Genomic DNA, 46,611 nt, shown 5'->3' on the forward strand with positions numbered 1-46,611 from the left:
GACCACCACGGTCCGACCGGACGGGACCGAACTCCTCCTGGTGTGGGGTACCCAGGTCGACGCACAGCCGATCCGCGCCAGCTCCGCTCACGAGGTGGAGGACGAATCCGGCGCGATCAGCGAACAACGCCTCGCCGGATACGTCGCCAAGTACGCCACTAAGGGCACCGGCAAGACCGAAGCCGCAGACCGCCCGATCAAGTCCCAACTGGAGATCGACTACCTGAGGGTCGCGACCCACCACCGCGCGATGATCCAGACCGCGTGGGACCTCGGGCACCTGCCGCAGTACGCCGAACTCAACCTCGTTCGCTGGGCTCACATGCTCGGGTTCCGCGGCCATTTCCTCTCCAAGTCCAAGGCCTACTCGACCACGTTCCGCGCTATCCGTGGGGAACGTCGTGCCTTCCGCGCACAGGAAACCCTCGACCGTCTCGGCTACACCGCCGACTCCGTCACCGTCGTCAACGACTGGCAGTGGACCGGGTCCGGCTACAAGAACGACGCCGAACGCGAACTCGCCTCGGCCATCTCCCAACGGGTGCGCGAGCACCGTCGCCGTAAGTACGAAGAGGAGGCAGCGTGATGGACGAGAATCTGTTGCGGGGCAAGTGGTACACCACCGAGGAACTCGCGCTGATCCTCGGCGTCGACTCGTCCACCCTTCGCCGATGGCGTACAGCTCGCCCGCCTCAAGGACCGCCGTTCGTCTCGTTGTCGAGCCGCGTGACCAAGTACAACTCGGGTGACGTCGAGAACTGGTTGACCCGTGGCCGGATCGACCCCGGAAAGATGGCCTCATGAGCGCGCGGCCCATCACGCCCGTTGGCGTACCCCTGTCCTCGGACATCGAGGTTCGCGCGAACAGGGCGAGTCCTTACCGGGCTCGTGTCCGCTGGGTCGATCCGGTGACGAAGAAGCGGCCGTCAAAGTCAGAGGCGTTCGGCACTGCCGACGCCGCCCAAGAGTGGATCGACAAGCTCGTGCGCCTGGCGCAGCTCGGCGTCACACCGTCAATGGCCACCATGACGCTCTCCGAGTACGGCGAGGCTGTCTCCACGTTGGCGCTCCGCGGCTTGGAGAAGAAGACCCTTGACCCGTACTTGGCAGGGTGGCGGAAGCGCGTCGTGCCGACCCTCGGGCATCTCCCGGTCGCCATGATCACTCATGGCGTGGTCGACCGGGCAGTCCACGCATGGATTGCCGAGGAGTACAGCCGGTCCACGGTCAAGAACAGCATCGCGGTTCTCGTTCGAATCATGGAACAGGCATTGCGAGACGGAATCGTGGACAAGAACCCTGCGCGGGTGAGCGGGTGGCAACACGAGTACGCCCGCGCTGAAGACGAGCTTGACGACCCGCGTTCGCTCGCCTTGCCGGATTGGGACGCGCTGACCGACTTGGCTACCGCGCTCGTCGCTCGATCTGCCGACCACTTCGCCGGGTGGGGCAACGTCGTGCTGTTCGCCGCATCCACCGCGGCTCGAATCGGGGAAGTCTCCGGCGTCCGTGCTGGGGACATCGACCGGCGCACATGGATTTGGACGGTGCGCCGTCAGACGACTCCTGGTCCCGGCGGACTGCTCGACAAAGGCACCAAGGGCAAGCGCTCGCGAAAGGTGCCGCTGATTCCCGAGGTGCGGGATCTGGTGACCAGTCGGTTGGACGCGATCGGTACTGATCCGACGGCGCGGATGTTCACCGGTCCCCGTGGCGGCCGAATCTCGACGGCGGTTCTCCGGGACGCGACGCATTGGGATGAGGTGGTCACCAAGCTCGGATACGAACACCTCCGGCGCCACGATCTCCGGCACACCGGGCTCACGTGGATGGCGGACGCAGGCGTTCCCCTGCACGTTCTACGGAAGATCGCGGGACACGGATCGCTGACCACCACACAGCGGTACCTGCACCCTGATCTTCAGACCATCCACGACGCTGGCGACTCGCTCACGGCCTACTTGGACACCGGTCGGTCCCCAAGTGGTCCCCAACTGCGGGCCGTGTAGATCAAGACAAGATCGTTCCGGGGACGCGAAAAAGCCCCGCTGATCAGGTATAACACCTGTTCAGCGGGGCTGATTCAGACCGTCGGGACGACAGGATTCGAACCTGCGACCCCTTGACCCCCAGTGTCGACCAAAAACTCGCTGACCTGCGGAAACGTTTACGCCGGAGAGCAGTTGGCGTCAGCTCGACGTTGTACGACTCCAGCCGGGCACGATGGGCGCTCCAAATTCACTCCTTCTCCTTCTGCCACCGTCCACGCATCCAAGTGGACGAGCGCACTTGACGCGGAACGTGGTGTCGAATCCTGGTGTGTTCGTGAAGGTGACGATGCTGTGGCACGCTTCCACGATCGTCCGCACGATAGGCAGATCGAGTCCGCGCCCTCCCGCTGCCGTCGGCCAAGCGCACGAGACGTTCGCAGATCCGTTCCTGGCCGACTTTGGCGATGCCAGGACCGGTGACCTCGACGGACAGCACGACGTGACCGTCCACGCCCCATAGGACCGTCACTTTCTGTAGCAGCGTTCTTACCAGCGGAAATGTGAGCATCAACACTCACCCGTGATGTTCCCGTGTTCATTTCGTAATATGGCGCGCTGTGTGAGCATCCCCTGTCCCCCAACGCAAGGTGTTCCCGAATGTCGGGCCGACATAGAACGATGCAGACAGCCAGCAAGAAGCTGCCCATCGCAGTCGCCGCCACCCTCACCGTGGGCCTGGCCGCGACCTTCTGGACCGTCCGCGTTCTCGACCAGCCGGTCGATCCAGCCGGAGCAGCCGCCCATCTGGCCGCCCCGTCGACCTCCGTCAGCCAAGACCTGCCACCTGTCACGACCTCGACCTCCGCGCCGCCATCCTCGCAACCTCCGGTGACCACGACGCCGCCGCCAGTGACCACGACAGCACCCGAGACCACCACGCCGCCCTGTCCGACCACCCTGGACGGCGTCAAACCGCATGTGGCGCAGGTAGGTCACCACCTCGAGGGCAAGTTCGGCGTCGACGACATCGGCGGCGCCACCGGCCGGGGCGGCTCCGGCGAACACCCCCTCGGCCTGGCGCTGGACTTCATGGTCGACACCGCCACCGGCAACGCCCTGGCCGACCACGTGCTGGCCAGCCGCCAAGCGTTCAGTGCCACCTACGTGATCTGGCGCCAGCGCTACAACGACGGCAGCGGCTGGTCCCCGATGGAGGACCGGGGCAGTCCCACGGCCAACCACCTGGACCACGTGCACGTGTCGTTCCAGGCGACCGCGACCGTCGACATCACCTGCTGATCTCTTCGAGCGGCATGCCAACCCGCCCCCAGCAGCAACGGCCGGTTGACGCTCGCACCTGGCAGGTGCGCTGGCAGCGCAACGATCGCCAGCGCACTTAACGCGTGGATCAACGACAAGCCAGGTCGTCGGGCACAGCGCTGTCCACCATCGCCCGCCACTCATCCGCGGTGAGGTCCCGTCCCGCCGTGATGCAGGCGGCCTTCACCAGCGCTTGGTCGGGGATGATGCCCAGTTCGCCGAGCCCGGCCCGGATCGCGCCCTTGCGGGTCACGAGGACGTCCTCGCCCGACATGTCGAGCACCACCGCGGTCAAGTCCCCGGCGTCGGTGGGTTCGGCGAGCGTCACCATCCACCTGCCGTCGCCGGAGAACGCAACGCCGATCTTCCTCGACGACTCGCCAGGAAAGGTGGCCACGGTCGAGCCGGTAGCGACATCGGACACGGAGATCTCGTAATTGTCCCTGGCCCGTGCGGACAAGGGTCCCGTTACCGGCCGGAGTCCAGACGAACCCGGTGACGGGACCCCGACAGTTGGACCAGGTGGACCGACCCAAGGGGGTCACGTCACCTGGACCGACCCAAAGGGGTCACGTCAGTCCCTGTCTAACGTTGACGACGGTGCGGCAGGACGTGGAGCGGTTCGGGAGGATGCTGACGTGGCCCCTTCTCGCCGAGTTCGAGGACGAGGATGCTGCGGACGTCGGTGCCGCTGCCTACCTCACTGGTGGTGCGGACAAGCGCCTGATCAGCTCTTGCCCCCACCGGGAATCGTCGCGCGCCTGCTGGTGCCCAATGACGTCGACCTTGTCTCCTTGACACCGGCCAGCTCGTTATTGCTCCATTCTCGCAACGACTGGAGCAATGCACGCAGGTCGTCCTCGATCTCCCAGCGCTCGATCGCATCGGACTCCAGCATCCTGGTCAGGAAGTCCACCACCACTTGCCTACTGTTGTGCCGTTCCTCTGCCAGCACCTGCATCACTTCCGTGATGCTGTCCTCGCGCAGCGATAGCTGCAACGCGAACTGGTGGTAGTCACCTTCGACGATGATCCGCCGCAGCCGCTCGACCTTCCTAAGCAGCGCGGCATGCGCGAGCGTGGGCTCGTCCATGCCGAGAGTGATGAAGACCCGCATCGAGAGCCCGAACTCTTGGCCGAGCGGTTCACCGGTCAGCGCGTCAACGACGGCCGACTCCGCGTCGTGCACCTGCTCGATCTCGAACTTCCGCGTGACGGCGCGCAGGCGCGTCGTCATCTCGGGCATCAACGCGCTGGCCACGTTGGACAACCCGGAGCTGACGGCGACCTCCGCGTCCTTCACCTGCCAGCGCATCTCGACGACCGCGTCGAAGAAGCACTGATCGCCCGCGCACGGTAGCTTCATCTCGACACGGGTCAGGTGCACACCCATGTCGATCTCGTACACGTGACACACCCGCTGGGCCATCAGCTTGCGAGCTGGGGGCTGCTGGTCCGGCGGGAACAACAGCCTCTTGCCGGACGACGTCACGAACAGCCTTGCTGTTCTGGCATCTGCGGGCATACGGCCGCGCAACGCGTCCCACCTACCGAGCGGGCAGTCCCCCAGGATCGGCCCCACAACGACGCGAGGCCGTTCCAGCACCGGCCGAGGCTCCTCCTGACCGCCCTCCTCAGTCTCACGGCCCTCGTCACCCGCGGAGTAGCGGCGCGCCGGCAAAACAGCGTCGTCGGACAACTGGCGGGTCATGACGCAGTCCTCTCACTGTGCAGCTGTATGGCGTTCTCGAGTACGCGCGCGGTGTTCTCCTCGACGGGATCGGACCAGTCGCGACGCATCCGCTCGATGAGGTGCTGCAAGCGGCGGAAGTCGCCATGTCCAGCGATCAGGTGCGGGATGAAGGCGGCGAGCGCGTCGAGGCAAGCCGGGTCCTTCTCAGCCGTGTGGACCCAAAGCCGGAACAGCCTCTGCATCACCTCACCTCGATCCCGGCTGCGCAGCCCCCACCTGACCAGGTCCGAAATCTCGTATGTGCGGCTGGGATCGTTCTCCACCAACGTGAGCAGCAAAGGCCAGCGCTTCCGATCCATCGTTCCCAACCGATCGCTCCGCCCTACCGAATGAACCAGCCGATGCCGGTCGTACCCACGAAGGAAGATCAAGTACTTGATGCTCCACCGTGCTAGTTCGCGGACACTCTGTCGTTCGCTCCGAGTCCAGTCGGCGAGCTGCAGCAGCACCGAAGGCACCTCACCGAACGCCAGGAGATTCGCAACGCTGTATCCGGCGACCCGAACGAGGTCGCTGTGGCCGACACTCTGCAAGCCCGACCGACGTTCGGACGGTGTACCCAGTACACGGAGTTCACGCAGCGCGTCGCCGATTCGGCGTAGTCCCAGGTCATAGCCGAGTGCCATCGCAGCGGTCCACTGCTGGGCTTCGTTGCCGTACCGCCGCCACTCCTGGAGCCGTTCGAACACAGCATCTGTCATCCGCTCGTCGCGTGCGGCTTGATCCAGCGCGATCGCGGCGAACCACCGGCGGCGTTCTCCCTCGACTCCTTCGGTCTCTGCCAGTGGTGCGATGTTCTCCGTGAAGGTGCCTGAAAAGGACAACGAACAAAACAGTCCCATGGTCTGCGCTGCGCGCACCCACACCATGGGCCTGCTGTCGTCACTCAGTTCCGTGAGCCATTCCAGGACGGCTTCGCGCAGCTTGTGATGCCGATGCCAAAGATGACTGAGCAGCACCACCGGGAAGCGATCGTCGGCGAACATGACCAGCTTCGTGGGAGTCCCGACTCCACCGAACGATACGATCCCATCCTCCATCGTGGCGCGTGACGCAGGCAGGTTGACTCCGTGGTCCTCCGCGAACAGCGACTCTTCAGGTCTCTTGGCGTGCTCCCCCTTCGCCTTCTTCAGCAGCTTGGTCGCCAACGCCCCGCCCGCATTCACGACGACGTCGTACTCCGAACTGTTGAACACAGCCAAGGAGATTCGGAACGCGGTAAGGCGGAGGGCCTCCGGCAACGTGCTGACCGGGCCAGCAAGCTCCGCGAACCACTCCTCGACCTGCTTGCGCACTAGCAACGCCGCGCGTGTCTCGACACCGGACAGATCGATCTCGCCGCGAGCCATTTCCGCTAGGAACCCCGCGATCTGCGCGACCTCTGAGGGTTTGGGCTCCGCAGCAAGCGCGCTTCGCAGACCGTGGTTGGCGTTGAGTTGCTGGATCACCGCGCCGATGTCGCAGTCCTCGTCCCTCAGGTCCTCCCTCAGATGGCTCAGGATCAGATCGTCGACGTCGGGAGGTAGGCATGGCCGGGCAAACTCACCGAGCATGTGGTCTTGGCCATCGCGATGACAGATCACCACGAAGTAGGCCCCCTTGAGCTTGAGCTTGCCCGCGAGCTCTTCGAGCACACGCTCGGTCAACGCTTCTGCTTGAGGCTGCGAGAGCTCCACGAGGTAGCCGTGATCGTCTTCGAGCTCAGACTCACCGAACTTGGCGAGTTCCTCGCTGCCATCGACTCGCGAGATCTTGCCCGTGGTGAATGCGTTGAGCAGTCGCAGCGCGGTGGTGAAGCGCCCAGTATCCGGCCTGCCATTGAGCACGAGAACCTGCATTCGCTCCAACGTGTCCAGCAGATCTCCGTAGTTGACCACCGGCACATAGCGGCTGCGGACCCACTGGAGGACTTCATCCCTGACAGGGACGGCGCGAAGGTCTCCGCTGGAGCTGGAAAACCTGTAGTTGTAATAGATGTACCGATCGCCGACCTGCAGATCCTCGATGGACGCATCGCGGTTGAAGGTCATCGCTCCCGACGTCGTCAGGGCCCTGCCACGCAGGTAAGCCTCGTCGAGGTCCTGCTGATCAGGCTCCTTCGCACCTCCCGGCCCTGATGACGAAGTAGCGTCCGGCGACTCGGTGGCGGGCTTGCTGTCGCCCGAACTTGGAGGGTCAGGGGGTGGCGTTGTGGCGTCAGCCTTGTCGTCGCTCATCCCTCACCGCCCAAGTGGTAGTGGTGCACGGCATCGCCGTTCTGCTGAGTGCCGATCGAGGTGGTCCCGTTGAACACGAACGAGTACGACTTCTGCGCGGGTTTCTCTTCCTGCCGTTCGGACGAGCCTGACGTCCTCCCCGGTGGCACCGAATCCCCCGGAACGCGCACCCATCCGTTGACGTCGTCAGCCTGGCAGTAGGCCCAGCGGTCGTGCCGGTCGACGAGGTCGTACAGCTCAGCGGTGATCGCGATGACGAGGTAACTGCCCGCTGCGGCTCGAAGTCGGTCGTGCGCCGACAGGGAGCTAGCGAGATCGTGCGCCCTCTCGACGTCGTCCACGGCAATGCCCGCGATCACCGGTTGGTGGACCAACTTGGAGAGCCGGCCAAGCCCGCGATCGAGCACGGCAGGGGGTGTGATGTCCGGAGGAAGGTCGCACAACAGATGATCCGCCATGACTCGCACCGCGATGTCGTCACGCCCGAACGCGTCGGGAATGAGCGACCGCAACGACTCGAAGCCGTGAGACTCAGTCTTGAGTACGACTACGAGCCGACCTTCGGAAGCACGGGCTTCGCGCCGCGCGAGCGGTTGGAGGCTGGGATCGTTGCGGAGCAGGCGGGTGTGCATGTCCTTGATCTCCTGGCTGATGGGGAGGGCGGATTCGTCGAGCGCCTCCTGATGACGGGCGATGACGGCGATGGCATCGGTGCCGCGGCCGGACAGATGCAGTGCCCGTGCGGTGAGGCACGTGATGGCCGCATCCTCTGGATGTGCGGCGTACAGCCGCGTCAGGACCTCGATCTGATTGCGGTGGTTTCCGAGTTCGATGCCGACCTCGGCGGCCAACCGCTGTGCCTCACGACGCGCTGCATCGAGCTGCGCCCGTTCCTCGTCCGCGCGCGATGTCGCCACGCCCGCCAACGGGTCCCCGACTGCCAGGTCGAGAGCTTGAGTCAACGCCGCAGCCGCTTCGCGAAGGCCTGCAACAGATCCCCTGTTGGACGCGCGTGCCTTGGTGACGAGCACGGTGAACTGGCGGGTGTCAACCAGCTCGTCCGGGACCTTCAGGGAACGCAGGCCGTCTTTGCTCTGCAGCGCGTCCGGGAATCCCGCCTGCTCCAGGAGTTCGCGGAGCACCTTCATCTGCTTGGCGAGCTCGGTTTCCGCGCTCGCGGGAGGGTCGTCCCACAACCACTCGTACAGTGCGGTGAGCGTTGCCGGTCGCCCGTCGCGGAGCAGCAGCCGACCCAGCAACCATGCGGCCTTCTTCGCAGGGCCGATTCGCTGCCCGTCCACATATACGCCCACCTCTTCCCAGACACGGAACTCCACGCGTCTCCCAGGTAAGTCCATGGCATCCTTTCGTTAGCCAATGGCAACGTCTCACCAACCGATCGGAACCTCTGCACCAACTGTTCAGCAATCGCGCCATCCATCGTTTCTCTCACGGCAACAAGAAGCCGACGAACAAAGGAGAAACATGGACAACTACGGACTTATCTGGAAGAAGAGCACCTTCAGCGAAGGCGGGGGTGAATGCGTCGAGGTGGCGATGGCGCAGAGCGGCGTTCTCGTACGGGACTCCAAGAATCCCGCCGGCCCTGTCCTCTGGTTCACCAAGCTCGAATGGATCGCATTCCTGTACGGCGTTCTCGCGGGCGAGTTCGGCCTCAGCTGACCGGGTCAACGCCCGAGGCGTGACGCCTCGCCGCTGTCCAGTGCGGCGTTGCGTCTCGTGCGTCCGATCAGGTCGTCGATGAGTCCGCGAGCCTCCTCGTCGAACAACGACATCTCCTGGAGCACGGACCACCTCTGGCGATATGGCTCTATGTCTTCCAGCGAGTCCAGGGTGAGCGGACCATGAATCATCTCCAGCGAAACCACCGTCTCTCCCTCATCTTCATAAATGACGAATCCGTGCGAATAGGTGGCCAATGCTTCACGGTCGAGCGGTATCAGACCGAAAACGATATTTTCCAGCGTGGAGATCGACATCAGCCGGTCCAGCTGGGCGATCAGCATGCCCGGAGGCCCAGGCCGCCAGCACAGTGCTGTTTCCGTGACGATGAATTCGAACTTCTTTCCGGCTTTGTACAGAGCGAGCTGGCGGTCCATGCGCCCGGTTACCGCTGCCACCAGGGCGTCCTCGTCGTATCTCGGCGAGAACAGCGAAAAGACCCGGCGTGCATAGTCGGGAATCTGCAGCAGCCCCGGCACGATGGACGGCTGATAGGTGCGCACGAGGGTGGCGTCGGCTTCCCAGCCACCGATCTCGTGCTGCAGATGCTTATGACCGTGCAGAGCGGCGGACCAGGAATGCGCCTCGAGATGGGCGTCGCCGGTGAGGACCACAAGCCACCGCACCGCTTCTTCTCCAGCATCGAGCACCCTTCCCCACCTCTCCGCCTCGGACGCGGTCGGCAACGCCGTGCCCGCCTCGATCCGGGAGACCTTCGACTGGCTCATCGCAGCCCTACGACCGAGCTCCCTGCCCGACAGTCCGGCCAGGAGACGTAGCCGCTTCAACTCCCGAGCAAGGATCTGCCTGGAGGAACCGCGCTCATCCACCGTCGGCCAGCCAAACTTGCCGAGGTGATTCATATTGATTCATCACGAGTCACAATGAGGCAGGGAGGCGGCGGTGTCAACGCTGGAGCGATGCTTCGATCAGGTGAATCGTCGTCTCGACGAGCTAGCTGAACCGGTCGATCAAGGCGACGTGCTCGTCGACGCCGTAGGGCAGGGCGCGCGCCAGCAACAGGTCAATCTCCTTGTCGATGAAGCAGCCCACGTCGCAGCGCAGCGACAGCACTGCGTCCAGGGTCGAGCCGCCAGCCGCATCGATCTCGATGGCATCGACTGGCTTGCGCGACACGGTCACTAGTCCGATCGAGAACCGCCACACGGACCGGAGCCTGTACGAAGTTCGTAATGCGCGGCTCTCCAGCAAATCTCCGGGCGAGCACCACCGGTTGTCATGGTCACAAGTGACGACCGCCTGACCAGCCGTGATAGCCCCTGTGGTCGCGGTGTGGTCGCCGTCGGCTCACGCTCCGGTTCTGCGCTCCGTCCAGCGCGGACGGAACCGAGGACCGGAGGAGACCGACATGAAGAGTCCGCATCGAGGGCGGGTCTACCGTCGCTGTGCCTGCCGCAACACCGACGGCAAGCAGCTCGGCGCCCGCTGTCCCAAGTTGGCCAGCAGCAAGCACGGCTCCTGGACCTACGCGGTGGACCTGCCGTCGCTGGACGGCACGCGTAGGACACGACGCCGCGGCGGCTTCGCCACGAAGGCGGATGCCCAGGTCGCGCTGAGCAAGGTGCTGGAGTACGAGCGCACCGGGATCGTGATCGATGACAAGCAAACTGTCGCCGACTACCTCGTGAAGTGGTTGCGCAGCAAAGGATTGACGCTCAAGCCGACCACGATGGCGAACCACCACGCGTACGTCCACAAGGACCTGATCCCCCGCCTCGGCACGATCAGGCTCAAGGAACTCACCCACGACACGTGGAGTTGTTCGTCCACGACCAGCTCGCCTCCGGCCGCGGCCACGTCACCTTGCGCCGCTGCGTCGCGACCCTGTCCAGCGCACTCGGCGATGCCGTGCGGCAGCACCGCCTGGCGCACAACGCGGCCGAATACACCTCGGTCTGCCGACCCACGAAATACGAACGTGCGTGCTGGTCGCCCGCCCAGGCCGCGTGCTTCCTCAGGTACTGCACACAGCAGAACGATCCGCTGACCGACCTGTACGAGTTGATCATCGGCACCGGCCTGCGCCGGGGCGAGGCACTCGCACTGCACTGGGCCGATGTCCACTTCGACGACCACGTGCTCTTCGTCCGCCACACCCTGTCCAACATCGACAACTCCACACCGGTGTTCACCGCACCCAAAACCAAGAGCAGCCTCGCCTGGGTGGGCCTGTCCGACCGGGTCTGCGCGGCGCTGCGACGGCAAGCCGAACGGCAGCCCGGTCGAGCACTGGTGTTCACCCGCCGCGGCGGTCAGCCGCTACGACCCGAGTACGCCCTGCGGCACTTCCACCAGCTCACCGCGCAAGCGGGTCTGCCCCGGATCAGGGTGCACGACCTGCGGCACTTCGCCGCGACGACCATGCTGAGTTCGCAGGTCCCGTTGGCCATGGCGTCCAAGACGCTCCGCCACTCGACGCTGTCGACCACGACGGAGATCTACGGCCACCTGCTCAAACACGTCGCCCTCGACGCCGTACGAGCCATCGAAATCGCCCTGGCGGGCGCCGACGCTGCATAATGCGACCACATCGCGACCACAAACGGACAAAACGACACCAGCGGGTTTACCTTGAAAAGTAAACCCGCTGGTGACAGACCGTCGGGACGACAGGATTCGAACCTGCGACCCCTTGACCCCCAGACGACCGAAATCACGCTGACCTGCGGAAACGTTCAGATCGACGAAGCTGGCAACGCCACTGACGCAGGTTAGACACCGTTCACCGCAGTTAAGGCACGACCTGCTCTCCGGATTCGCTCCTTCTCCTGTCCGCCGAGCACCTCACGTCGTCCTGTACACGACGCCAAACCACCCGCTGTCACCGAAGTGCGAACGTCATCTGAAGTCGGTATACGCGGGAGCGTCATGCATTAACGCTCGTGGGGTCCCAGACGAGGATCGGGATCGTGACGGGCGTAACGGGTGATCCAGGGCGGATCCCGGTAACACGGATTTCGTAGCCTCCGGGTGGGAGCGCGGGTGCGCTGGTGTGGAAGATTCCGCCGGTGCTGCTCGGACGGCGGGAGAAGACCAGTCGTTCGTGTTCGTTGACGATGGTGATCTGGATGGCTTCTCGTGCGCCCGGCGGGAGTTGCGCGGTGATGGGGACCTGGTCGCCGACGAGGACGATGTCCGGAGCGGTCAGTTGGACTGGAACCGTCGCTGGTGCCCGTCGACGGATGGGGATGGTGGTCAGGATTTCTTCGACTTCGTCGAGGACGTAGGGGTTGGCTTGGATGCTGCCGTGGTGGTCGATGATGCGGCGGACGGTGTTGGTGTCCATCGGCAGGTCATGTCCGATCGCACCGGCAAGGGGGACGGTGCCATCGCCGTAGTCGTTGTCGCCGTCAATAGTGTCCAGAGGTTCGGCTCGACCGTCGATGATGTGGATGGTGCTGACGGTGGTCTGGCGGGCGCCGATGATGGCGTGGGTCATCGCCAGGCTGGCGGGGCGGGCGGATTCGGCGCAGGCGAGGCCGTGGTGGAAGGCCTGTGCGTCTGTGGTCATGGTGGTGTCGAGTTCGGGCAGGGTCGTCTCGGTGAGAGTGGCTAGACCGCCGGGTTGGTCGATGCAGGCGTAGGTGGGAAGTAGTTGGTGCAGTGAGGGCATGCTGCGGGCGAAGGCGGTGAGGTCGACGGCGAGGGGGCCGACGTCTTTGCGGACGCCGTTGACGAGGGGTAGCAGGGCTTTGGCGGCGCCGCGGTAGGGGGTGCCGAGGGTGATGAGTTTGCGGGTGATCTCGGCGCCGCCTTGGTGTTCGATGTACCAGCGGGCGAGGAGTCCGCCCATGGAGTGGCCGATGAACACCAGTCGCGCGTCGCGGTTGTCGGGTGAGGCGGCACGCCAGCGTTCGAGTGTGGGTTCGACGAGGGTGGCCAGGCGGCGGGCGTTGTAGCGGTTGGACAGTCGCCAGTCATAGGCGATGGGCAGCAGGTTGCCGTGGTCCTCGTGGTACCCGAGGGCGCGCAAGCGTGTGAGCAGGCTGGTGTAGCCGCGGATCGGTGTCCAGAGCCCGGGAATGACGTGGAGGTCGGGCATGAGGACGCCGGGTTCGACGCCGTCGTCGGGGTGCTCGTCGCCGATCCCGTCGGGCAGCTGTAGTCGGTTGAGGTTGCGGCCGAGGGTGCCGATCGCGCGGAGGATGGCTCCGGCGGAGGGGGCCCAGATGGGGGTTCCTTGTCGGGTCAGGGTGCTGCCGGTGATGCCGGGGAGCACTACGACGAGGTCATTGTCAGGCATCCAGGCTCGTTTCGGTCAGGGTGGGGACGAGCGTCAGGACGGCGGGGTGGGTGACGCCGAGTTCGGCGAGTCGTGTGATCCAGATGTTGCGGTTGGCTGGTGCCTGCTGGAGTGCTTGGCGGAGCAGGGACGGTGCGGTGTCGTCTTCGTCGATCGCGGCGGCAAGGGCGAGATGAAATGCAGCGTCCGCAGCCTCTTCGGCTGTCCGCGCGGCGTGGAGGGCGATCACAGCGAGGCTGCGGACAATCGCGGCACCCGGTTCTTCGGCGGCGTCGTGCAGGAGGGTAACGAATAGTTCGGTGTTGTCCAGTGCTGCGAAAACCTCGGCCAAGAAGTCATCGGGTTTGGTGCTGGCAAGGTGCAGTAGCGCTAACGCCACTGTCACCGCAGGTTTGCCGTCGTCCTGTATCTCGTGGACGAGCTGGTTCAGGTAGGCGGAGAGTAGGTCGTCGAGCAGATCTGTTCGACGGTCCGTCAGAAGGCGTTGCTGTTCTTGGGGAGCAGAGATGACGAACTCTTGAGCCAGGACAGCAAGGAGCAGTGGGCGGTAGGCTGCCTCGACCCCGTCGGATTGCGCCATGGTGCGCAGTTCTGCGTAGCGAGAGGCATCAGCCTCGGGGACTTGGAGCAATGCCTCGTTCACCGCTACGTCGAACGTGTCATCCAAAAGTTCTAGGTGAGCCGCCAGATAGTCGTACTCGTCCTGGTAGCTGGGGGTTGTTGTCCAACCGGAGGCAATTCCGAGCATCCCAGGATCAACGACGAGCCATAGAGGCAGCGGCGAGAGATCGATATCGATCCACGCCTGCCCCCAGAGCTCTGGGTTGGCTGCCCAGTGATGTCGCGCTGCCGAATGTGCAGCGGCAAGCAGGCTGCGGTCGTCTTCCTGTGCGACCGCATGCAGCCATGCTGTGGTTCCTGGGTATCCCGGTTGCGCATAAAGGGCCCGGTAGAGGAGAAGTGATGGCCGTGTTTGCTTGCCAGCTACCGCCAACGCATCTCGCCACACCTCATCGGCTGCGTCACGGCCATTGCTCACTGCCAGATACCCGGACAGATTGTTCAGTGCCGTGGCGAGGTTGGGTAGGTAGGCCGGGTTCTCCTCAGCCAGTGCCCGGTAATAAGTGACCGCTTCCTCCGTCGGTGCCACCGCATCCCCACGCCGACCCACCTCGCTGTAGTGGTTGCCGAGGTTGGCCAGCGTCGCGGCGAGGTCGGGTAGGTAGGCCGGGTTCTCCTCAGCCAGTGCCCGGTAATAAGTGACCGCTTCCTCCGTCGGTGCCACCGCATCCCCACGCCGACCCACCGCGTTGTAGCGGACGCCGAGATTGGTCAGCGTCGCGGCGAGGTTGGGTAGGTAGGCCGGGTTCTCCTCAGCCAGTGCCCGGTAATAAGTGACCGCTTCCTCCGTCGGTGCCACCGCATCCCCACGCCGACCCCAGAATGCTGCGATATCAGCTACCTGAAGCGCGGCCAACGCCACATCGGCTCGGAGTTCGGATCGCTCGGATGCGATGTCGCGCAGACCAGCAAGCCCCTGGAAACCCGCGTTGGCCGCGTGTACCCAGGCATACCGCCACAAATACACAGGCGTCTGTGCCGGCACCCCTTCGGTCAGCAGTTGGTCGTACTGACTCAAAAGCGCTGCAGTGACAGGGAGGGCCGCAGGGTTAAAGGGATCCACACCAGTGGGCCGGAAGGGCACCCGCAGATGATCAGCGAAGCTCTGATGCGCCAACCGGTACACCGCGACACCGGTGTCACCGTCCTGCACGACATAGCGACCCAACTGGTCGAGCACCCAACTCACGTCGTCACGCCCCAGATCGGTCCCAGCCAGCACGGAAGCGACCGTCAGCCACTCCTGTTCAGGGAAACCGGCCCCCACCGCCCAGGTCAGGGCAGTCACCATGGCACGAGCCACCTCACGTGCGGCGGATTCACCACCGTCATGCTCGGGAGGGGGCCCGACCCGAGCGAGATCGACATCGAAGGCATCCTCGATCGAGTACGCGATCCGGCCTTGCCACCGTGGCAGGACAGTGCTCACCGGCCTTGCCCGAAGCTGATCGGTGATAACCCTGGCCAACAGGAACGGCCGGTCCGCAGCAGCCAACACCTCACCGGTCAAATGCGCGGCCACAGCGGAGGCGTCCATGTCCGAGTGCACCCCGGTGAGGCGTTTACGCACGTAAGCGCCGATAGCGGACCGCGCGGACTCCAGACACTCCGCGCTGTCCAAATCCAGCACCGCGACCGGGAGTAACTTGTCCACCAAGCTGGATCCATCCTGATGAGTCAACGGCCGAGTCGAGACCACCACCGTCGCGAACGGAGCCAGCCTGGCGATAAGATCCTCAGCAATGGAGAAGGCCTGACCGCGGGCCTCGTCCAGCCCGTCGATCACCACGACCGCCGGGTCGGCCCCGGCTTCCATCGCCCGCTGAACCGCCCCCAGCAACTCCGCCGCATTACGCCGGCCAGCCGGACCTGGTTCGAGAACGTCCGAGCGAATCAGTTGACCGTCGAGTGCTTCGGCGACCCGTTCGACCGTCAGTCCTCGCGCGTGGACATGCGCTGCCACCGACCCGACACCAGGGTCCGCATGCCCCCACCCCTCATCAGCACGCTGTAGCCGGTCACGCTCATGCGGGTTCGACACCGACACCACCCGGCCGACGACAGCCGACTTGCCAGTACCCGCCGACCCCACCACCACCCGCACCCCGGCCTCGCCTGCCAGGGCCCAGGACACCACTGTGTCCACCTCGACGGTCCGGCCGGTGAACCACGACCGCGCATCACCGGGATCGCCGCCGCGCGCTGCCCGCAGGAGGTGCTCGACAACCTCCTCCGGCGCACCCGCGTCGTACAGCGGGTTCGGCACGATCGCCAACGGGTGCCCGTTCTTGAGGAACTCCGGCCGCTGATCGATCCCCGACCACTCCTCCTGCAACGCCAAACCCAGGTCCTCGCCCAGGACTCGATCGTTGTGTTTGGACCAGCGCCGTTGCTGATCCGCCGAATCCGGTCCCTTGGTCAGCAACTTCACCAACAACCGGCCGAACGCCCCATCACGTGCACCGATGTCCGCCGCGGAACACGACACCAGCATCCCCAGCCACACCCGGTCGCCCGAGGTCTGCACCTGCTCCAGCAACTGTCGAGCCATCGCGACGGAATCCAAAGCGGCACTTGCCTGGCAGGTATCGATCATCAACAGAAGTTGACTCGCGCCGGACAAGACACAGTCGCGGATCACCTCCGACGCGGCCACACCGTCGGCCTTGTCGCGGGTGGCCAGCCGCAATCCACCCCGATCGGTGCCGTGACCACTCCACAGCAGCACCAATGTTCCGCCGTCGGCACCGCCGTGCACCGACTCCAGATGTTCCTGCACCGCAGCACGATTGGGATCGATCAACGGCTCACCCGCGAACGCCGGTAACAGTGCCTTCGCTACCGCCTCGACATCAGCGACCGCATAGTCAAGATCAGCTAACTCTGACGAGTCGTAGTGATCGATCCCCACGCCGACAAACACATCACGCCGCACTACGCCGCTCCCCGCTGTACGAGCCCTCAGACGTTGCCACCCAACGCCACGGCCATCCGCACCAGCGCATCGACGGCACGGTCCGAACAGCCACAGCGGGTCCCCTCAGGTCACCCCTTTCAGTCGTCCACACCACCAAAGTCGTTACCGGACATGCACGGCGACGCCATGTGTCAGCCGCAGGCATTACCCGTGCATGCCGGGATATGAATGGTTCTCACGCATTGAATCTTCAACCAGTGAAAGAAAGCTGACTGTCCGAGTGCGTTACCACGTTGTTCGAGCCCTCGCCTATGAAGAAGCACGAGGTTCCTTCAGCGGGCCCGAATCAGCTCCGATCCAGGATCGGTCACCATGGCCCTAATGCGAGGCAACCCACCATGGTCTGCACCGCAGCCACGAGCTCACTGTGCACGAGCACTGCCGGATGAAGACCATTCGCGTGAGCCCATAGCCCAGCCACCGCTGAACCCGCGACGGCGCGAGATGCCTACGAGCCCCTAAACCTTCGCCACACAGTACCGACAGGCAGCTGACGTTCGCGGGTCCACACATCACCAGACTCGCCACGCGCTACTATCACCAAGCAGAAGCGCGAAGGCCTGCACAACTTGAGACATATTGATCTCAGCGGAACCGAAGAGACGACCACTTGTCTACGCGGTAAAACTCCTCCCCCAGTGTCGACCCAAAACTCGCTGACCTGCGGAAACGTTGACACCAGAGCGCAGTTGACGTCAGCTCGACGTTGTACGACTCGGGTCGGGCACGATCCGCGCTCCGGATCCGCTCCTTCTCCTTCTGCCACCGCCCACGCATGCAAGTTGACGAGCGGCCTTGACAATCCGTCAAGTGACGGTGGAAGAACCGAACCACAGCGCCACCCGATGCCTCAGCAACCTGCATCCTGGATGTCAAGAACATGCGCTCACAACGCGGTGCTCACACCGGATCGCGACGTCGTGCGCATCTGACATCGCATCCCGGTGTTGCACAATCCTGGGTGTGGCTGGGCCATCAGAAGGTCAACAGGCAGATCTCCAGGTGGTGCTGATGGCGAACAGCTTCTGGGACGGACCCGAGGGTCAGGAGATCCGCTGGCGTCGGAGGTGGCTACGTGTTCGCAGGCTGCACCTAGACGGCGAGCCGGAACAGAAGGGCCAGCGCGGTGGTCGATACCGAACGGCTGCTGCACAACGAGGCCTGGTCGATCAGTTGGCCGCATTCAGCCATGGCCACTTGACCGGTCCTGTCGTGCTCGATGTTCAGTTCTACAGTGGTCGGACGCAACCACCCGGCCCACACAAACTGGCCAAGCATCTACTCGACGTCCTCGGCGCTGTCCGAGCCGACACGCGACTGCCCGGTCGTCGGCACGTGCTCTACCGGGACGACCGTCAGGTGAAGCTGCTCCACGTGACTCTATGGACTTCACCGCCCGGCCAAAGCGATCCGAGCACCCCGCACACAGCGATCACCGCCAGACCCCTACGTGACGTCGTTGCTGATCTGGACCTGGTGCGAACGGTCGACGAATGGGACAACCGCTACGGAGACCACGACGACGATTCCCCGTTGACGATCCCTCCGATTCCTGATCTCGACCATGAGCAGACCTTCGACCCCAGCTTCGCCGCCGGTCTTGAGCAAGCGGAGGACCGGCGAAGGCTCAATACCACCTTGGCCGCCCTTGACCATGGCCGTCTGCAGCAAGCCTTGCTGTCGCGAACCGATGCCCTGCTCAGCCGCATGCTCAGCAACTCATCGGACTGGATCAGCGGCGCTCGTCCACGTCTGCGTCCGTATTCTGACCATCCTGGTCTGAACCAGGCCTATGCCGAACTTGACCGCACCATCGCGGACAGCCGTGAGCTGCTGCTGTCCGGCCCGATCACTCTGCCGCTACCGCAACTGCCCCAGGTCCGCGGCCAAGGCGCAGAATTTGCTGCCGCCGTTCATCGGGCGATCGAGGAGATCACGTCCCGGCAACCGGTCTTCGCGCCACTGTGCGTGCCACTGAAGGTCATCCTGTTGGTCATCCCGCCCGACCAGGGCAAAGACCTGGACAACCTGGCTTTGCAGGTCCTTCCCGTCGTCGAACAGGTACTGCGCCCACCATCCATCAACTCCTACGAGGTCATCGAACTGACGAGAACACCCGTTGACCCACCCGCAGGCCTTATGCGACTCGGTCTCGGTGACGGCCACGATCCACGTAGCACCTGGAAGCAAGTGACTGACTACGTGGAACGAAGGATGGAACGCCGCTAGAAACTCCGAGACGACGACTCAACCGACGTGGACGTTGATGCCTCTCACCGCCGTGCCCTCTATTGCTGCACATACCTAATAACGTGCGGTCGAATGCACTCAGTGATGCTCGGGGAGCTGGCGAGTAGGCCGTCACGGACCAATAAGATAGACACTTTCTGTGAACCACCGCCGCAGCCATGCCCATGAGCGGCCCTTGGTAGCAAGTTCGCGTGCGCTTGCCGGACTTGGGATCCTTGCTGGGAGCCGGGCTGCGAAAGGTCCATTCATCCAGGAATGCCTGGTTCGACAACCCTCGATGCCACCGTCACCCGATAAACCCGCGATACTTCCTGCACCCGCGTAACTCTCCACGCCCACCTGAAGATCCCACTTCTGCCATCGCGCCAACCAGGCATTAACGGCCCTTCGTCACGAAAGTCTTTAATTCGGACTTCTACACAGAAGATGCGTACGGAAGGCCTGATCAAATCCGAGTCGCGATCACGCTTCGATCTGCAAGGCCGGATCACCAAGGGGATGGGTAGTGGAGTCGAAAAACAGCACTTGCAGAGGACGCAAGTCCTTTCTTAGCTGAAGTTTAATCGCCATGATGTCAGCGGGATCTTGATGGGGGTATACGGATACGGCAATCGAGCGCTGCTGACCAGTAGCCAACGCCTCAGCGACGTGACGGTCCGAAGCTCCCAGGCCTGCCCCGAAGACAACTGTGTGTGCTTGATCCTCCTGCAAGCGGCGGTGCGCGAAGCTCAAGTAGTCCGAACGTTGGATGGCGCGCAGTTTGTCAATGGATCTACCCTCACTGACAAACAGAGGTTGCTTACGCCTCTCTGCTCGATAGCGGCCTCGGAGGTCATCGAGCAGTCGCTGATGCAGATTGGCGGTGGTCCACTTTCCGCTTGCGCCAGTGACGGCATCACGCCAAAGATGCAGGCCGCCGTGCAAGTGCAGGATCTCCGTCTTATTTATACCAACGTTGGCATTGAGAGCGTCGAATGTGCTGCCAGCGTTCCAAAAGAGGTCCGCGACCCTCGGCCGAATACTATCGAGCTGAAGGGACCAGTACAGCAGCAGATCATAGTTCAGGGTAAACACTGTCTTATATCTCACCATGTGCTGACCGAGCGCTTCACGAGTGGGCGTCGGAACGACATCCCACGGAACATGCGTTGCCCCAACCGCGTGAAACAGGCCATCACGTACCTGGTCATAGACAGGATCCACCCAGTCGAAAGGCGCCCCCACCGCAGAGGCCAACCCCCGCGCCAAGGACAGCCCTGCCAACACCTCTTCGAAGTTGGAGGTCTCCAGCTGCTCAAAAGCAGCTCGAGCTGACTTGTCAAACTCGCTCACAGCGATCTCGTACAACGAGGTGTAGCTGAAGCCGGACCAGATGTTCACGCTGGCCCCATTGCCGAGCAGCAAGGTGTTCCAGTCTGCTTGGTCTTCGATCTCTGGCCAGGCCGACAGGTTGGGGGTAACCGCGACATCAATCATGGTGTCCCATAGCTCCTTCAATCTCTCGTGAAGGTGCCCATCATGCCGTGAGCAGACCGGGTTCCTCATCGCCACACCGCAGACACTGCCTAACCAGTCAGGCCTTCGACAGTACGGGAGCCGCTACGACTAGTTCGTTGACCACGAACTTCCGCCGGGTTGATGACACTCAGACGGAGTCTGCGGATCGCGTTGTAAAGACCCATGCTCGGTGATTTAGCCGTCGTCAAGCATGGGAACAACTGATGGCCGAACCGGTCCAAGCCCGCCGATTATCCGAGCACGAGGACCGCCGCCTGCTGCACTACGTGCGCCGGGGCTGGCAAGGCACGATCCGGATGCGACAGGCGATGATCATCCTGGCTTCGTCGTCCAGAACACCGGCCCCGTCCATCGTCTGACTGTTCGCCGCGGACGCCGACACCATCCGGGATGTGATCCACGACTTCAACACCCGCGGTCTGGCAGCCCTGGACCCTAACTGGGCGGGAGGCCGTCCCCCGCCTGATCAGCCCCAACGACGAAGCATTCATCGTGGCGACGGCCAAGGTCGCCCCGCTCGGGCGGGCCTGCCCTGCCCTCGGTGGAGCCTGCGCGAACTCGCCGCCCACCTGGCCCGCAACCCCGACCGGCGGGTCCGCCTCGGCCGGGAACGAGTACGGCAGATCCTGCGCCGGCACGGAATCAGGTTTCCAACGCACCCGGACCTGGAAGACCTCGAACGACCCCGCCGTCGACACCAAGCTCGACCGCATCGACGAGGTCCTGACCCGTTTCCCGCACTATTTCGACTTCGACCAGCTCGGGCCGCTGTCCATCCGCCCACACCACGGTTCCTGCTGGGCGCCGAGAACCAGACCCAACCGGCTGCCTGCGAGCTACCGGCGCACACACGGCATCCGCTACCTCCACGGCTGCTACTCCATCGGCGAAGACCGACTCCGGGGCGTGAACCGTCACCGCAAAGGCGGCGACCAAAGCCTGACCGTGTTGAAGTCGATCTATGCTGCCAGACCCGACGGCGCGCCTATCTACGTGATCATGGACAACCTGTCGGCCGACAAGACGCCTGGGGCCCTCAAGTGGGCGACGTCCCACAACGTCGGGATCTACTTGACCCCGACCCACGCCTCCTGGCCAACCCTATCGAAGCGCGGTTCGGGCCTTCACGGACCTTCGTCATCGCGAACTCGAACCACCCCGAGCACGTTGTCCTTGCCCGTGAACTGCAACGACACCTGCGTTGACACAACGCCAACGCGAGACACCCCCGACATCCTCGCAGCCCAACGCCGCGAACGAGCTCGTGTCCGGAGCGAAGGACATCAATGTTGGGGTCGAGCACCCACCCGGACCGCAACCTGACCAACCCGGCAAACCCAAGTCGTCAGCGCACTAGCCCGGCTGCCCGCGGCGTGCGACGAGTTCGTCCTCGATCCGCCGCAAGGTCGCGTTGACGAGGTCGAGGGTCTCGGGGTCGTCGATGATCCCCGCGAGCGTCCGGCTCCACGAGTCGCGCAGGTGCCGGAGGTCCTCGTGTGCTCGTGCGGTGGGATAGAGGTGCACGCTGCGGGCGTCGTGTGGGGCGACATCGCGGCGCACGAGCCCCTTCTCCTCAAGGGTGCGCAACGCCCTGCTGAAGTTGCTGGAAGGCAGCAGGGTCGCTTCCGACGCCGCCCGCGCTGACGTGCCCGGATTGCGTTGGATGAAGCGGATGACGGCGCTCTCGACGGGGGTGCACATGTCGATGGCGCGGTCCTGCGAAGCGCGGATCTGCCGCCCGACCGCGAGGACCAGGTCCGCGAGGTCGAAGAGGCGGGAGACCTCGGCGTCGTTCACCGGACCATGATAACTTAGCTATCGAATGATAGGTGTCAGATGATAGGTAATGGCACCTCCGAGACAACGGGAGGCACAGCAGATGGACATCAACGGAGCCGTGGTGCTCGTGACCGGAGCGTCATCGGGCATCGGGGCGGCGACGGCACGGGCCGCGTCGCGAGCCGGTGCGCGAGTGGTGCTGGCGGCGCGCAGGGAGGAACGCATCCGGACGCTCGCCGACGAGCTGGGCGACGCCGTGGCGGTGCGGTGCGACGTGACGGATCCCGAGCAGGTCGAAGTGGCCGTGCGCACGGCGAAAGACGCGTTCGGGCGGATCGACGTGCTGGTGAACAACGCCGGTCAGGGCCTCCACGCCCCGATCGACGAGATCGACCCCGACGACTTCCGCGCCGTGCTCGACCTCAACCTGGTCGCGCCCCTGATCACCATGCGCGCGGTGATCCCGATCATGCGCGAGCAGGCGGCGGGCAGCATCGTCAACGTGAGCTCCGGGATCACCTTCGGGGCCCTGCCCGGATCCGGCGCCTACGCCGGGTCCAAGGCGGGTCTCAACAAGCTGTCCGCGGTGGCGCGGGCCGAACTCGCGAACGCGGGCATCGCGGTCTCCACGATGTACCCGTTCATCACGGCCACGGAGTTCGTCGACTCGATCCGGGCGGGCAACGAGGCCGCGTCGGCCCTGGAATCCAGCCACGCGCCGCAGCCCCAGACGCCTGACCAGGTCGCCGAGGCGATCCTCGACCTGGTCAGGACCGGCGCCGAGCAGGCCGACCTGGTCCCGGAGCGGTTCGGCGGCAGCTTCAAGGGCTGATGTCGGCGACAGGCACGACACGCGGTAGTCCCGCGGCCAGACACTCAGATCGTCGGAGTTCAGGCATGGCTCCAGCCCGTCGTTCCGGACGACGAACGTTCCTCGCATGACGCGCTGGCCCACGGCTACACCAATGCTGCGTTGGTGCCGTGGATCCAGCGAAGGGAGATTCGCCGCGAGCAATCGCCTTTGCAGCGTGCCCGCGTAGAAGGTCTGCGAGATCACCACTAGGTCGTTGATCAGCGCTGTTGGACGGCCTTCCGAGAAGTAGCCCAGCCGTCGCAACGCCCACCGCGACCAGAGCAACCCACCGTCGAGGGCAAGAGCGACCATCTCGTCGCGGAGATCAGGGGTCCGCGCACGACCGTGCCCGCCGCCGAACTCGTTCCTGATGTTGCCCAGGTTCCTCGCGATCTTGCTCGCCTGGGTCGCAAGTTGTCCGAACACGGACTGGTTGGCCAGTTCGCGCCCTGGCTGCCCGGTCAGCAGCGTATGGGCTTGGGTCACGACTGCGTCGAACGAGGCGTTGGACGCGGCGGGTGTTCCGTCGATCTCCAAGACGATGCGGGAGATGCTTTCCACCAAGCACTTGATGTCGCTGAGCGCCTGCGAGCCGTCACCGGCAGCCAGCGAGCGGCCGAGCCGGCCTGCCTCCCGCTCGATGCAGGCCCAGTGGTCGTCACCGAGGTAGTCGGGGCGGGCAATCTCGAAGCGGGCGTACTGGTCGTTCACATTCCCGAGCATCGCACGCCACCATCTGCCCCGACGGAGACGACTAGAGCGGCCAGGTACCAATCCGGCGCAGGATTCGCAACAGAGCCTGCACGTTCATCACGCCGAGGGCGTTGGATCGATCTGGCGGCGGCGTTCGAGGAAGACGGTGTCGCGCCAGCGGCCGTGGTGCTGGGCGATGCGGTCGCGGACGCCGAGGGTGCGGTAACCGGCGCTGTGGTGCAGGGCGAGGCTGGCGCGGTTCTCGGGGAAGATCGACGTCTGCAAGGTCCACAGGCCAGCCGCGTCGGCGGCGGTGACTTGCTTGCGCAGCAACGCTTTGCCAACACCTCGGCCGCGGAAGTCGGCGCCGACGTAGACCGACGTCTCGGCTACTCCGGCGTAGCAGTCACGGGCCGACACCGCGGTCGAGGCGGCCCAGCCCGCGACCTGCCCGTCGACTTCGGCGACCCAGCGGTGATCCGGCAGCCACTTCGCCTCCAGGGTGGCGCGGTCGGGCGTCTCGGTCTCGAAAGTGGCGTCACCGGTAGCGATGCCTTCGGTGTAGACGCGTCGTACGGCTTCCCAGTCTTCAGGCCGCAATTCTCGGATCGTGACGTCGTTCGGGATGTCGGTGGGACAGCACGGTGCTGGAGCGAGCATGCCCATCACGACGTCGGCAGCGTGCGGCAAGCCGGTGCAACAGGAGGGATTGACGCTGACGAGCGTGGTGGTGCCCTGTTTGCGCAGGCTGACGAAGCCGACCTCGGCCAGCTTGCGGACGTGGTGGGAGCAGGTCGACTGGCTGATGCCGAGTTGCTCGGTCAACTCCCCCACCGTGACCGGTTTGCTCGCGACCGCGACGGCGTGCAGCAGGCGCACGCGGGTGGGTTCGGCCAGGCAGGCGAACCACTCGGCGTAGGTGGACGCGTCTTGGGGTGCGATCAGGCCTGGTTGCGGCGCCGTGGTCGTCATACGACCGAGTATCGACCCGGATCGATGGTTGCGTCAATCGAGCGCGGTCGATAGAGTTCAGCCCGCTGGATCGACGTCAATCGATAAATGGGGCTTTGATGAACGACTTGCCGGTGGTTGTGGTCGGCGCTGGCCCGGTCGGGCTGGCCGCAGCGGCGAACCTGGTCGAACGCGGAATCACGCCACTCGTGCTGGAAGCCGGCTCCGAGGCCGGTTCGGCGGTGGCTCAGTGGAACCACGTACGGCTGTTCTCGGCGTGGCCCGAGTTGGTCGATCCCGCCGCCGCACGCCTGCTGGAGGCCACCGGCTGGCAGCGCCCGACCGAGGGCTACCCGACCGGCGCCGAGTGGGCCGAACTGTACCTCCAGCCGCTGGCGAAGGTGCTGGGTGACGTGGTGCGCTACGACGCGAAGGTCGTCGGCGCCGCTCGTCGCGGACGCGACCGAATCGTCGACGCGGGTCGCGAGTCCGAACCGTTGACGGTGCACGTGGTCACGGCCGACGGCACCGAGGAGCGCATCACCGCTCGCGGCGTCATCGATGCTTCCGGCACGTGGAGTTCGCCGAACCCTCTGGGTGGCGACGGGTTGCCTGCGGTCGGCGAGCGCGCCGCCGCCGACCGGATCTCCTACCGGGTGCCGGATCTTCAGGACCCCGAGGTCGCCGCGCGGTACACGGGCAAGCGCGTGGCCGTGGCAGGCAGTGGCCACTCCGCACTGACCGCTCTGGTGGCGCTGACTGGGCTGCCCGACACCAAGGTCGTCTGGCTGCTGCGCCGTGGCGCGGTGGGCAACGTCTTCGGTGGCGGTGACGCCGACCAACTGCCGGCCCGTGGCGCGTTGGGGCTGAGTGCCCAGGAGGCCGCGCGCGCCGGGCAGGTCGAGACCGTCACCGGGTTCCGCACGACCGAGGTCGAGCGCGACAGCGATGGCAGGCTCGTGCTGGTGTCGCAGGATGGGCACCGCTTGGAGCCGGTGGACGAGGTCGTGGTGCTGACCGGGTTCCGCCCGGACCTGTCGTGGCTCTCGGAGATCCGGCTGGACCTGGACCCCGTGTTGCAGGCGCCGACCGCGCTGGCGCCGTTGATCGACCCGAACGCGCACTCGTGCGGCACGGTGTACCCGCACGGCGCCGCCGAGCTGGCCCAACCGGAGCCGGGCGTGTTCCTGACCGGGATGAAGAGCTACGGCCGGGCGCCGACGTTCCTGGCGATGACCGGCTACGAGCAGGTGCGCAGCGTCGTGGCCAAGCTCGCCGGTGACGACGAGGCCGCCGCGCGCGTGGAGTTGACACTGCCGGAAACCGGTGTCTGCGGCGGGGCGGGCGTGTTCGATGTCGTCGAGGCCGACAAGCCCGCCGAGAGCAGTGGCTGCTGCGCTCCGGCGGAGCCGCAGGTGCTGACGCTGACCGCGCCTGGCTCGCGCTGATCGCATGGTGACCACGGACGTCGAGCAGTCCGGCACTCGGGAAGACGGTGTCGGACTGCGGTGGGTTCTCGGCGTTCTGTGCCTGACCCAGATCACGAGCTGGGGCGTGCTGTTCTACGCCTTCCCGGTGTTGGCTCCGACGATCGCCGCCGATACAGGTTGGTCGATGCCCACGGTGATCGTCGGGTTCTCGCTGGCGCAGATCATCAGCGCGGTCGTGGGTATTCCGGTGGGCCGGGTGCTCGACCGCCGCGGACCGCGGGTGGTGATGACCGCAGGTTCGGTCCTCGCGGTCGGCGCGGTCGTGCTCCTGGCCACGAACACGAGCTACCCCGGCTTCCTGATTGCTTGGTTGCTGATCGGTACCGCGATGGCCGGTGTGCTGTACCAGCCCGCGTTCGCGGCACTCACCCGCTGGTACGCGGAACGTCGGGTATCGGCGTTGACCGCGTTGACCTTGGTGGCAGGACTGGCCAGCACGGTGTTCGCGCCCCTGAGCGCGTTGCTCAACGAGCACGTCGGGTGGCGGAAGACCTACCTGGTCCTGGCGGTGGCCCTCGGACTGATCACGATCCCCGCGCACGCCCTCGGGTTGCGGCGTCGGTGGCCGACACATCTCGCGACGACCAAGGACGTGAGCCATCCCGAACGGATCGCCCGGAGTCCTGCTTTCGTGACGCTGGTCGTGGCACTGAGCCTGGGAGCGTTCGCCGTGTACGCGGTGGTGGTCGCGCTCGTTCCACTGCTGACCGAGCGCGGGCTCTCCACCACGACAGCGGCCTGGGCACTCGGTCTCGGCGGAGTCGGACAGGTGTTGGGGCGCTTGGGTTACAGCAAACTCGTGGCCAGGACCTCGGTACGCACCCGCACGACCGTCATCCTGACGATCGCAGCGGCCACGACCGTCCTGTTGGGACTCCTACCTGGGCCGGCGGTCCTGCTGATCGGGGCGGCCGTGCTCGCGGGCAGTGCTCGTGGGGTGTTCACCTTGCTCCAGGCCACCGCAGTGTCCGATCGATGGGGTGCGGCGCACTACGGCCGTCTTGGCGGTCTGCTGTCGGCTCCGGTCGCCGTGGTCACCGCGCTCTCGCCGTGGGTGGCGACCGCGCTGGCAGGTGCGCTGGGCGGCTACTCGGCCGTCTTCCTCGTTCTCGCCGCGATCGCGGTGCTCGCCGCAGTTGTGTCGCTCGGATCAGTCCCGCGACGCGCACACTGAAGGACGTGGCCATCGAGCCGATCGTCATCGGCGGCATCCCCGTCCCGGACAGCCGTCCGGTGTTCCTCGCCGTGCTCGGCGTGCACGTCCTCGCCGGTACGGTCTGCGTGATCGCGGGCGCGACCGCCGCGTTCTTCCGCAAACGTCGTGGACCGCATCCGCGCGCGGGCCGGGTCTACTACCTCTCGTTCATCGTCGTGTTCGTCTCCCTGGCCACGCTGTCGGTTCTTCGCTGGCCCGCGAACACGCACCTGTTGATCATCGGCACGATCGCGTTCGCCGCCGCGGCCGTCGGTGTGCTGGCTCGACGACGTCGAGGGTGGAACTGGCCACGGGTGCACGGAGCGTTCATGGGCGTGTCGTACATCGGTCTGCTGACCGGGTTCTACGTCGACAACGGACCGAATCTGCCGCTGTGGCGGGAACTTCCACCCGCGTCGTTCTGGGTGCTGCCCACGATCGTCGGGGTTCCGGTTGTGCTGATCGCCCTGCGACGGAACGCGAGTTCGAGGAGTGCTAGCAGCGGAAGTCGCCGAGATCCGTCCCGCCCACCACGCCCTGAGTGAGTGGTCCGGCGCCGCGCAGCCATTCCTCGGTGGGTGCGAGGACGTCCGGACGCAGCCGGTACCAGCTCCACGTGCCGCGACGTTCGCGCGAAAGGACACCGGCGTCCACCAGCACGCGCAGGTGGTGGCTCAACGACGCCTGGGGCATGTCGAACTCGCGGGCCAGGCCGCAGAAGCACGCCTCGCCGTCGTTCGCCCAGCGCACGAGCGTGACCAGCCGGACCCGGATCGGGTCGGACAGGGCCTTGAAGACCTTCGCCATGCCGTCGACGCGCTCGCTGACGTCGGCGTCCCCCGCCGCCGACCGCGTCGGAGCCACCTTGGCCCGGCCGTTCCCGTTCGTGTTCACGTTTCCATCTTCACCCGTCCACACCACCACGGCCAACGGCCAGGGCATTCAGCCAGCCGACGCCTATATTGACATTCATCGATCAAGGCCGCCTGACTTGTATTGATGAAGTTCGATTCAACAAGGTCAGACGCTTTCCCTGGAGAGGACACGACGATGGCTCACATCGCGGACAGGCCGCCCGTTCGACTCATGGTGCCGGCGCGTCTCGTCAACTCCCTCAACTGGGCTTCCAACCACGGCGCGCAGTGGGGAAGCATCGCCGCCGCGGCATGGATCGTGATTGTCCGCGCGGTCGGCGAACCGTGGTGGGCCGCCGCCCTGTGCGGCGTGCTCTTCGGCGTTGTCGCCGTGCTGTGCCCGCCTTCGGCTTCCCGCATCGACGACGACCGATGACGGAAACCGATTCGGTTCAGCGAAGTTCGGCCACGATTTCGGCCACCGCCGCTTTCGCGGTGCGTCCCACACCGATCAGGGTGGCGGAAGCAGGTCCGGTCCAGTTGCCGTAACCGAGCAGGTGCAGACGGGCCTCGCCGATCGCCCTGGTGCCGTCGGTGGGAATGAGCCCGTTGGCCCCCCGCAGCCCCAACGGCGCCAAGTGGCTCAGCACCGGGCGGAAGCCGGTGCACCAGATCACCACGTCGACGGGTTCGCGGTCCCCACCCGGCCAGACCACGTCACGTCCGTCGAGGCGGTCGAACATCGACCGTGCCACCAGCAACTGCTTGTCCCGTGCTTCACGCACGGGCGGCACCGCCACGATGTCCCCGAGCCGGCCGATGCCATCGGGTCGGGTCGTCGCGATGTCGAACAGCGCCTTGCCGTCGATCTCGTCCGGCAGGAAACGCGGCGGGCGGGCGGTGGCCCACGTCAGGTCGACGTGCTCGGCGAGGTCCGCGGCGATCTGCGCGCCGGAGTTGCCGCCACCGACGACCGCAACCCGTCGCCCGGCGAACTCCTCGGGCCCGCGGTACTCGACGGTGTGGAGTTGCCGACCGGAGAACCTGCCGGGAATCGCGGGGACGAACGGTCGCCACCACGTTCCGGTCGCGCTGATGACCGCGCCCGCGGTCCAGTCGCCGGTATCGGTCTCGACCCGCAATCCGTCGTGCACCCGATGGACCGAACGCACTCGGACAGGGCGCTGGACCGGAAGGTCGTAGCGTTTTTCGTACGCAGCCAAGTACTCCACCACGTGCGCGGCCGGTGGATAGCCCTCGCGGAACGGCGGCATGGGCCAACCCGGCAGGGAACTATGCCGAGCCGGGGAGAACAGCCGCAGCGAGTCCCAGCCGTGCGGCCACGCGCCGCCGGACTCGGTTTGGGCGTCGAGGACGACGTGGTCGAGGCCTGCCCGGCGCAGGTAGTAGGCGGCGGCCAGACCTGCTTGGCCGCCGCCGATCACCACGACATCAGCTTTCAGCGCGGGCCACCCAGCGCCGGCGCAGCCAGAGGCTGACGTAGACCAGGCCGACGAGCACGGGCACCTCGACCAGCGGACCGACCACACCGGCCAGAGCCTGACCGGAGGTCACGCCGAACACGCCGATCGCCACGGCGATGGCGAGCTCGAAGTTGTTGCCCGCTGCGGTGAACGCCAGCGTGGTGGTGCGCTCGTAGGACAGGCCGGACGCCTTGCCCAGCGCGTAGGAACCGGCCCACATGATGGCGAAGTAGACCAGCAGCGGCAGCGCGATCCGGACGACGTCCCACGGCCGGGAGGTGATCGTCTCTCCCTGGAGGGCGAACAGGATGACGATCGTGAACAGCAGCCCGTACAGCGCGACCGGGCCGATCTTCGGCAGGAACTTCGACTCGTACCAGTCCCGGCCGCGTGACCGCTCACCGAGCTTGCGGCTGAGGTACCCGGCGACCAGCGGAATGCCGAGGAAGATCAGCACGCTCTTGGCGATCTCCCACGCGGAGAAGTCGATCGAGGCGGTGTCCAGACCGAGCCAGCCGGGCAGCAGGTCGAGGTAGAACCAGCCGAGCACGCCGAACATCACGACCTGGAACACCGAGTTGAGCGCGACCAGTACCGCGGCGGCTTCACGGTCCCCACAGGCGAGGTCGTTCCAGATGATGACCATCGCGATGCAGCGCGCAAGCCCGACGATGATCAGACCGGTGCGGTACTCGGGCAGGTCCGCCAGGAAGATCCACGCCAGGGCGAACATCAGCGCCGGGCCGAGGACCCAGTTCAGCACCAGGGACAGGACCATCGTGCGCTTGTCGCGGGTGACGGTGTCGAGCTTGTCGTAGCGGACCTTCGCCAGCACCGGGTACATCATCAGCAGCAGACCGAGCGCGATCGGCAACGAGACGCCATCGACCTTCACCGCGTCCAGAACGCCTTGGAGACCGGGCACGAACCGTCCGAGCGTCAGACCGGCGACCATGGCCACGCCGATCCACACCGGCAGGAACCTGTCCAGGAAGGACAGGCGGTTCATGACGGCTGACTCGGCCGCGACGGGTTGGGTGTCCTGGCTCAACAGGGCCTCCGGGTGAGGGACTGGGCGCTGGCGGTGTCGGCCAGCGTGGACAAGCTGTCGGCGACCCTGCGTAGCGCGTCAGGCCGGAGCCGGTAGTAGGTGAAGCGACCGCAGGGTTCGGCGTCCACCAGTCCGGCCTCGCGGAGCACTTTGAGGTGGTTGGAGACGTTGGCCTGCTTGGCGCCGGTCTCCTCGACCAGGTGACAGGTGCACAACGCCTCGCCTGCCAGCAGCTCGACGATCCGAGCCCGCATCGGGTCGGCCAGTGCACGCAACACGTCTGGATCGAGTGTCATCGATCCAGACGATACATCAGCCTCTGCTGATGAGTGCAAATTGCTGGTGCCGACAACGTGAACAGCGGCGATCAGCGCGTGGGATCCTGTGCCGATGCGTGGTCTCCTCGACAACGAACTGCTCAACGGCCCACACGAGGTCACCACGCGGTTGCGGCCCGAGCGCTTGGCCCGCCCGGTGGTCTCGGGCGACATGCCGGCTCTGCTCGACGAGTTGCGGTGGCTGTGCCAGGTGTGGGGCGGCGCGGGCCAACCGGTCATCCCGATATCGGACGGCCAGATCGCCGCCGAGTACCAGCTTCTGCTTCAGCGAGAGCAGATCGACCACGTCAGGGAGCGCTCGTATTTGACGGGCGGGACTCCCCATCGCGTCAGCGCTCGGTCCAGCTGGGACTACCCCGCCGTCGTCCTGGCGTCGAAGACCGCACTCACCGACTGGAATCGCGCTACTTCCGTGGTGGAACTTGAGGCCCACGATCCTTGGCTACCCATTTACGCCGCAACACTCGGAACTCTACCGAATACGCCGAACCCGAAAATGATCGACTTCGCCGAATTGCGCAAGGACCTGAAGTTCGAGGAGGTCTTTCCAGTTAAACGACGGCCCGCTGTCGGCTCCCTGGAAGACTTGTTGACCCACCTTGAGGGCAACTACAACACACCGCGGCAGATGAGCAACGTCTGGCTTGCTTACGGTCAACCACCTCATACGGGAATCCGCGATCCACGGTCACCAATACCTGAACCGAACGTGGCCCGACGAACCGCAGGGTCGAATATCATCGTGGCGGTTTCTCCCGGCTCTGTGGAAGATATAGCGCTGCTGTGGAATCTGCGGGCGGCGCACGGTGATCGTCACGTACTTCCCATCGGAATTCCGATCTCGGAACTCACACCTGGAGCCCTGGAAGTACTGAGCGTCCCAGGGCGTGCCAGGATGTTCGGCTTCGAGGGCGGCAGATGTCATCTCACCAGCACATCGGTGTCCCAGTCCGAACTGGAGATCGTGGCGAACGGATGGCGCTCTACGGTGGTGGTCAAGCATCAGGACTTGCTGTTCTTCGGTCCGGCTCCAGGCCGCCCGCACACCCAGGTCGGCTATTGGACCAATGGCGTGACACGACTCGATCCACTCACCGCTGCGGACCGGGACACTCTGTACGCAGCCACGGAGAGCCTGCGCAAGCCACGACTCATCCTTGATGTGCAGGTTCAGGACCACCTGTTGCCGATCGATACCACGATGCGAGGTCACGAGTTCGACGTCAGTTTCCGAGCGGGTATGGCTCAGGTCGCCGTCTCGGAGTTGCGCAGAACAGGCACGATAGAGGTGGCGTGGCCTCCGTCCTGGACATCCTTGGCAGCCGTCGCAAAGACCAAGGGATTGCGGGCGGTCCAGTCCGACGCGGGTTTGGCCGTCGTGGCTTTGCTGCGGTCCCTGGGTTCTATCGACGACGCATTCTGGCTCCAGCACAAGCCGCTTGTCGATCTGCTCTACCGGCTCGCAGAGCGCAGCGGCATGGCGTGGTGGAAGAAGAAGTGGGCGGAGGTGCACAAGAAGCTGATCGACGAAGGAGCCGAGGAGACCGTTCTAGAGGCGCAAGCCGAAGCGCTCGGACGGGACGAACCCGCGATCGCGCCCCCAGGAGAAGGACGTTTCCTCCCCTTCGACGATTTCCGGAAAGCACTCGGTGGCGAACAGGCCGCCATCAAGTGGGTCAACTGGGCAGAGCGCCGCCATCTGCTGGTTCGAGGCGCAAAGATCACGTGCAGCGAGTGCGCGAGCACGTCGTGGTTGCCGATGGCATCGCTACCTCCACCGGTCGGATGCTCAGGCTGCGGTCGTGAAATCGACCAGCCGTACGGACCTCGGGGCTTGACATTCACCTACCGGATCGGAGAGCCGCTCCGGCGCGTGTTGGAGACCGACAGCCTCGGGCACCTGAGCGCGCTGCACTGGCTCACCGAACTGTACGACCGGCACAACCTGGTCGGTGCTCATCCAGGAGTCGACTTCATCGACGAGTCGACAGGCAAGAAGATCGGTGAAGCAGACGTCTTGTTGCTATTCGCCGATGGCAGCCTTGTGCCAGTGGAGGTGAAGCGCCGTATCGCAGGCATCGATCAGAAGGCGATCGGCTTGATGGACACCCTCTCCGACGCCCTTCAAGCTCCCTATGACGTTCTCGCTGTCACGCAACCGGCTCGCGATTGCGTCGCATTGGAATCCGCACGCCGAACTCTGCCGGACCGTCCACGTCTGGTTCTCACAGATGACCAAATGCTCACCAACGAGCCTGTCGTATGGCTCCTGGCAAAAGATCCCTTCGTCTGGTCACCGCGCACCTCCGAGGAGGACGCCGAACGGGAGATCACATTCACTCGAATCCTCAGGGACCACGACCCGGAAACGGCGAAGGACACCGTCAGTAACAGACTCCTCAAGCGTTCGGACTAGTCGCAGCGGCTGCTGGTGCCCGTCGCCGTGCCGGGGATGTCGCGGAGCGGGCCGCCGGGCCGGAGCAGGCTCTCCATCATGTCCATGACGGCGTGGTCGATGCTGTACCAGCTCCACGTGCCTCGGCGTTCGCGGCGTAGGACGCCTGCGGAGACGAGGGCCTTGATGTGGTGGCTGAGCGAGGACTGGGGCATGTTGAAGTCGTCCGCGAGGTCGCAGAAGCAGGACTCGCCGTTGGGTGACTGCCGGACGAGTCCGAGCAGTCGGACCCGGATCGGGTCGGCGAGTGCCTTGAACATCCGCGCCGCCACCGCGGGGTCGCGTTCGTCCGCCGCAGCCGGTACGGCCTGCTCTGCGGTGTCCAGCCCCGTCGATACCATGGTGACATCTTCGTCAATGAGGATGAACGCCTGGTGAACCGGGTGTCCCGACTGGCACCGTGAACCGGTATCCGAGCCCGCGAACGACTCGGATCCACTGCGGATCGTGCTCGTCGTCACCGAAGCGCTTGCGCAGGCGCATCACGTGGACGGTGAGGCTGTTGCTGGCCGTCGGGCGGTCTCCCCACAACGCCGCAATCAGATCCTTGCGGGTGAGCACCGACCCCACTCGTTCGGCCAGGTAGCGCAGGAGCATGAACTCCATCGGTGGAAGCGCCACCTCGACGTCGTCCAGCCACATCCGCGGGACGGTCCCGTCAACCCGCAGCCTGCCCAGGTCGATCACCGTGGGCCTGATGTCGAGTTGTTGCGGTTCAGGTGCGAGGGCTTGGAGCAGCGCCAGCAGCTCCTTGGCTCTGTACGGCCGTCGCACGATGACCGTGGCGCCCGCGTCGGTGGCTCGGGCGCCGAAGTCGCCCGAGCCGGGTCCGGTGCCGACGATCACCGGTACGTCCGGGTCGTCGGCGCGGACGATCGACAGGAAGTCGACCGGATCGAGCCGACCGACCGCCGGGCCGAGCAGGACGACGTCAGGGCAGGTCCGGCCGAGCACCAGCAGCGCCTCGGCCGGGTCGGAGCAGACGCGCAGCTCGACCGGCTGTCCCGCCAGCGCGTCGACCAGGTCATGCACGACGTCGGTGTCGTCGTCGACCAGAAGGACCGCGAGGCGGGCCTGTAACCGACTGCCCGCCGAGACGCAGGCGAGTCTGCGCACGTGGAACTGGGAGTTGTCGGATTCCCACGCCGCGGTGAGCGCCGATTCGCCCATGTCAGCCGAACCTGCCGGTGATGTAGGCCTCGGTGCGGGAGTCGGTCGGGTTGCCGAAGATGTGCTCAGTGGTCGCGAACTCCACCAGTCGTCCGGTGCGGTGGCCCATGTCGTCGGCCTCGGCGGTGAAGAAGCCGGTGCGCTGTGAGACGCGTGCGGCCTGCTGCATGTTGTGGGTGACGATGATGATCGTGTAGGTCGCCGCGAGTTCGACCATGAGGTCTTCGATCTTGGCGGTGGCGATGGGGTCGAGTGCTGAGCACGGTTCGTCCATCAGGATCACCTCGGGTGAGGTGGCGATGGCGCGGGCGATGCACAGCCGCTGCTGCTGCCCGCCGGACAGGCCGAAGGCGTTCTGCTTGAGCTTGTCCTTCACCTCGTCCCACAAGGCCGCGCCGCGCAGGGCTCGTTCGACGACCTCGTCCATGTTGTCGGTCTTCATGCCTGTGACGCGCGGACCGTAAGCGACGTTGTCGAAGATGGACTTGGGGAACGGGTTGGGTTTCTGGAAGACCATGCCGATGCGTCGGCGGACCTCGATGACGTCGACCTCGGGTTCGTAGATGTCGACGCCGTGGTAGGCGACCCTGCCTTGGACCCTGGCTCCGGGCACGAGGTCGTTCATCCTGTTGAGGCAGCGCAGCACGGTGGACTTGCCGCACCCGGACGGACCGATCAGCGCGGTGATCTCCTTGCTGCCGAAGCCCATGGTGACGTCCTTGACCGCGCGGAAGTCGCCGTAGAAGACCTCCAGGTCACGCAGTTCGATCACGCCGTCGGGTGCTCCGTCCACGGGTCGCAGGGTGCTGCTGGGCGCGTCGAGTCGGACGTGCGCCGCGGCCGGTTCGTCGGTGGGCTTGTCGTCGGTGGGGGTCACGCTGGTGTGCTCCGCTCGGGTCACGGGGGTCTGCTCCTTCACGACACGCCTCACCACCGGCGCTGGTAGCGGTTGCGCAGCCAGATCGCCAGGGCGTTCATGGCCAGCAGGACGAGGATCAGCAGCAGGATCGCCGCGTAGGCGAGGTCTCGGAATTCTTGGCGGTCCTGCGGGACGAGGTTGAAGATCTGCACCGGCAGCGTGGTGTAGCGGGAGAGGACGCCGTCGGGGTTGAAGGTCACGAACGTGGTGGCGCCCACCAGGATCAGCGGTGCCGCTTCGCCGATGGCGCGGGACAGCGCGAGGATCGAGCCGGTGGCGATGCCCGGCACGGCGGCGGGCAGAACCTGCCGCCAGGTGGTCTGCCACAGCGTCGCGCCCAGGGCGAGGGAGCCGGAGCGGATCTCCTCGGGCACCGCGCGCAGTGCTTCCCTGGTCGTGATGATGACCACCGGCAGGATGAGCAGCGCGAGCGCGATACCACCCGCGAGCACGACCGCGCCGATCGACAGCGGTGCTCGCACGACAAACGCGAGGACCAGGATTCCGTAGATGACGGTCGGGACCGCGGCGAGGTTCTGGATGTTCAGCTCGATCATCCGGTTCCACCAGTGGTTCTGCTGCGCGTACTCCTCCAGGTACACCGCCGCGGCGATGCCCAGCGGTAGCGCGATGAACGCGGTGAGCGCACTGACCCACAGCGTGCCGTAGAGCGCCGATGCGACACCGGCGGTCTCGGGGCGGATCTTCGACGGCTGGTTGGTCACCAGATCCAGGTCGAACCGAGCAATTCCTTTTTGGACGATGACCGCGAGGAGGAAGAACAGGAAGGCGCAGATGAGCGCCAGGCATGCCCACAGCACGAAGGCGAACACCGAGGGGCCGAGCGTGCCACGGCGGCCTTTGCGCAGACCGTGGTCCAGGGTGAGGGTGGCAGTGGTCATCAGTAGGCCTGCCTGTACTTGCGGACCAGCCTGATGCTGATCATGTTGATCACCAGGGTTATGACGAACAACAGGGCGCCCACGGCGAACAGCGAGTAGTAGACCGGGCTGCCCTGCGGGGCGTCGCCGCTGGCGATCTGGGCGATGAACCCGGTCATGGTCTGCGCACCCTCGCGCGGGTCGAAGGTCAGGTGTGCCTTGCTGCCCGCGGCGATCGTCACGATCATGGTCTCGCCCACGGCTCGGGAAATGCCGAGCACGATGGCCGCGACGATGCCCGACAGCGCCGCGGGGAAGACCACGCGCAGCGTCGTCTTCATCCTGTTGGCGCCCAACGCGTACGAGCCCTGACGCAGTGCCAGCGGCACGGCCGACATCGCGTCCTCACTGAGCGAGGCGATCGTCGGGACGATCATGAAGCCCATCACGATGCCCGGCGACAACGCGGTGTATATGCTGTTGAACTCGAAGAACGCGCCGAGGATCGGTGTGATGATCGTGAGCGCGAGGAAGCCGTAGACGACCGTCGGGATACCCGCGAGCAGTTCCAGCACCGGCTTGAGGACCTTGCGGGCCCGCTCCGAGGCGTACTCGCTGAGGTAGATGGCCGCGCCGAGCCCCAGCGGTACCGCGACGACCAGCGCGATGGCGGTGACCATGAACGTGGCCACGACGAGCGGGAGCACACCCCACGACTTGTCGTCCCAGGTGAACTTGTCGCCGAAGGCGGCCGTCCACTCCGTGCCGAACAGGAACTCCCCGACGCCAACATTGCTGAAGAAGCTGATGAGCGGTGTCAGCAGGGACAGCACGATGCCCGCGGTCACCACGACCGACAACAGGGCCGAGCCCATGAGACCGGCGCGGATGATCTTCTCTCCGACGCGGGACCGTTGCGGGGTCAGGTCGATCTCGGGTCCCTGCCAGGCGGCCGGGTGGCCTCCCGTCTCCGAGAGGCCACCCGTCGTACGGTGACGGGTCGTCACTTGCCCGCCTTCGCCTTCAACACGGTCAGCGCGTCCTTCGCCTTGGTCTTCTGCTCCTCGGTCAGAGGTACGAAGCGCGCGGCCTTGACGATGTCGTCGTTCTTCTCCAGGTAGAACTCGACGAACCGCTCGACCTGCGGCTTCTTGAGCGCCGCGTCGGAGGGGTAGATGAACAGCGGTCGGGCGAGCGGGGAGTAGGTGCCGTCCTGGGCGCCCTTCACCGACGGCTCGACGCAGCCCTTGCCGTTGTCGATCTTCAGGGCCTTGAGCTTGGCGGCGTTCTCCTCGTAGTAGGAGAACCCGAAGTAACCCAGCGCGCCCTTCGCGCCGGCCACGCCCTGCACCGTGATGTTGTCGTCCTCGGTGGGGTTGTAGTCCTTGCGGCTGGCGCCTTCCTTGCCGTTGATCGCGCCGGTGAAGTAGTCGAAGGTGCCCGAGTCAGCACCCGCGCCGTACAGGCCCAGCGGAACGTCGGGGAAGGACGGGTCGACCTGGTTCCAGTTGGTCACCGTCGAGTCGGGCTCCCAGATCTTCTTGAGCTGTACGACGGACAGGCAGTCGATCCAGGTGTTGCCCTTGTTCACCACGACGGTCAGGGCGTCGTTGGCGATCTGCAACTCGGTGAAGTTGATGTTCTTCTCCGTGCAGAGCTTCTTCTCCTCGTCCTTGATCGCACGGGAGGCGTCGGAGATGTCGGTCTCCCCCGCGCAGAACTTCTTGAAGCCACCACCGGTGCCCGAGGTGCCGACGGTGACGTTCACCCCCGAGTTCTCGCCCATGAACAGCTCGGCCGCCGCAGCCGACAGCGGCTCGACCGTGCTCGACCCGTCGAGCACGACCGGCCCGGACAGCGGCTCGCCGCTGCCCTGCACGGCGGTGTTGTTCTGGCCACCACCGCAGGCGGCCAACGTCAACGCGGCGGCAGCCACGATGGTCATCACGTGCGCACGCTTCACCTGGCGGATGGTCACTGACGTGCCTCCTGCTTGGGTCCCGGATCCGTCCGGGAAGACCGCGTCCCGCGTTCTCGGAACCCTTGAATCGAATAATCCCGATCTAAACGTCAGATGAACGACAGGTGACCAGGGAAACTAGAATCGAATAATCCCGATCCAACAGCAGGTCACGCCGACGTCTCGCCGTCCCGAGCAAACGACAGGAGGCCGATGACCTGGTCGAATCGACCTGGAATGAGGGAGTACCAGACCCAGGTCCCCCTCCGCTCACCGCATACGAGACCGGCAGCGGTGAGCACCTTCAGATGGAAGCTGACGGTCGGTTGCGTCACTTCCAGTTCATCAGCCAGGTCGCAGACGCAGGTTTCGCCGACCCCGAGCATCCACAGCAGCCGCACCCTGATGGGACTCGACAGCGCCTTGAACACCTCGGCGACCGAGTCCACCCCTTCACGGTGCGCGGCGGCGGCAAGCGCCGCGCGATGACGATCACCTTCGGAGACCGAGGGCTCGACGACCTGCTACTTCCCGCGACTCGCCACGCGAACGAGCCTAGGGGGTGGATTGACATAAGTCGATTCAAGCTGCTGTGCTTGCATCGAGAAAAGCCGCTCCAACGATCGTGTGAAGCCCGAGGAGACCACCATGACCCGCATCGCGGACGGACTACCCCTGCACGAGATCGGCGACCAACTGCATCGCATCGTCGACGAGCTGGCCGAGAAGTTCCACGGGGTGTTCGGCAGGGACACTGTGCAGCGGTTCGTCACCGAGACCTACGACCTGCTCGACGCCCAGGCCACCGTCAGGGTCCACCTGGCCACGCTCACCGCCCGCTTCGCCAAGCAACGGCTCACCGACTTCGGCCGCGTGCAAGGGCTCACCACGGTGGACGTCCCACAGGTGCTGTTCATCTGCGTCCACAACGTCGGCCGCTCGCAGATGGCCGCCGCGCTGCTGGAACACCACGCCTTCGGCAAGGTCGCGGTCCGCTCGGCGGGAAGCCGTCCCCAAGGCGACATCCCTTCGGTGATCACCGAGGCTCTGGGCGAACTGAGGATTCCGCTGACGGAGGCGTTCCCCAAGCCATTGACCGACGAGGTGGTCCGTGCGGCCGACGTCGTGGTCACCATGGGCTGCGGCGACGCGTGCCCCGTCTACCCCGGCAAGCGCTACCTCGACTGGGACGTCGCCGATCCGGCGGGGGCCTCGCCGTCGGAGGTCCGCCGCATCCGCGACGACGTCGACCGTCGGATCCGCGAACTGGTGTCCGAACTCGTCGGCGACTGAACGCTCTGCGAGACCGTGCATAGCGCGTCAACCCTAGGTCAGCGGATCGGGCGTGGTTGGTCAATCCGTACGCCGCGCACCCGAGTCCACGCACGGCACCAGAGGCCTGTCCGCCACCGCCGAACCCAGGCGTCCGCGTCGCAGGATCCGCAGCGCTGGGCCCTGGCCGCACTCGTTCGGCCGCTACCGAAGATCCACCGATCCTGTTCTGCTGACTAAATGTCGAACAACGGTCACAGTGAGCACGCATCCGCAGATGGTGCGGATTCGATCGAACGATTCTGGGACGACTGGAGAACCGAGCGTCGCGACAGCGGGGTCACCATGGACTCGGTCGCGACGCGCTCAGGCATCAGTAAGACCGTCCTCTACGAGCTCGGCAAACCGGGAAAAAAGGCATTTCTCGCCGAGGAGACGCTGGTACAGACCCTGCTCGCCCTCATCAAGCTGCCCGAGAGCCGACGCCACGACGAACTGGCCCGGTACCGGCTCCTGCTCGCCGCCCACACCAAGACTGGTGAACCCCCGCTGGACTCGCGACCGTCGTGGCGTCGATTATGGCTCACTGCGGCAGCGGCGTCGGTGATCGCCGCAGCCGCGGGCGTCGCCGCCGCGCTACTCCTCCGGTCCCCGACCGCACCTCCCGCCGAGGTGCCCTACGCCGCGATCAGCGTGCAGAACATGGTCGCTTTGGGCGAGAACGACCTACGCCCGGACTCGACATCGGTCTACCTGTCGTCCAAGCGGGTCTCCCGATGCGCGAGCGCGGCGAAGAACTGCAAGGTCGCCGACACCGAGATGGACACCGGCACCCTGCTCGTGGCGACCTGCCAGGCCACCGGCGACGAACTGGTCAACTACAACCTCGACTCCACCTCCTCGGACAACCCGCACCGGGCCCGCTCGAATCGCTGGTACGAGGTACGTCTGCCCGACGGACGAACCGGCTCCATCAACGAGGTCTACGTCCACCCCCGCGACCGCGGTGGACTCGGGCTGTCCACCTGCTCTTGATCACACCGCCCCCGACCACGTCCGGGCCTCCGCCGGACGTCCGGAGAACGCCCGGACCAGTGAAAACCCTCCTCGACACTGATTCAGTCACTGCAGCGGGTACCACGCCCGCCGGGACATCCACAGGGGCAGCACTCCGTGGAACCCACCACCGAATCAGGGGACGACGACCATGACGAAGACGAACACAAGGACCCGTGCGCTCGTGGTGAAGGGCGCACTGGTCGGAGCTAGCGTGCTGGCTCTCACCGGCGCCTCTCTCACTCCCGCCTCGGCAGACGTGGTCAACGGATGCGCGCAGGGCAGATCGGAGTGGTACGGCACCTGCGTCTGGGTCACCACCGGCGGCAAGAACAACGGCAACCACACCCAGTGGGTCGAGAAGATCCAGGTGAACGCCCCCCGCGAGGGTCGTAACACGGCGAGCACGATGGAAGCATGGGCCGGCGACGGCCCGAGCGGGATCGCCTGGTACCAGTCCGGCAGCGGGACCACGTTCACCTGGACGATCAACAAGTGGATCAAGACGGACTCGGGCATCTGCGGGTCCTACACCTGGCCGGGTCGCAGCGACCGCTCGATCGCCTGCATCACCATCAAGGCCTGACCCGACACGAACGGCCGGCAGGACCGGCACCCACCGAATCCGCCGACTAGGGCCGGACACAGCAAGACCGATCCGTTCGGACCTAGTCGGCGGACCCGATGTTCTGTTCGGGCGAAGATGGCGGTGTGCAGGGGTAGCTGGCGGAGTTCGGGGTTAGATGGCGGGGCGGTGATCAAGGAGCGGGGGTCGGCAGAATGCGCCGCCGTGCGGAAGCTCGTGTCCGTTCTCAGTGAACATGGCGGAGTCTCACCGGACGCTCGGCGTATCTGGCCGGTTCTCACGCGGCAGCCCGCTCGATAGCTCGTCCTCACTCTTGGGGTTAATGTTTGTCTCACTGGAGTCGGCTTGTCTCATCGAAGTGACGATATGCGGGCGGTGGATCATCATCGGTCGTGTTCAGCAGGCTCCTCACCTCACTCTGTTGGCGAGAGCGCGACGACCTCGCGGCAACGGTCTCTTACCACTGACGGCTCGTTATGTTGTTTGCGCGATCTTGCGTAGTCCAGGCAGGGTGCGCGACGGTTGGTCAACCACACCTCCGGTGACGGGGACGTGGCCGCTCACCGACGATCTTCTCCCGCAGCAGCGCTACCGCGGGGCTCGTCGCGACAGCCCGCGATGGTCGCGTCCGCTGTCGAGAGGAGGTCGTCGAGGTGGTCGTTCCTTCGAATCGGACGGCTCGGTCGAAAACGCTGGTGCGGACCACTCGGGTCCGCGCCACGCTTCGCCGGGTCGCGCGGTGGCACCGCAATCGGGCACCCCGGATCTGGAAGTGGGTGCGTGTGGCCCTCTTGGTTCTGGAGGGCGTCGTGGCGCCGCTCAAGGGAGAGGCGGCCCTCGCCATCACGGCGAGGGCGCTCCTCGTGGTGGGTGACACGATCGTCGACGCTGGCAGGCATGAGCGACCGTGACACCTGGGTCCGGCCGCCTTGCGGCGGCCGGACCTCCCCTTACAGGGAACAGCACCGATCGGCGCAAGCCAAGGGGCGCCTTCGCGCCGCTATCGTCAAGACAACACGAAAGTGGTTTCGTTCCGACGAATCGGGGGGAGGACTGTTCGGTGACGCCACCGGCTGGTGATACCTGCCAGGTGTGCGGTGATTCTCTGCCCGACTCGACCGAGACAGGGCGTCCTCGCAAGTTCTGTTCGGATCGATGCCGCTCGCGCGCCCATCGCGTCCGGAAGCACGAGACCGAACGAGCCGCGGCACGTCTGGCGCGGCGGTGCGATGTCGAGGTCGCCGGGCACCGGTGCGATCGCGCTGCGGCGTTCTTGCTGGCCGTGGATGGGCGGGAGTTGAAGGTCTGCCCTGCGTGCCGGGAGCTGGCGCTGGCGTTCCTGGTCGGCCAGGGCGCATCCGCGACGGCGGTGGAAGTCAGGCCCATCGCCAACGGGAACACCGAACCGACACGGACCGCACCGCGGCCCTCCGACCGGGGGAAGGTGCTGCTCATCGAGGACGACAAGAATGTGGTCTTCGCACTGAGCCCGTCCCTAGAAGCCAGGGGATACGAAGTCGTGTCGGCCTTCGACGGCATAACAGGACTGCGTGAGGCGATGACGCAGCGCCCCGACGTAGTGCTGCTCGATCTCGGCCTTCCCGACATCGACGGCATCACGCTGCTGCGCAAACTTCGCAGCGCAAGCGACGTCCCCGTGATCGTCGTGACGGCGCGAGGCAGAGTCGAAGACAGAACCCTCGGCCTTCTTACCGGCGCCGACGACTATCTCGTCAAACCGTTTGACATCGGAGAACTCGTCGCTCGCATGCGCGGGGTCATGCGACGATCGATCACCCCGCCCGAACAGGTTTACGATGACGGGGTCCTCCGCGTGGACTTCACGCTGCAGGAGGTTCGCGTCGGCGGTAACGAAGTGCCCTTCACACGCCTCAAGTTTCGACTGATCGAGATTCTCGTCCGGTCAGCAGGCATCATTCAGCCGATTGACGCGATCGTCGCGCACGTGTGGGCGGAATCCGAGGTGACGGGCTTCAGGAAGCAGAATTTGGCGGTCCTCGTCGCCGTCGTGCGCAGAACGCTCAGGGCCGAAGGTCTCGACCCCAACTCGATCGTCACCGCGCACGGCCTCGGCTACTACTACCAACCACCGAACCGGCCCGCGCGACCGGCATCCGGTCCGCGGATCGGCTACAGCCATGCCGAGCGGCTCCTGAACCTGCCTGACAAGCAAACACCCGCCGCGCGGGCACCAGGACACCGCGACGTGCACGACGACGGTGACCAACCACCCCAGGCCACCTAATCCGCCAAGTAGGTCCGAACAAGTCCACCCGTCCGTTGTCCGAACCTGCTCGGCGGACTACAGGTCAACGGCTCCATGTCCCGCTCGCGAAGCCGGTCGACGAGTTGCTTGTCAAAGTCCAACCGCGCCTTCAGCACGCCCAGGAGCCACTTCGGAAAAGACAGCACTGCACCTTCGGTGAGGTGCGCCAGCACTTCGCAGGCGGAGAGTTCGGCGCACAATGACGTCGTTGCTCACCTCTCGTACGTCAGGCTGGCGAGGTCGGCTGCCCGTGCGGCTCGTTCGGCGCGCACAAGTCATCAGATCGTGTCCACGACAGCACTATCGATCAGGCCCTGCGACGGCGCGCGTAGTTGTACAGCAGCACAACGGCGATGGTGCCCGTCCCGATCAGGAGGCCTAAGCCCATCTGTCCCAGGAACTTGTCGCCTTCGAACGACTGCATCATGCTGATCGATCCGACGAAAGTCGCGGGAACGCTGAGCGGCGCGGCGATCTCCCACACGCTCGGTCCGTTGGGCTGATTCTGCGGCGGACTCGGCTGGTACGCGTACAGGTTCGGCGGGTACCCGTATGGGTTCGGTGGATACCCGTACGGGTTCGGCGACGCGGACAAGTTCGGGCGGTGGACCGGAGCGATCGCGGTGGGCTGCGGCGAAAATCTCGCGATCACCAGAAACGGCACCAAGATCATGAACCACACGAGGTAGTAGAGAAGCCCGACACCCCCGATGGACGCGGCCGCCGTCTCCGCCGCGCTCCTTTCGTCGTTCCCGGCAAGTTTTGTGTTCTCGAACGCCCGAGGAAGGATCAGATAGACGGCCAGGGTGTACAGGGCGTAGAGGATGGCGAGAACGAGCATGGCCAAGTGCGCACCGAACACCAGCCGCCTGCGCCTTTTCAGGACGTAGACCTCCATGGGCACGGTCAGAAGCGCTCCGATGCCGAAGAGCACCAGGGCCATGCCGGCAAAGACCGCGCCGACCGCGCTGGTGGTCGCGAGATACCAGGGGCCTTCCAAGTCCCGCGTCAACTGTGCGGCCATCGACAGGTAGAAACCGCAGAACGTCGCGAGAACCGCGAAGATCCGAAACCCGACCAGCAGTCGCACTGCCTCTCCCCGTGATCATCTCGAAACCCGCCAGATCATTCGAGCACACTGAGGTGATCGCACCACTCAGCCAGAACATTTCACCGCGCGGTGACCCGAATGGGTGACCGGGTCGGTTCCGACTGGGACGAGCACGTAATGGTCGGGCTCGCCAACACGACGGTGAGGCTGCGCCCGGACATCGGATTCGAGCAAGTGGCGCTGGCCGGACACCTCATGTTGGCGCCGGACTTCGCGGTCCTGGACGGTCCGAGGCTGCCTGTTGTCGAGCCGTTCGAACTGATGCCGTCGCTGCTTGAGCAGATTGTCACCGAGGCCGAGTGCCGGCGACCACTTGGTCGAGGTCGTAACCAGGCTGCCGACGACCTCGTTGGCGAACCGAGTGGAGGCGGGCAAATTCAACGTTCTTCGACCTCCGACCTACGATCCGCCAACCAGAGCCGAGCAAACCACCACAACACGAGACCAAATCCAGGTGGCGGACCGCAGACCAGCATCGTGCTGACCCGTCACCTTGAAGCGGACCAGACACCCGAGATCCGGGGCAATGTCCGCCACTTTCAGGGCTCAAGGAGACGGGCCGCATAGTTGGCCGTATTCATCGCCGGGTGGACGACCAGCGTCGCGGCGATCCCGGACACCACTTCCAACACAGCAAGTCCATGGTCTTCGACCGCACCGGGGAACAACGCGTCCACCCTGCTTTGACCTCCTGCAATGACTCGACCGCGATGGATCACGCGGACGGCTCGCCGTCGCGTGCGACGACCACCATCGCCACCACGTCGTCGAACCGCGAGGGGATCAGGGCAGGGCGTACCAGATCAGCGCGCCCCGCCGGTCACCGAGCACGAGGCCCACGTTGACGAGAACCTTGAGGCGGAAGCTCACCGTCGGCCGGGGGACTCCGAGGTCCTCGGTCAGGTCGGTGACGCAGGCCTCGCCTCGGTCCAGAGCAACCGGACCCTGACCGGAGCGGAGAGGCCTTGAACAGGTCAGCGACGTCGCCCGTGTCCAGAGTTGGGGTGACCGTCACTCGCCGAGCCGCAGGCTTACCGGCAGCCGGACACCGGTCCGCCGGGCGCTGTCGCCGACTCACCATGTGAGCGAGCCCCGAACCTGGATTGACACAAGTCGATTCAACCTGATGTGCTCTCCCCTGCCGAGGGCCGTATGCCCTAACCGGCCGAGGACTGACCGACCACGTGAACAGCGGGCCGCCACCTTCCGTTCACCTGGATCGGAGATTATCGAACCAACCGCAGTGTCGTCACGAGGAGAACAACGGTGAGCAAGACCCCGGAAGTGCTGTTCGTCTGCGTCCACAACGCGGGCCGGTCACAGATGGCCGCGGCCCTGCTCCAGCACTACGCGCTCGGCAGGGTCTCCGTCCGCTCCGCGGGCTCCGAGCCCGCGGACAAGGTCAACCCCGCCGCGGCCGAAGCGCTCGCGGAGATGGGACTCGACATCACCGCCGAGATCCCCACCAAGCTCTCCTACGCCGACGTGGAAGCCTCCGACGTCGTGATCACCATGGGCTGCGGCGACACCTGCCCGGTCTTCCCCGGCAAGCGCTACCTCGACTGGGCTCTGG

The 46,611-nt window shown here is 65.3% G+C and carries 45 protein-coding genes and 2 pseudogenes; 22 read left to right on the forward strand and 25 right to left on the reverse strand.

Annotated elements, in window-relative coordinates; translation table 11 throughout:
- From NZH93_RS47690 to NZH93_RS47705, 4 genes are all read left to right on the forward strand, one after another.
- Positions 1 to 586 (forward strand): replication initiator (locus NZH93_RS47690; RefSeq protein ID WP_372507033.1); only part of this gene is annotated, 586 nt, incomplete at its 5' end.
- Positions 586 to 804 (forward strand): helix-turn-helix transcriptional regulator, encoded by a 219-nt coding sequence (locus NZH93_RS47695; RefSeq protein WP_259630008.1) that lies wholly within the window; start codon positions 586 to 588, stop codon positions 802 to 804. The genes NZH93_RS47690 and NZH93_RS47695, both read left to right, overlap by 1 nt.
- Positions 801 to 2,009 (forward strand): tyrosine-type recombinase/integrase, encoded by a 1,209-nt coding sequence (locus NZH93_RS47700; RefSeq protein ID WP_259630009.1) that lies wholly within the window; start codon positions 801 to 803, stop codon positions 2,007 to 2,009. The genes NZH93_RS47695 and NZH93_RS47700 overlap by 4 nt, the downstream gene beginning before the upstream one ends.
- 660 nt (positions 2,010 to 2,669) lie before the next feature.
- Positions 2,670 to 3,290 (forward strand): VldE C-terminal domain-containing protein, encoded by a 621-nt coding sequence (locus tag NZH93_RS47705; RefSeq protein ID WP_259630010.1) that lies wholly within the window; start codon positions 2,670 to 2,672, stop codon positions 3,288 to 3,290.
- Positions 3,291 to 3,399: 109 nt separating this feature from the next.
- Here the strand turns inward: NZH93_RS47705 and NZH93_RS47710 are convergent, their stop codons facing one another.
- The 4 genes from NZH93_RS47710 to NZH93_RS47725 form a co-directional block, all read right to left on the reverse strand.
- A complete protein-coding gene (locus NZH93_RS47710) occupies positions 3,400 to 3,735 on the reverse strand; it encodes a WD40 repeat domain-containing protein (protein ID WP_259630011.1) in 336 nt (111 codons plus the stop codon).
- A gap of 303 nt (positions 3,736 to 4,038) precedes the next feature.
- Positions 4,039 to 5,022: a hypothetical protein gene (locus tag NZH93_RS47715; protein ID WP_259630012.1), complete on the reverse strand. Its 984-nt coding sequence runs from the start codon at positions 5,020 to 5,022 to the stop codon at positions 4,039 to 4,041.
- Positions 5,019 to 7,280, reverse strand: coding sequence for a hypothetical protein (locus tag NZH93_RS47720; protein ID WP_259630013.1), 2,262 nt, complete (start codon positions 7,278 to 7,280; stop codon positions 5,019 to 5,021). Before NZH93_RS47720 ends, NZH93_RS47715 begins: the two co-directional genes overlap by 4 nt.
- Complete coding sequence (locus tag NZH93_RS47725; protein WP_259630014.1) at positions 7,277 to 8,617, reverse strand: AfsR/SARP family transcriptional regulator; 1,341 nt, start codon at positions 8,615 to 8,617, stop codon at positions 7,277 to 7,279. Before NZH93_RS47725 ends, NZH93_RS47720 begins: the two co-directional genes overlap by 4 nt.
- A 148-nt stretch (positions 8,618 to 8,765) precedes the next feature.
- On the opposite strand from NZH93_RS47725, the gene NZH93_RS47730 reads away from it, so the two are divergent.
- Positions 8,766 to 8,963: a DUF397 domain-containing protein gene (locus NZH93_RS47730; protein WP_259630015.1), complete on the forward strand. Its 198-nt coding sequence runs from the start codon at positions 8,766 to 8,768 to the stop codon at positions 8,961 to 8,963.
- 5 nt (positions 8,964 to 8,968) lie between these two features.
- On the opposite strand, the gene NZH93_RS47735 is transcribed toward NZH93_RS47730, so the two are convergent.
- Together NZH93_RS47735 and NZH93_RS47740 are read right to left on the reverse strand one after the other, a co-directional pair.
- On the reverse strand, positions 8,969 to 9,886 hold the full coding sequence (locus NZH93_RS47735) for a helix-turn-helix domain-containing protein (protein WP_259630016.1): 918 nt from the start codon (positions 9,884 to 9,886) through the stop codon (positions 8,969 to 8,971).
- Positions 9,887 to 9,977: 91 nt separating this feature from the next.
- A complete protein-coding gene (locus NZH93_RS47740) occupies positions 9,978 to 10,166 on the reverse strand; it encodes a hypothetical protein (protein ID WP_259630017.1) in 189 nt (62 codons plus the stop codon).
- A gap of 226 nt (positions 10,167 to 10,392) precedes the next feature.
- On the opposite strand from NZH93_RS47740, the pseudogene NZH93_RS51375 reads away from it, so the two are divergent.
- A pseudogene (locus tag NZH93_RS51375) lies at positions 10,393 to 10,731 on the forward strand (Arm DNA-binding domain-containing protein); the annotation flags it as partial.
- Between the two features lie 65 nt (positions 10,732 to 10,796).
- Positions 10,797 to 11,564, forward strand: a complete 768-nt coding sequence (locus NZH93_RS47745; protein ID WP_259630018.1) for a site-specific integrase — start codon at positions 10,797 to 10,799, stop codon at positions 11,562 to 11,564.
- Between the two features lie 346 nt (positions 11,565 to 11,910).
- On the opposite strand, the gene NZH93_RS47750 is transcribed toward NZH93_RS47745, so the two are convergent.
- Complete coding sequence (locus NZH93_RS47750; protein WP_259630019.1) at positions 11,911 to 13,287, reverse strand: esterase/lipase family protein; 1,377 nt, start codon at positions 13,285 to 13,287, stop codon at positions 11,911 to 11,913.
- Positions 13,280 to 16,843, reverse strand: coding sequence for a tetratricopeptide repeat protein (locus NZH93_RS51150; protein WP_259630020.1), 3,564 nt, complete (start codon positions 16,841 to 16,843; stop codon positions 13,280 to 13,282). Before NZH93_RS51150 ends, NZH93_RS47750 begins: the two co-directional genes overlap by 8 nt.
- A gap of 1,053 nt (positions 16,844 to 17,896) precedes the next feature.
- Between NZH93_RS51150 and NZH93_RS47760 the strand changes: the two genes are divergently transcribed.
- The gene (locus NZH93_RS47760; RefSeq protein WP_259630021.1) at positions 17,897 to 19,114 is read left to right on the forward strand and encodes a hypothetical protein; all 1,218 of its coding nucleotides are present in this window, start codon (positions 17,897 to 17,899) and stop codon (positions 19,112 to 19,114) included.
- A gap of 483 nt (positions 19,115 to 19,597) precedes the next feature.
- Here the strand turns inward: NZH93_RS47760 and NZH93_RS47765 are convergent, their stop codons facing one another.
- The gene (locus NZH93_RS47765; RefSeq protein WP_259630022.1) at positions 19,598 to 20,611 is read right to left on the reverse strand and encodes a DUF4917 family protein; all 1,014 of its coding nucleotides are present in this window, start codon (positions 20,609 to 20,611) and stop codon (positions 19,598 to 19,600) included.
- 245 nt (positions 20,612 to 20,856) lie between these two features.
- Here NZH93_RS47765 and NZH93_RS47770 point away from each other — a divergent pair, with 245 nt between their 5' ends.
- On the forward strand, positions 20,857 to 21,012 hold the full coding sequence (locus tag NZH93_RS47770) for a hypothetical protein (protein WP_259630023.1): 156 nt from the start codon (positions 20,857 to 20,859) through the stop codon (positions 21,010 to 21,012).
- A gap of 994 nt (positions 21,013 to 22,006) precedes the next feature.
- Here the strand turns inward: NZH93_RS47770 and NZH93_RS47775 are convergent.
- Entirely contained in the window at positions 22,007 to 22,450 is a 444-nt protein-coding gene (locus NZH93_RS47775) for a MarR family winged helix-turn-helix transcriptional regulator (RefSeq protein ID WP_259630024.1), read from the reverse strand.
- Between the two features lie 82 nt (positions 22,451 to 22,532).
- On the opposite strand from NZH93_RS47775, the gene NZH93_RS47780 reads away from it, so the two are divergent.
- Positions 22,533 to 23,264 (forward strand): SDR family oxidoreductase, encoded by a 732-nt coding sequence (locus NZH93_RS47780; RefSeq protein WP_259630025.1) that lies wholly within the window; start codon positions 22,533 to 22,535, stop codon positions 23,262 to 23,264.
- A gap of 327 nt (positions 23,265 to 23,591) precedes the next feature.
- On the opposite strand, the pseudogene NZH93_RS51495 reads toward NZH93_RS47780, so the two are convergent.
- Both NZH93_RS51495 and NZH93_RS47785 read right to left on the reverse strand, forming a co-directional pair.
- Positions 23,592 to 24,008 (reverse strand): annotated as a pseudogene (locus NZH93_RS51495) (abortive infection family protein); the annotation flags it as partial.
- Positions 24,009 to 24,095: 87 nt separating this feature from the next.
- On the reverse strand, positions 24,096 to 24,950 hold the full coding sequence (locus NZH93_RS47785; RefSeq protein WP_259630026.1) for a helix-turn-helix domain-containing GNAT family N-acetyltransferase: 855 nt from the start codon (positions 24,948 to 24,950) through the stop codon (positions 24,096 to 24,098).
- 98 nt (positions 24,951 to 25,048) lie between these two features.
- Between NZH93_RS47785 and NZH93_RS47790 the strand changes: the two genes are divergently transcribed.
- From NZH93_RS47790 to NZH93_RS47800, 3 genes are read left to right on the forward strand one after another with little or no spacing between them, the layout of a single operon-like run.
- A complete protein-coding gene (locus tag NZH93_RS47790) occupies positions 25,049 to 26,377 on the forward strand; it encodes an NAD(P)-binding domain-containing protein (protein ID WP_259630027.1) in 1,329 nt (442 codons plus the stop codon).
- Between the two features lie 4 nt (positions 26,378 to 26,381).
- Entirely contained in the window at positions 26,382 to 27,593 is a 1,212-nt protein-coding gene (locus NZH93_RS47795) for an MFS transporter (protein ID WP_259630028.1), read from the forward strand.
- Between the two features lie 5 nt (positions 27,594 to 27,598).
- Positions 27,599 to 28,159: a hypothetical protein gene (locus NZH93_RS47800; RefSeq protein ID WP_259630029.1), complete on the forward strand. Its 561-nt coding sequence runs from the start codon at positions 27,599 to 27,601 to the stop codon at positions 28,157 to 28,159.
- Here the strand turns inward: NZH93_RS47800 and NZH93_RS47805 are convergent.
- The gene (locus tag NZH93_RS47805) at positions 28,110 to 28,508 is read right to left on the reverse strand and encodes an ArsR/SmtB family transcription factor (protein WP_259630030.1); all 399 of its coding nucleotides are present in this window, start codon (positions 28,506 to 28,508) and stop codon (positions 28,110 to 28,112) included. The two genes, NZH93_RS47800 and NZH93_RS47805, sit on opposite strands and share 50 nt — an antisense overlap.
- A gap of 156 nt (positions 28,509 to 28,664) precedes the next feature.
- Between NZH93_RS47805 and NZH93_RS47810 the strand changes: the two genes are divergently transcribed.
- Positions 28,665 to 28,904 (forward strand): hypothetical protein, encoded by a 240-nt coding sequence (locus NZH93_RS47810; RefSeq protein WP_259630031.1) that lies wholly within the window; start codon positions 28,665 to 28,667, stop codon positions 28,902 to 28,904.
- 16 nt (positions 28,905 to 28,920) lie between these two features.
- Here the strand turns inward: NZH93_RS47810 and NZH93_RS47815 are convergent, their stop codons facing one another.
- From NZH93_RS47815 to NZH93_RS47825, 3 genes are read right to left on the reverse strand one after another with little or no spacing between them, the layout of a single operon-like run.
- The gene (locus NZH93_RS47815) at positions 28,921 to 29,916 is read right to left on the reverse strand and encodes an ArsO family NAD(P)H-dependent flavin-containing monooxygenase (protein WP_259630032.1); all 996 of its coding nucleotides are present in this window, start codon (positions 29,914 to 29,916) and stop codon (positions 28,921 to 28,923) included.
- A 4-nt stretch (positions 29,917 to 29,920) separates the two neighbouring features.
- Positions 29,921 to 30,961, reverse strand: coding sequence for an ACR3 family arsenite efflux transporter (arsB, locus tag NZH93_RS47820; RefSeq protein WP_259630049.1), 1,041 nt, complete (start codon positions 30,959 to 30,961; stop codon positions 29,921 to 29,923).
- Between the two features lie 38 nt (positions 30,962 to 30,999).
- A complete protein-coding gene (locus NZH93_RS47825; RefSeq protein ID WP_259630033.1) occupies positions 31,000 to 31,299 on the reverse strand; it encodes an ArsR/SmtB family transcription factor in 300 nt (99 codons plus the stop codon).
- A gap of 94 nt (positions 31,300 to 31,393) precedes the next feature.
- On the opposite strand from NZH93_RS47825, the gene NZH93_RS47830 reads away from it, so the two are divergent.
- Positions 31,394 to 33,757 (forward strand): hypothetical protein, encoded by a 2,364-nt coding sequence (locus NZH93_RS47830; protein WP_259630034.1) that lies wholly within the window; start codon positions 31,394 to 31,396, stop codon positions 33,755 to 33,757.
- Here NZH93_RS47830 and NZH93_RS47835 read toward each other — a convergent pair.
- From NZH93_RS47835 to NZH93_RS47865, 7 genes are all read right to left on the reverse strand, one after another.
- Positions 33,754 to 34,137 (reverse strand): ArsR/SmtB family transcription factor, encoded by a 384-nt coding sequence (locus NZH93_RS47835; RefSeq protein WP_259630035.1) that lies wholly within the window; start codon positions 34,135 to 34,137, stop codon positions 33,754 to 33,756. The genes NZH93_RS47830 and NZH93_RS47835 overlap by 4 nt on opposite strands.
- 13 nt (positions 34,138 to 34,150) lie before the next feature.
- Positions 34,151 to 34,966: a response regulator transcription factor gene (locus NZH93_RS47840; RefSeq protein WP_259630036.1), complete on the reverse strand. Its 816-nt coding sequence runs from the start codon at positions 34,964 to 34,966 to the stop codon at positions 34,151 to 34,153.
- A 1-nt stretch (position 34,967) separates the two neighbouring features.
- Positions 34,968 to 35,738, reverse strand: a complete 771-nt coding sequence (gene pstB, locus NZH93_RS47845) for a phosphate ABC transporter ATP-binding protein PstB (protein WP_308214312.1) — start codon at positions 35,736 to 35,738, stop codon at positions 34,968 to 34,970.
- 155 nt (positions 35,739 to 35,893) lie between these two features.
- The gene (pstA, locus tag NZH93_RS47850; protein WP_259630037.1) at positions 35,894 to 36,787 is read right to left on the reverse strand and encodes a phosphate ABC transporter permease PstA; all 894 of its coding nucleotides are present in this window, start codon (positions 36,785 to 36,787) and stop codon (positions 35,894 to 35,896) included.
- Positions 36,787 to 37,773 (reverse strand): phosphate ABC transporter permease subunit PstC, encoded by a 987-nt coding sequence (gene pstC / locus NZH93_RS47855; protein ID WP_259630038.1) that lies wholly within the window; start codon positions 37,771 to 37,773, stop codon positions 36,787 to 36,789. The genes pstA and pstC overlap by 1 nt, the downstream gene beginning before the upstream one ends.
- Entirely contained in the window at positions 37,770 to 38,744 is a 975-nt protein-coding gene (locus NZH93_RS47860) for a PstS family phosphate ABC transporter substrate-binding protein (protein WP_259630039.1), read from the reverse strand. The genes pstC and NZH93_RS47860 overlap by 4 nt, the downstream gene beginning before the upstream one ends.
- A 152-nt stretch (positions 38,745 to 38,896) precedes the next feature.
- Positions 38,897 to 39,175: an ArsR/SmtB family transcription factor gene (locus NZH93_RS47865; RefSeq protein ID WP_259630040.1), complete on the reverse strand. Its 279-nt coding sequence runs from the start codon at positions 39,173 to 39,175 to the stop codon at positions 38,897 to 38,899.
- Between the two features lie 199 nt (positions 39,176 to 39,374).
- Between NZH93_RS47865 and NZH93_RS47870 the strand changes: the two genes are divergently transcribed.
- The 5 genes from NZH93_RS47870 (at position 39,375) to NZH93_RS47890 (ending at position 43,906) form a co-directional block, all read left to right on the forward strand.
- Positions 39,375 to 40,019: an arsenate reductase/protein-tyrosine-phosphatase family protein gene (locus NZH93_RS47870; RefSeq protein ID WP_259630041.1), complete on the forward strand. Its 645-nt coding sequence runs from the start codon at positions 39,375 to 39,377 to the stop codon at positions 40,017 to 40,019.
- A 219-nt stretch (positions 40,020 to 40,238) separates the two neighbouring features.
- Entirely contained in the window at positions 40,239 to 41,033 is a 795-nt protein-coding gene (locus tag NZH93_RS47875; RefSeq protein ID WP_259630042.1) for a hypothetical protein, read from the forward strand.
- 172 nt (positions 41,034 to 41,205) lie between these two features.
- On the forward strand, positions 41,206 to 41,640 hold the full coding sequence (locus NZH93_RS47880; protein ID WP_259630043.1) for a hypothetical protein: 435 nt from the start codon (positions 41,206 to 41,208) through the stop codon (positions 41,638 to 41,640).
- Between the two features lie 782 nt (positions 41,641 to 42,422).
- Entirely contained in the window at positions 42,423 to 42,551 is a 129-nt protein-coding gene (locus NZH93_RS47885; protein WP_259630044.1) for a hypothetical protein, read from the forward strand.
- 149 nt (positions 42,552 to 42,700) lie between these two features.
- A complete protein-coding gene (locus NZH93_RS47890; protein WP_259630045.1) occupies positions 42,701 to 43,906 on the forward strand; it encodes a response regulator transcription factor in 1,206 nt (401 codons plus the stop codon).
- A 328-nt stretch (positions 43,907 to 44,234) separates the two neighbouring features.
- Here the strand turns inward: NZH93_RS47890 and NZH93_RS47895 are convergent, their stop codons facing one another.
- A complete protein-coding gene (locus NZH93_RS47895; protein ID WP_259630046.1) occupies positions 44,235 to 45,017 on the reverse strand; it encodes a hypothetical protein in 783 nt (260 codons plus the stop codon).
- Positions 45,018 to 45,116: 99 nt separating this feature from the next.
- Between NZH93_RS47895 and NZH93_RS47900 the strand changes: the two genes are divergently transcribed.
- Positions 45,117 to 45,605, forward strand: coding sequence for a hypothetical protein (locus NZH93_RS47900; protein ID WP_259630047.1), 489 nt, complete (start codon positions 45,117 to 45,119; stop codon positions 45,603 to 45,605).
- Between the two features lie 216 nt (positions 45,606 to 45,821).
- Here NZH93_RS47900 and NZH93_RS51380 read toward each other — a convergent pair whose 3' ends face one another.
- Complete coding sequence (locus tag NZH93_RS51380) at positions 45,822 to 46,016, reverse strand: ArsR family transcriptional regulator (protein ID WP_372507035.1); 195 nt, start codon at positions 46,014 to 46,016, stop codon at positions 45,822 to 45,824.
- A 288-nt stretch (positions 46,017 to 46,304) separates the two neighbouring features.
- On the opposite strand from NZH93_RS51380, the gene NZH93_RS47905 reads away from it, so the two are divergent.
- Positions 46,305 to 46,611, forward strand: a 307-nt coding sequence (locus tag NZH93_RS47905) for an arsenate reductase/protein-tyrosine-phosphatase family protein (RefSeq protein ID WP_259630048.1), incomplete at its 3' end; no start/stop codon positions are given.

The sequence above is a fragment of the Umezawaea endophytica genome (assembly GCF_025061645.1).
GTDB classification, from domain to species: Bacteria; Actinomycetota; Actinomycetes; order Mycobacteriales; family Pseudonocardiaceae; genus Umezawaea; species Umezawaea endophytica.

Bases quoted from the DNA above. Each gene is read 5' to 3' on its own strand.
- NZH93_RS47705 (WP_259630010.1), top strand. From the start codon at position 2,670: ATGCAGACAGCCAGCAAGAAGCTGCCCATCGCAGTCGCCGCCACCCTC.
- NZH93_RS47780 (WP_259630025.1), top strand. From the start codon at position 22,533: ATGGACATCAACGGAGCCGTGGTGCTCGTGACCGGAGCGTCATCGGGC.
- NZH93_RS47765 (WP_259630022.1), bottom strand. From the start codon at position 20,611: ATGATTGATGTCGCGGTTACCCCCAACCTGTCGGCCTGGCCAGAGATC.
- NZH93_RS47830 (WP_259630034.1), top strand. From the start codon at position 31,394: ATGCGTGGTCTCCTCGACAACGAACTGCTCAACGGCCCACACGAGGTC.
- pstA (WP_259630037.1), bottom strand. From the start codon at position 36,787: ATGACCACTGCCACCCTCACCCTGGACCACGGTCTGCGCAAAGGCCGC.
- NZH93_RS47770 (WP_259630023.1), top strand. From the start codon at position 20,857: ATGGCCGAACCGGTCCAAGCCCGCCGATTATCCGAGCACGAGGACCGC.
- NZH93_RS47840 (WP_259630036.1), bottom strand. From the start codon at position 34,966: ATGGGCGAATCGGCGCTCACCGCGGCGTGGGAATCCGACAACTCCCAG.
- NZH93_RS47795 (WP_259630028.1), top strand. From the start codon at position 26,382: ATGGTGACCACGGACGTCGAGCAGTCCGGCACTCGGGAAGACGGTGTC.
- NZH93_RS47760 (WP_259630021.1), top strand. From the start codon at position 17,897: ATGGCGAACAGCTTCTGGGACGGACCCGAGGGTCAGGAGATCCGCTGG.
- NZH93_RS47870 (WP_259630041.1), top strand. From the start codon at position 39,375: ATGACCCGCATCGCGGACGGACTACCCCTGCACGAGATCGGCGACCAA.
- NZH93_RS47735 (WP_259630016.1), bottom strand. From the start codon at position 9,886: ATGAATCACCTCGGCAAGTTTGGCTGGCCGACGGTGGATGAGCGCGGT.
- NZH93_RS47695 (WP_259630008.1), top strand. From the start codon at position 586: ATGGACGAGAATCTGTTGCGGGGCAAGTGGTACACCACCGAGGAACTC.
- NZH93_RS47700 (WP_259630009.1), top strand. From the start codon at position 801: ATGAGCGCGCGGCCCATCACGCCCGTTGGCGTACCCCTGTCCTCGGAC.
- NZH93_RS47875 (WP_259630042.1), top strand. From the start codon at position 40,239: ATGTCGAACAACGGTCACAGTGAGCACGCATCCGCAGATGGTGCGGAT.
- NZH93_RS47880 (WP_259630043.1), top strand. From the start codon at position 41,206: ATGACGAAGACGAACACAAGGACCCGTGCGCTCGTGGTGAAGGGCGCA.
- NZH93_RS47900 (WP_259630047.1), top strand. From the start codon at position 45,117: ATGGGTGACCGGGTCGGTTCCGACTGGGACGAGCACGTAATGGTCGGG.
- NZH93_RS47715 (WP_259630012.1), bottom strand. From the start codon at position 5,022: ATGACCCGCCAGTTGTCCGACGACGCTGTTTTGCCGGCGCGCCGCTAC.
- NZH93_RS47785 (WP_259630026.1), bottom strand. From the start codon at position 24,950: ATGACGACCACGGCGCCGCAACCAGGCCTGATCGCACCCCAAGACGCG.
- NZH93_RS47790 (WP_259630027.1), top strand. From the start codon at position 25,049: ATGAACGACTTGCCGGTGGTTGTGGTCGGCGCTGGCCCGGTCGGGCTG.
- NZH93_RS47750 (WP_259630019.1), bottom strand. From the start codon at position 13,287: ATGCCTGACAATGACCTCGTCGTAGTGCTCCCCGGCATCACCGGCAGC.
- arsB (WP_259630049.1), bottom strand. From the start codon at position 30,961: ATGAACCGCCTGTCCTTCCTGGACAGGTTCCTGCCGGTGTGGATCGGC.
- NZH93_RS47720 (WP_259630013.1), bottom strand. From the start codon at position 7,280: ATGAGCGACGACAAGGCTGACGCCACAACGCCACCCCCTGACCCTCCA.
- NZH93_RS47835 (WP_259630035.1), bottom strand. From the start codon at position 34,137: ATGGTATCGACGGGGCTGGACACCGCAGAGCAGGCCGTACCGGCTGCG.
- NZH93_RS47825 (WP_259630033.1), bottom strand. From the start codon at position 31,299: ATGACACTCGATCCAGACGTGTTGCGTGCACTGGCCGACCCGATGCGG.
- NZH93_RS47810 (WP_259630031.1), top strand. From the start codon at position 28,665: ATGGCTCACATCGCGGACAGGCCGCCCGTTCGACTCATGGTGCCGGCG.
- NZH93_RS47730 (WP_259630015.1), top strand. From the start codon at position 8,766: ATGGACAACTACGGACTTATCTGGAAGAAGAGCACCTTCAGCGAAGGC.